At 66.5% G+C, this 48265-nt stretch carries 42 protein-coding genes (1 of these 42 cut by a window edge); 23 read left to right on the forward strand and 19 right to left on the reverse strand.

Annotated features, from left to right (window positions below):
• Both AC1DOQ_RS21205 and AC1DOQ_RS21210 read left to right on the forward strand, forming a co-directional pair.
• Positions 1–150 carry the 3' portion of an SPFH domain-containing protein gene (locus tag AC1DOQ_RS21205; protein WP_477368843.1) on the forward strand. Its footprint begins 771 nt before the window's first position, so only the last 150 of its 921 coding nucleotides appear in the window; its start codon lies beyond the left edge, outside the window; its stop codon occupies positions 148–150.
• Positions 150–1001, forward strand: coding sequence for an SDR family oxidoreductase (locus tag AC1DOQ_RS21210; protein WP_477368845.1), 852 nt, complete (start codon positions 150–152; stop codon positions 999–1001). The genes AC1DOQ_RS21205 and AC1DOQ_RS21210 overlap by 1 nt, the downstream gene beginning before the upstream one ends.
• Here AC1DOQ_RS21210 and AC1DOQ_RS21215 read toward each other — a convergent pair.
• Positions 973–3186: a TonB-dependent receptor gene (locus AC1DOQ_RS21215; protein ID WP_477368847.1), complete on the reverse strand. Its 2214-nt coding sequence runs from the start codon at positions 3184–3186 to the stop codon at positions 973–975. The genes AC1DOQ_RS21210 and AC1DOQ_RS21215 overlap by 29 nt on opposite strands.
• Positions 3187–3303: 117 nt before the next feature.
• Between AC1DOQ_RS21215 and AC1DOQ_RS21220 the strand changes: the two genes are divergently transcribed.
• The 5 genes from AC1DOQ_RS21220 (at position 3304) to AC1DOQ_RS21240 (ending at position 7753) form a co-directional block, all read left to right on the forward strand.
• Entirely contained in the window at positions 3304–4485 is a 1182-nt protein-coding gene (locus AC1DOQ_RS21220; protein ID WP_477368849.1) for a PepSY-associated TM helix domain-containing protein, read from the forward strand.
• Entirely contained in the window at positions 4482–4661 is a 180-nt protein-coding gene (locus AC1DOQ_RS21225) for a hypothetical protein (RefSeq protein WP_477368851.1), read from the forward strand. The genes AC1DOQ_RS21220 and AC1DOQ_RS21225 overlap by 4 nt, the downstream gene beginning before the upstream one ends.
• A 151-nt stretch (positions 4662–4812) precedes the next feature.
• Entirely contained in the window at positions 4813–5496 is a 684-nt protein-coding gene (lepB, locus tag AC1DOQ_RS21230) for a signal peptidase I (RefSeq protein ID WP_477368853.1), read from the forward strand.
• A gap of 43 nt (positions 5497–5539) precedes the next feature.
• Positions 5540–6736 carry a multidrug effflux MFS transporter gene (locus tag AC1DOQ_RS21235; protein ID WP_477368855.1) on the forward strand — a complete coding sequence of 399 codons (1197 nt, stop codon included), beginning with the start codon at positions 5540–5542 and terminating at the stop codon, positions 6734–6736.
• 54 nt (positions 6737–6790) lie between these two features.
• On the forward strand, positions 6791–7753 hold the full coding sequence (locus tag AC1DOQ_RS21240; protein WP_477368857.1) for an amidohydrolase family protein: 963 nt from the start codon (positions 6791–6793) through the stop codon (positions 7751–7753).
• A gap of 3 nt (positions 7754–7756) precedes the next feature.
• Here the strand turns inward: AC1DOQ_RS21240 and smpB are convergent, their stop codons facing one another.
• Positions 7757–8206, reverse strand: coding sequence for an SsrA-binding protein SmpB (smpB, locus tag AC1DOQ_RS21245; protein WP_052233789.1), 450 nt, complete (start codon positions 8204–8206; stop codon positions 7757–7759).
• A 67-nt stretch (positions 8207–8273) separates the two neighbouring features.
• Between smpB and AC1DOQ_RS21250 the strand changes: the two genes are divergently transcribed.
• Positions 8274–8708 (forward strand): type II toxin-antitoxin system RatA family toxin, encoded by a 435-nt coding sequence (locus tag AC1DOQ_RS21250; RefSeq protein ID WP_477368859.1) that lies wholly within the window; start codon positions 8274–8276, stop codon positions 8706–8708.
• Positions 8698–9000, forward strand: coding sequence for an RnfH family protein (locus AC1DOQ_RS21255; RefSeq protein WP_477368861.1), 303 nt, complete (start codon positions 8698–8700; stop codon positions 8998–9000). Before AC1DOQ_RS21250 ends, AC1DOQ_RS21255 begins: the two co-directional genes overlap by 11 nt.
• A gap of 75 nt (positions 9001–9075) precedes the next feature.
• Here the strand turns inward: AC1DOQ_RS21255 and AC1DOQ_RS21260 are convergent, their stop codons facing one another.
• Entirely contained in the window at positions 9076–9555 is a 480-nt protein-coding gene (locus tag AC1DOQ_RS21260; protein ID WP_477368863.1) for a DUF4124 domain-containing protein, read from the reverse strand.
• 179 nt (positions 9556–9734) lie between these two features.
• On the opposite strand from AC1DOQ_RS21260, the gene guaB reads away from it, so the two are divergent.
• From guaB to AC1DOQ_RS21275, 3 genes are all read left to right on the forward strand, one after another.
• Positions 9735–11195, forward strand: coding sequence for an IMP dehydrogenase (guaB, locus tag AC1DOQ_RS21265; protein ID WP_477368865.1), 1461 nt, complete (start codon positions 9735–9737; stop codon positions 11193–11195).
• Positions 11196–11285: 90 nt separating this feature from the next.
• The gene (guaA, locus tag AC1DOQ_RS21270) at positions 11286–12896 is read left to right on the forward strand and encodes a glutamine-hydrolyzing GMP synthase (protein WP_477368867.1); all 1611 of its coding nucleotides are present in this window, start codon (positions 11286–11288) and stop codon (positions 12894–12896) included.
• Between the two features lie 355 nt (positions 12897–13251).
• Positions 13252–13464 (forward strand): hypothetical protein, encoded by a 213-nt coding sequence (locus AC1DOQ_RS21275; RefSeq protein ID WP_477368869.1) that lies wholly within the window; start codon positions 13252–13254, stop codon positions 13462–13464.
• Between the two features lie 386 nt (positions 13465–13850).
• On the opposite strand, the gene AC1DOQ_RS21280 is transcribed toward AC1DOQ_RS21275, so the two are convergent.
• The 4 genes from AC1DOQ_RS21280 to fusA form a co-directional block, all read right to left on the reverse strand.
• Entirely contained in the window at positions 13851–14174 is a 324-nt protein-coding gene (locus AC1DOQ_RS21280) for a hypothetical protein (RefSeq protein ID WP_477368871.1), read from the reverse strand.
• 1077 nt (positions 14175–15251) lie between these two features.
• The gene (gene eutC, locus AC1DOQ_RS21285) at positions 15252–16067 is read right to left on the reverse strand and encodes an ethanolamine ammonia-lyase subunit EutC (protein WP_477368873.1); all 816 of its coding nucleotides are present in this window, start codon (positions 16065–16067) and stop codon (positions 15252–15254) included.
• Between the two features lie 10 nt (positions 16068–16077).
• Positions 16078–17469 (reverse strand): ethanolamine ammonia-lyase subunit EutB, encoded by a 1392-nt coding sequence (locus AC1DOQ_RS21290; RefSeq protein WP_477368875.1) that lies wholly within the window; start codon positions 17467–17469, stop codon positions 16078–16080.
• Positions 17470–17498: 29 nt separating this feature from the next.
• Complete coding sequence (gene fusA / locus AC1DOQ_RS21295) at positions 17499–19607, reverse strand: elongation factor G (protein WP_477368877.1); 2109 nt, start codon at positions 19605–19607, stop codon at positions 17499–17501.
• A 283-nt stretch (positions 19608–19890) separates the two neighbouring features.
• On the opposite strand from fusA, the gene AC1DOQ_RS21300 reads away from it, so the two are divergent.
• Entirely contained in the window at positions 19891–22836 is a 2946-nt protein-coding gene (locus AC1DOQ_RS21300; protein ID WP_477368879.1) for a sensor histidine kinase, read from the forward strand.
• Between the two features lie 3 nt (positions 22837–22839).
• On the opposite strand, the gene ftsZ is transcribed toward AC1DOQ_RS21300, so the two are convergent.
• Positions 22840–23940: a cell division protein FtsZ gene (gene ftsZ / locus AC1DOQ_RS21305; RefSeq protein WP_477368881.1), complete on the reverse strand. Its 1101-nt coding sequence runs from the start codon at positions 23938–23940 to the stop codon at positions 22840–22842.
• A gap of 263 nt (positions 23941–24203) precedes the next feature.
• Between ftsZ and hpnD the strand changes: the two genes are divergently transcribed.
• The 3 genes from hpnD to AC1DOQ_RS21320 all read left to right on the forward strand — a co-directional run bounded on the left by hpnD (position 24204) and on the right by AC1DOQ_RS21320 (position 27792).
• Positions 24204–25049 (forward strand): presqualene diphosphate synthase HpnD, encoded by an 846-nt coding sequence (hpnD, locus tag AC1DOQ_RS21310; protein ID WP_477368883.1) that lies wholly within the window; start codon positions 24204–24206, stop codon positions 25047–25049.
• Between the two features lie 83 nt (positions 25050–25132).
• The gene (shc, locus tag AC1DOQ_RS21315; RefSeq protein WP_477368885.1) at positions 25133–27094 is read left to right on the forward strand and encodes a squalene--hopene cyclase; all 1962 of its coding nucleotides are present in this window, start codon (positions 25133–25135) and stop codon (positions 27092–27094) included.
• The gene (locus AC1DOQ_RS21320) at positions 27091–27792 is read left to right on the forward strand and encodes a phosphorylase family protein (protein ID WP_477368887.1); all 702 of its coding nucleotides are present in this window, start codon (positions 27091–27093) and stop codon (positions 27790–27792) included. Before shc ends, AC1DOQ_RS21320 begins: the two co-directional genes overlap by 4 nt.
• Before the next feature lies 1 nt (position 27793).
• On the opposite strand, the gene AC1DOQ_RS21325 is transcribed toward AC1DOQ_RS21320, so the two are convergent.
• Together AC1DOQ_RS21325 and hpnN are read right to left on the reverse strand one after the other, a co-directional pair.
• Positions 27794–28588, reverse strand: a complete 795-nt coding sequence (locus tag AC1DOQ_RS21325; RefSeq protein WP_477368889.1) for an MlaA family lipoprotein — start codon at positions 28586–28588, stop codon at positions 27794–27796.
• A 21-nt stretch (positions 28589–28609) separates the two neighbouring features.
• The gene (gene hpnN, locus AC1DOQ_RS21330; RefSeq protein WP_477368891.1) at positions 28610–31255 is read right to left on the reverse strand and encodes a hopanoid transporter HpnN; all 2646 of its coding nucleotides are present in this window, start codon (positions 31253–31255) and stop codon (positions 28610–28612) included.
• Between the two features lie 154 nt (positions 31256–31409).
• Here hpnN and AC1DOQ_RS21335 point away from each other — a divergent pair, with 154 nt between their 5' ends.
• The gene (locus AC1DOQ_RS21335) at positions 31410–32066 is read left to right on the forward strand and encodes an MlaC/ttg2D family ABC transporter substrate-binding protein (protein ID WP_477368893.1); all 657 of its coding nucleotides are present in this window, start codon (positions 31410–31412) and stop codon (positions 32064–32066) included.
• Here the strand turns inward: AC1DOQ_RS21335 and AC1DOQ_RS21340 are convergent.
• The 6 genes from AC1DOQ_RS21340 to ispH are packed head-to-tail and all read right to left on the reverse strand — an operon-like array spanning position 32032 to position 38665.
• On the reverse strand, positions 32032–33090 hold the full coding sequence (locus AC1DOQ_RS21340; protein WP_477368895.1) for a lysylphosphatidylglycerol synthase domain-containing protein: 1059 nt from the start codon (positions 33088–33090) through the stop codon (positions 32032–32034). The two genes, AC1DOQ_RS21335 and AC1DOQ_RS21340, sit on opposite strands and share 35 nt — an antisense overlap.
• A complete protein-coding gene (gene hpnK, locus AC1DOQ_RS21345) occupies positions 33087–33926 on the reverse strand; it encodes a hopanoid biosynthesis-associated protein HpnK (protein ID WP_477368897.1) in 840 nt (279 codons plus the stop codon). Before hpnK ends, AC1DOQ_RS21340 begins: the two co-directional genes overlap by 4 nt.
• Positions 33923–35362 (reverse strand): hopanoid biosynthesis associated radical SAM protein HpnJ, encoded by a 1440-nt coding sequence (gene hpnJ / locus AC1DOQ_RS21350; RefSeq protein WP_477368899.1) that lies wholly within the window; start codon positions 35360–35362, stop codon positions 33923–33925. Before hpnJ ends, hpnK begins: the two co-directional genes overlap by 4 nt.
• Positions 35359–36537 carry a bacteriohopanetetrol glucosamine biosynthesis glycosyltransferase HpnI gene (gene hpnI, locus AC1DOQ_RS21355; RefSeq protein WP_477368901.1) on the reverse strand — a complete coding sequence of 393 codons (1179 nt, stop codon included), beginning with the start codon at positions 36535–36537 and terminating at the stop codon, positions 35359–35361. The genes hpnJ and hpnI overlap by 4 nt, the downstream gene beginning before the upstream one ends.
• A 19-nt stretch (positions 36538–36556) precedes the next feature.
• A complete protein-coding gene (hpnH, locus tag AC1DOQ_RS21360; RefSeq protein WP_477368903.1) occupies positions 36557–37714 on the reverse strand; it encodes an adenosyl-hopene transferase HpnH in 1158 nt (385 codons plus the stop codon).
• 18 nt (positions 37715–37732) lie between these two features.
• Positions 37733–38665 carry a 4-hydroxy-3-methylbut-2-enyl diphosphate reductase gene (gene ispH / locus AC1DOQ_RS21365; protein WP_477368905.1) on the reverse strand — a complete coding sequence of 311 codons (933 nt, stop codon included), beginning with the start codon at positions 38663–38665 and terminating at the stop codon, positions 37733–37735.
• Between the two features lie 86 nt (positions 38666–38751).
• Here ispH and hpnA point away from each other — a divergent pair, with 86 nt between their 5' ends.
• Complete coding sequence (gene hpnA, locus AC1DOQ_RS21370) at positions 38752–39753, forward strand: hopanoid-associated sugar epimerase (RefSeq protein WP_477368907.1); 1002 nt, start codon at positions 38752–38754, stop codon at positions 39751–39753.
• 45 nt (positions 39754–39798) lie between these two features.
• Here the strand turns inward: hpnA and AC1DOQ_RS21375 are convergent, their stop codons facing one another.
• The gene (locus AC1DOQ_RS21375; RefSeq protein ID WP_477368909.1) at positions 39799–40836 is read right to left on the reverse strand and encodes a ferritin-like domain-containing protein; all 1038 of its coding nucleotides are present in this window, start codon (positions 40834–40836) and stop codon (positions 39799–39801) included.
• A gap of 214 nt (positions 40837–41050) precedes the next feature.
• Between AC1DOQ_RS21375 and AC1DOQ_RS21380 the strand changes: the two genes are divergently transcribed.
• Genes AC1DOQ_RS21380 through AC1DOQ_RS21390 form a run of 3 tightly spaced genes read left to right on the forward strand, consistent with a single transcriptional unit; the run spans position 41051 to position 44844 of the window.
• Positions 41051–43243 carry an OsmC domain/YcaO domain-containing protein gene (locus AC1DOQ_RS21380; RefSeq protein ID WP_477368911.1) on the forward strand — a complete coding sequence of 731 codons (2193 nt, stop codon included), beginning with the start codon at positions 41051–41053 and terminating at the stop codon, positions 43241–43243.
• Positions 43240–43467 carry a hypothetical protein gene (locus AC1DOQ_RS21385; protein WP_477368913.1) on the forward strand — a complete coding sequence of 76 codons (228 nt, stop codon included), beginning with the start codon at positions 43240–43242 and terminating at the stop codon, positions 43465–43467. Before AC1DOQ_RS21380 ends, AC1DOQ_RS21385 begins: the two co-directional genes overlap by 4 nt.
• Positions 43468–43485: 18 nt before the next feature.
• Complete coding sequence (locus AC1DOQ_RS21390; protein ID WP_477368915.1) at positions 43486–44844, forward strand: MBL fold metallo-hydrolase; 1359 nt, start codon at positions 43486–43488, stop codon at positions 44842–44844.
• A 15-nt stretch (positions 44845–44859) separates the two neighbouring features.
• Here AC1DOQ_RS21390 and AC1DOQ_RS21395 read toward each other — a convergent pair whose 3' ends face one another.
• Positions 44860–45660 carry an alpha/beta fold hydrolase gene (locus tag AC1DOQ_RS21395; protein ID WP_477368917.1) on the reverse strand — a complete coding sequence of 267 codons (801 nt, stop codon included), beginning with the start codon at positions 45658–45660 and terminating at the stop codon, positions 44860–44862.
• A 77-nt stretch (positions 45661–45737) separates the two neighbouring features.
• On the opposite strand from AC1DOQ_RS21395, the gene AC1DOQ_RS21400 reads away from it, so the two are divergent.
• Both AC1DOQ_RS21400 and AC1DOQ_RS21405 read left to right on the forward strand, forming a co-directional pair.
• Complete coding sequence (locus AC1DOQ_RS21400; RefSeq protein WP_477368919.1) at positions 45738–47417, forward strand: AMP-binding protein; 1680 nt, start codon at positions 45738–45740, stop codon at positions 47415–47417.
• Positions 47418–47439: 22 nt separating this feature from the next.
• A complete protein-coding gene (locus AC1DOQ_RS21405) occupies positions 47440–48009 on the forward strand; it encodes a hypothetical protein (RefSeq protein WP_477368921.1) in 570 nt (189 codons plus the stop codon).
• Position 48010: 1 nt separating this feature from the next.
• Here the strand turns inward: AC1DOQ_RS21405 and AC1DOQ_RS21410 are convergent.
• Positions 48011–48265: hypothetical protein (locus AC1DOQ_RS21410; protein ID WP_477368923.1), on the reverse strand; the 255-nt coding region annotated here is incomplete at its 5' end.

Consider the following 48265-nt stretch of genomic DNA (forward strand, 5'->3'; position numbering starts at 1 on the left):
GACGCCGTCAACCTGCGCGTGGCCGAAGAATACGTCCACGCCTTCGCCAACCTGGCCAAGACCAACAACTCCATCATCGTGCCGGCGAACATGGGCGAGATGAGCGGCCTGATCGCCAGCGCCCTGCAGATCGTCAAGGTGCAAAAGTAATGCGGGTCGTGGTCGTCACCGGCGGCTCGGACGGCATCGGCGCCGAAATCGCCCGCCGGCTGGCCGCGCGGGACGGTGCCGCGGGTGGTCGAACCCTGGCGCTGGTGCTGGGCGCACGCGACCGCGAAAAGCTGGAGCAGGTGGCCGGCCAGTGCGAGGCCCTCGGCGCGCAGGCGCTCGCGGTGCCCACCGACGTCGCCGACCCGGACCAGTGCCGGCGCCTGGTCGACGCGGCCGTGCAGCGCTTCGGCCGCATCGACGTCCTGGTCAACAATGCCGGCCGCTCGGCCCATGCCTTGTTCGAGGACGTGCCGGACCTCGGCTGGTACGAGGAACTCATGCGCATCAACCTGTGGGGCAGCGTATGGTGCACCCAGGCCGCCTTGCCGCAGCTGAAGGCGGCGCGCGGACGGATCGTCGCCGTGTCCTCGCTGGCCGGCCTGATCGGCGTGCCGGGCCGCACCGCCTACAGCGCCAGCAAGTTCGCGATGACCGGCTTCTTCGAGGCCCTGCGCGCGGAGCTGAAGGGCGCCGGGGTCTCGGTCACCATCGCCTATCCTGGTGTGGTCGATACCCGGATCCGCTACCGCGGCTTCAACGCCCTGGGCCGCGAGATGGGCAGCAGCGGCCTGCGCGAGGAGGGAGCGATGACGGTGGAGGAATGCGCGCGCCTGATCGTCGACGGCATGGAGGCGCGCCGGCGCGAAGTCGTGATGACGGCCAAGGGCAAGCTCGGCCGGCTTCTCAAGCTTCTTGCGCCGGGCGTGGTGGAGAAGATGGCGCTGGCGGCATTGAAGGACGAGGTCAAGCCGCACCAGGCCATCAGAAATCCACGCTGGCCGACACGCTGACGGTGCGCGGCGCCCCCAGCACCAGGTAGCCGGCGCCCGGATAGCCGCCCGCCGAAGCCCAGTAATTGCGGTCGAAGGCATTGTCGATGCGGGCGCGGAAGCTCACGTCGCGGTCCATGATGCGGGTGAGGTAGTTCGCGCCTAGGTCGAAGCGGCTCCAGGACGGCAGCTGCTGGGTGTTGGCGGCGTCCGCGTACTGCTTCGAGGTATATATGGCGCGTGCGTTCAGCGACAGACCCGGCACCTGTGCGATGTCCCATTCGGCGCCCAGGTTCAGCTGGGTCTCGGGCACGCCGATCGCATCCTTGCCCTGGTTGATGCCGCCGGCGGTGCGGCGCTGTTCGGCGTCCAGCAGGGTCAGGCCGCCCAGCACGCGCAGGCCGCGCATCGGCATGCCGAACACGGACAGCTCGAGGCCGCGGTTGCGCTGCTCGCCGAAGATGCCGAACACGCGGTTCTCGACATAGGCCATCGGCTGGGCGGTGGTGAAGACGGCCGCCGTCATGCCCAGCTTGCCGCTGTCGTACTTCACGCCGATCTCCTTCTGGCGCGAGGTGTAGGGCGCGAAGACCTGGCCCTGGTTGACCGGCACCACGGACGAGCCGGAAGCGGTCGGGCCCTGCTGCAGCGCCTCCGCATAATTCGCGTACAGCGACAAATTCTTCATCGGCTTGTAGACGATGCCGGCGACCGGGGTGTTGGCGCTTTCGTCGTAGCCGGCGTTCTGCAGGCCGCTCGTGTAGTCGTAGCTGTAATCCTTGATGCGCTGGTGGCGCAGGCCGACCGTGATGCGCAGCGCGTCGTCCAGCAGGGCCATCGAGTCGGCGATCGCGTAGCTGCCGAGGATCGACTTGTGGGTCAGCAGCGGATGGTCCATCGAGCCGCCGGTGAAGAAGGTGGGCGAGGGCGCGGCGACGTCGACCGGGCGGTACAGATTCGTCGGCCAGCCGGCGAAGTCGCTCATGCCGTAGGCGTTGAAGGACTTCATCTCGAAGGCCGAGGCGCTGGCACTGATGGTGTGCCTGACCGGGCCGGTGCGCAGCTCGCCGCGCACGCCGACTTCGCCGGTGCGGGTGCGGTCGTCGCGCACGTTGTCGAAGCGGCCCATGTTCAGGCCGCCGTTGTTGTCGGTGGTGGTGGTCGTGGTCAGGGCGTTGAACTCGCTGCCGTTGCGGGCGCCGAAGGCGGCCCAGCCGGTCAGGTTCGGGGCCAGGTCGACCTCGCCGCGCAGGGTGCCGAAGGTGTCGCGCTCGTTGGAGTGGGTCCAGGGCTGGGCGAAGTTGTGGCTGGCCTCCGGCGCGGCGGGTACGGCCAGGCCGGCGCCGACCGTCACGCTGGGACGGGCGTTGTCGAGGATGTGTTCCTGGAAGCCGACGTCGGCCGACAGGCGGTAGTTGTTGCCGCGGTAGTCGAGACCCACCGACAGCACGTTCAGCCGGCGCGATTCGCGGTCGACGGCGGTGTCGCCGTCGCGGCGCACGGCGTTCACGCGGATGCCGGCGCGGTCGCCGTCGCCGAAGCGGCGCGCGACGTCGAAGGCGCCATAGACCTGTCCGCCGGATTCCACGCCCAGGGTCGCCTGGCTGAGCGGATGGTTCGGGGCCCGTTTCGGCACCAGGTTGACGGCGCCGCCGATGCCGCCGCCGCCCGGGGCCGCGCCGTTGACGAAGCTGTTCGCGCCGCGCAGGATCTCGACGCGCTCCAGCAGCTCGGAGGCCACGAACTGGCGCGGCAGCAGCCCGTACAGGCCGTTATACGCCATGTCGTCCGAGTTCACGGCAAAGCCGCGGATCACGTACAGCTCCTGGAAGTTGCCGAAGCCGCGCGCCACCCGCACCGAAGGGTCGTTCTGGACCACGTCGGCCACGCTGCGGGCCTGCTGGTCCTGGATCAGGGCCTGGGTGTAGTTGGTGGCATTGAAGGGGGTGTCCATGATGTCGGCATTGCCCAGCAGGCCGAGACGCCCGCCGCGCGCAACCTGGCCACCGGCATAGGCCGCCGACAGGCCCTGGGCCGAGGCGTCGGCCGAGGCGCTCACCACGACGGTGGCGATGCCGGGCTGGGCGCCGGATTGCGGGTCCTGGGCGGCGGGCGCGGTCTGCGCGTGGGCGAAGGAGCTTGCCAGCAGCAGGGCGCCGAAAGCGGCCGGGGTCAGGGTGGTGCGGGGAAGTGCGTGGTTCTTCATGACATTCTTGCTTTTGATGAGAATAGTTCTCATTATATCCATCGCGCTTGATTTCGTAAATGAGAACTATTATTATTTGGCCTCATCCGCAACGTCGCGCCGCCGTCTTCTCCCTTCATGTCCCCCGCAAACCTTCGCCGCTGGTCCTGGATCCACAAATGGAGCAGCCTGGTATGTACCGTCTTCATGCTGCTGCTGTGCCTGACCGGCCTGCCGCTGATCTACCATCATGAGATCGGCCACCTGCTGGGTAACGAGGTCGAGCCGCCGGCGCTGACGACGCAACAACAGGCGAGTCCGCCGCGCGCCGACCTCGACAGCGTGATCGCCGCCGGCAAGGCGCGCTATCCGGACAAGGTCATGATGTACATGTCGCAGGAGGCCGACCAGCCGGCGCTGTGGTTCCTGACCATGGGCAGGCATGCGAACGACCCGGATTTCGTCTCGATCGCGATCGATGCCCGCACCGCGCGCTACGTGGCCGAACCGCCGATCGAGGGCGGGACGGTGATGGCCTTCCTGTTCCACCTCCACGTCGACCTGTTCGCCGGCGTGCCGGGCAAGCTCTTCCTCGGTTGCATGGGCCTGTTGCTGGTCGTCGCGATCGTCTCCGGCGTGGTGCTGTACGCGCCCTTCATGCGCAAGCTGGAATTCGGCGCCGTCCGCCACGGCCGTACCGCGCGCCTGAAATGGCTGGACCTGCACAACCTGCTCGGCATCGTGACCCTGGTGTGGGCGCTGGTGGTAGGCGTCACCGGCGTGGTCAACACCCTGGCCGACGTGCTGCTGCAGGTCTGGCAGTCGACCGAGATCGCGGCCATGGTCAAGCCTTATGAAGGGCTGCCGCCGCCCGCGAAGCTGGCGTCGATGGAGCAGTCGGTGGCGCGCGCCCAGGCGCTGCAGCCGGGCATGCAGGTCGGCTTCATCGCCTTCCCGGGCACGCCCTTCGCCAGCGCGCATCACTACGGCGTCTACATGCACGGCGACCAGGCCCTGACCGCCAAGCTGTACAAGCCGGTGCTGGTCGACGCCGGTACCGGGCAGGTGACCGACCAGCGCACGTTGCCCTGGTACCTGAGCACCCTGCTGCTGTCGCAGCCGCTGCACTTCGGCGACTACGGCGGCGCCGGCATGAAATTCCTGTGGGCGCTGCTCGACCTGGCGACCATCGTCGTGCTGGGCAGCGGCCTGTACCTGTGGCTCAAGCGGGGCCGCGCGGCCAGGGCGAAGGCCGGCGACGAGGCGCGTCTGCGGGCCGCGCGGCAGCCGGCGCTGGCGCGCGAAGGAGAACCGCGATGAGCGGCTTCCGTTCGCTGTGGGGCATGCCGATCCTGCTCGGCGTGCTGACTGCGGTGGGGCTGGCGGTGGGGCTGCTGGGCGATGGCTGGTGGGATGCGGCGGCCGTGATCTGCCTCGGGATACCGGTCGCGGTCGGCGCCTGGCACATGTTCAAACCGGCGGCGGGAAAAAGGTGATCGTGGGCACAGGGCGCCCACCCTACAGCGCCCGTAGGGTGGGCACCCCGTGCCCACGCAAGCATGCATACGTGCGCTTTAATTTTCTGTTAAGCATACATCCGGCAAACCATCGTATAACTCATCCGAGAACAATTCCAAGGAGCCCGCCGTGAAGAACTTCGTCCGCAACAACAAAGGCTTCCTGGCCTTCCTGGTCCTGTTCGGCGTGTTCCGCTCGGCGGTGGCGGACTGGAATCCGATCCCCTCGGCCTCGATGCACCCGAACCTGCTGGAGGGGGACGTGGTGCTGGTGAACCGCATGGCCTTCGACCTGAAGGTGCCGCTCACCGACGTGGTGCTGGCCCGCATCGGCGAGCCCTCGCGCGGCGACATCGTCACCTTCCGTTCGCCCAAGGACGGCACCCTCCTGATCAAGCGCCTGGTGGCGCTGCCCGGCGACACCGTCGAGATGCGCAACGAGCGCCTCTACATCAACGGCAAGGGCGCGGACTACGGCATGGTGGCCGAGTCGCTGGATTCGATCCAGGGTGCGACCCTGCGCGCGCTGCAGCTGTCCGAGTCGATCGAAGGCGGCAAGGGCTGGCGCCGCCACATCCAGGTGCTGCCGGACGTGGTTGCGCCGCGCACCTTCGGCCCGCTGCGGGTGCCGGATGGCCAGTACCTGATGCTGGGCGATAACCGCGACAACAGCGCTGACTCGCGCATGATCGGCCTGGTGCCGCGCAAGCTGCTGGTCGGGCGCGCCGAGCGGGTGCTGGTATCGGCCGACTACCAGGGCAACTGGATGCCTCGCACCGAGCGTTTTGGCATGTCCCTCTACCATGTAAACTGATTGTCGTTACAATCTCGCCTTTGGTTTAACGAAGGCGATGTAGATGCAAAGACTGTTGACGGTGATCCTGGCCTGCCTGGGTATGGTGGGCGCGCTGGCGATCGATACCTATCTTCCCTCCATTCCCGCGATCGGGCGCGCCTTCGCCGTCGGTCCGGTGGCCGTGCAGCAGACCCTGAGCGTGTTCCTGTTCACGTTCGCCTTCATGATGCTGTTCTACGGGACCCTGTCCGATTCCTTCGGCCGCCGTCCCGTGATCCTGGTGGCGCTGGTCATGTACACCATCGGCTCGGTCGGTGCCGCGCTGGCGCCCACCTTCGGCTGGCTGCTGGCCTTCCGCGCGCTGCAGGGCCTGTCGGCCGGCGCCGGCTCGGTAATCGGCCAGGCCATCGTCCAGGACCGCTTCAGCGGCGCCCAGGCCCAGAAGATGATGTCCCACATCATGATGGTGTTCGGCCTGGCGCCGGCCATCGCGCCGGTGCTGGGCGGCTGGCTGCACGTGACATTCGGCTGGCGCGCCACCTTCTGGTTCCTGGCGCTGTTCGGCGCGCTGATGCTGGTGCTGTGCTGGCGCCTGCTGCCGGAAAGCCTGCCATCCGAAAAGCGGCATCCCTTCCATGGCGTCGCCATCGCCCGCAACTACCTGAAGGTGCTGGGCCATCCGCAATTCCTGCTGCTGTCGCTGTCGGTGGGCCTGGCCTTCGGCGGCCTGTCCCTGTATATCGGCTCGGCGGCCAACTTCGTGATGGAGATCCTGCACCTGCCGGAAACCGCCTTCGCATGGATGTTCATCCCCCTGATCAGCGGCATGGTGATCGGTTCGGCCTGGGGCGGCAAGCGGGCCGGCAGCCATGCCCCGGCGACGATGCGCGCGATCGGCTTCGGCCTGATGCTGCTTGCCTGCGTGCTGAACGTCGGCTACACCGCGTGGGCCGGCGCCGGCGTTACCGTACCGTGGGCGGTGCTGCCGCTGATGGTGTATACCTTCGGCCTGGCGGTGGCCATGCCGGCCATCCAGGTGGGCGCACTGGGCCTGTTCCCGGACAACCGCGGCCTGGCATCCTCGATGCTGGCCTTCATCCAGATGATGTCCTTCGCGCTGGTGTCGGGCCTGGCCGCGCCGCTGCTGTTCGGCAGCGCCTTCAAGCTGGCCTGCGGCGTGACGGTCGGGCTGGCCGGCAGCTATGCGGCGCTGCGCCTGGCGGGCCTGGCGGCGCGCGACGTGCATATCCAAAAGTGATTTGCGGGCGCCGCCGCTGGCGCTAGACTGGCGTTTTCCGCAGCGGAGAACGCCATGCATACGCTCGCACGCAGCCTGGTCCTGACCGCCTTGATGCTGGCCGGCGCCGCCGCGGCGCAGGCGCCGGTCGGGGACTACCACCAGCACATCTTCAGCGCCGAAGACATCGCGCTGGCCGGCCCCGGCTCCGGCCTGCAGCCGCTGGATGCCAGGGACGTGATCGCGCTGCTCGACGCCGCCGGCATCCGCAAGGCGACCCTGCTGTCGGTCGCCTTCTGGTACGGCAAGCCGGGCCGCCGGGTCGAGGACGAAGCTGGACAGGTGCGCCGCGAGAACGACTGGACGGCCGCCCAGGCCGCGCGCTATCCGGACCGGCTGATCGCTTTCTGCAGCTTCAACCCGCTCAAGGACTACGCGCTGCAGGAACTGAAGCGCTGCGCCGCGACCCCGGGCATGGGACGCGGGATCAAGCTCCATTTCGGGAATTCGGACGTGCAGCTCGACGATCCCGCCCACGTGGCGCGGCTGCGCGACGTGTTCGCCGCCGCCAACGCGGCGCACATGGCGATCGTGGTGCATCTACGGGCCAGCATCGGCAGGGAGAGGGCCTACGGTGCGCGCCAGGCCAGGATCTTCATCGAACAGCTGCTGCCGGCCGCGCCCGACGTGGTGGTGCAGGTGGCGCACTTCGCCGGCAGCGGTCCGGGCTACGAGGACGCGCCGGCGCGCGAGGCGATGGCGGAGCTGGCGGCCAGCGTCGCCCGCCACGACCCGCGCACCCGCAATCTGTATTTCGACGTCGCCTCGATCGTCGACCGCGACATCCGCCCGCAACTGGCGCAGCTCGTCGCGGACACCATCCGCCAGGTCGGGCCGGGCAGGGTGCTGTACGGGACCGATGCGGCCCAGGGCGCCAACCTGCGGCCGCGCGAATCCTGGGCCGCCTTCGGGAAGTTGCCTCTGACCGACGCCGAATTCGCGCAGATTGCGGGCAACGTGCCGCCGTATTTCCGCTGAGTGTCAGCGGCGGTTGTTCTTCATCGCCTTTTCGATCTCGCGCTTGGCGTCGCGGTCGCGCTCGGTGTCGCGCTTGTCGTGCTGCTTCTTGCCCTTGGCCAGGCCGACTTCGCACTTCACGCGGCCGCCCTTGAAGTGCAGGTTGAGCGGGACCAGGGTATAGCCGGAGCGCTCGACCTTGCCGACCAGCTTCTCGATTTCGGCCTTGTGCAGCAGCAGCTTGCGGGTGCGCAGGGCTTCCGGATGGCTCCAGGCGGAGGTGGCGGTCAGGGCGCTGATGTGGGCGCCGAACAGGAACAGCTCGCCGTTGCGGACCACGACGTAGGCTTCCTTGATCTGCACGCGGCCTTCCCGGATCGCCTTGATTTCCCAGCCTTGCAGCACCAGGCCGGCCTCGTAGCGGTCCTCGATGAAGTAGTCGAAAAAGGCTTTCTTATTATCAATAATACTCATGAAATAGCTAAAATGCGCGCGTCGGTTAAACTACTGTTAATCCAACATCATAACAAACGGCTGACAAATGGCAGTAGTGCACAAATCAGTTTTCTTAGGCTATAGCGCCGAGCAAATGTTCGACCTCGTTGCAAAGGTCGAGGATTATCCGAAATTTCTCCCGTGGTGCAGCGGTGTGAAGATCATCGAGCGGACCGACGACAACCTGACCGCCTCCCTGCAGATCAACTTCCACGGCGTGAAGCAGAGCTTCACCACCTCCAACCACAACCAGCGTCCGACCCAGATGAAGATGCACCTGGTCGACGGTCCCTTCAAGATGCTGGAAGCAGTGTGGTCCTTCAAGTCCCTGCGCGCCGACGCCTGCAAGATCGACTTCGACATGCAGTACGAGTTCTCCAGCGTGATCCTGGAACAGATCGTCGGGCCGGTGTTCGGCATGATCGCCAACACCATGGTCGATTCCTTCTGCAAGCGTGCCGAGCAGGTGTATGGAATCTAAAGCGCCCCCGTCGACCGGCGAGCTGCAGGTCACCATCGTCTACGCCACGCCGAAGGACGAGTTCATCCATCCGATGCGCGTCGCGCCCGGCACCACGGCCGGCCAGGCCATCGAACACAGCGGCGTGCTGGCGCGCTTCCCGGAGATCAGCCTGGTGACCCAGCCGGTCGGCATCTACGGCAGGAAGAAGTCGCTGGACACGGTATTGCGCGAGCGCGACCGGGTCGAGATCTACCGGCCGCTGGTGGCGGATCCCAAGGATTCCAGGCGGAGGCGCGCCGCCAAGCGCTAGGGTGGGCAGTCCCTGCCCACGCGTGACGCCGGCATCATGTTGGCTTGCGCGTGGGCACGGTGTGCCCACCCTACATTACGGACATTGCGCCAGAGCGCGTTTTGCCTTTTCCTGCCGCTGTGCACGCTCCTCGTCCGACACGTAGTCGCGCTCGCCGTTCTTGTCGATGCGTACCAGGCGCACCCCGGAATTCAGCTGTGCCTGTTCCGCGCGCGCCGCATCGCAAGCCGCGGCCCGGGCCTTGCTGGCGCCAAGCGCATCTTCCTCTTCCCTGGCCCGCTTGAGGGCGCGCTTCCGGTAGTCCGTTTCGCGCTCGATCCAGCCGGGCGTGGACGGCTTTTCGGTGGGTCCGCCCGCTGCGGCTGCCGCCTCGGGCGCCGGTTCCAGCCCGCGCGGCGCCTTCAGGATACGGCTCGGCGGCGTGCCGGGCGGCGGCGGGCGATCCGAGAAGACGCGCGCACCTTTGTCGTCGATCCAGCTGTATTGGGCATGGACGATCTGCGGGAGCAGGGCGAGGGCGCCAATCGGCAGGAGGCGCAGCCAGCTTGGGTTCATTATGTTTCCTTGGGTTATCTTTATCCTGATTTCGCCATGATTCGCCGGGCCTGTCAACGAGCATGGTTTTTCGCCGAATGGATGGGTTTCAGCTACATTCCGGGCTTTTTTGGGCTCCTTGAAGACGTTTGACGGCAGTTTCTGTATAATTCGCTTTTGCGCCTATAGGAAATAAAACTATGCGTCTTCTTCAGAAAGCACTCACGTTCGATGATGTGCTGCTCGTCCCGGCCTACTCCAACATCCTCCCGGCCAACACGTCCCTGCGAACCAAACTGACCCGGAATATCTCGCTGAACATTCCGCTGCTGTCGGCCGCAATGGACACCGTGACCGAAGCCCGTCTCGCGATCGCGATGGCGCAGGAGGGCGGCATCGGCATCATCCACAAGAACCTGCGTCCCGCCGACCAGGCTCGCGAAGTGGCGCGCGTCAAGCGCTTCGAGGCCGGCGTGCTGCGCGACCCGATCACGGTCCCGCCGACGATGAAGATCCGCGACGTGATCGCCCTGCAGCACCAGCACGGCTTCAGCGGCTTCCCGGTGGTGGAAGGCAAGCAGGTGATCGGTATCATCACCAACCGCGACCTGCGCTTCGAGGAAGACCTGGAAGCGGAAGTGCGCACCAAGATGACCCCGCGCGAAAAGCTCGTCTACGTGAATGAAGACGCTGACACGCTTGAGGCCAAGCGCCTGATGAACAAGCACCGCCTGGAGCGCGTGCTGGTCGTCAACGACGCTTTCGAACTGCGCGGTTTGATTACCGTGAAGGATATCCTGAAGTCGCATGAACACCCGAACGCATCCAAGGATGCGCAAGGCAAGCTGCTCGTGGGCGCGGCAGTGGGCGTGGGCGACAAGGACAAGGAACGCGTGGAACTGCTGGTGAAGGCCGGCGTGGACGTGCTGGTGGTCGACACCGCCCACGGCCACTCGCAGGGCATCCTCGACCGCGTCAAGTGGATCAAGGACACCTACCCGCAGGTCGACGTCATCGGCGGCAACATCGCCACCGCGGCCGCCGCACGCGCGCTGGTCGAAGCCGGCGCCGACGCCGTCAAGGTCGGCATCGGCCCGGGCTCGATCTGCACTACCCGTATCGTCGCCGGTGTCGGCGTGCCGCAGATCACCGCGATCTCGAACGTGGCCGAAGCACTCGAAGGCACGGGCGTACCCTGCATCGCCGACGGCGGCATCCGCTTCTCGGGCGATATCTCGAAGGCGCTGGCGGCCGGCGCCCACACCGTCATGATGGGCTCGATGTTTGCCGGTACCGAAGAAGCGCCGGGCGAAGTGATCCTCTACCAGGGCCGCAGCTACAAGGGCTACCGCGGCATGGGCTCGCTGGGCGCGATGGCCGAAGGCTCGGCCGACCGCTACTTCCAGGAAGCCTCGAGCAAGGCCGACAAGTTCGTCCCGGAAGGTATCGAAGGCCGCGTCGCCTACAAGGGCAGCGTGCTGGCCATCATCTACCAGCTGGTCGGCGGCGTGCGCCAGTCGATGGGCTACTGCGGCTGCGCGAACATCGAAGAACTGCGTGCGAAAGCCGAGTTCGTCGAGATCACGTCGGCAGGCATGCGTGAATCCCACGTCCACGACGTGCAGATCACCAAGGAAGCGCCGAACTACCGCTCCGAGTAAAAGATCCCGAGACGCGGCCCCTGCGGCCGCGTTTTTGTATTCGCCGTAGGGTGGGCACTCAGTGCCCACCATTCACATCAAGACAAGTAAATGCACTCCAAAATCCTCATCCTAGACTTCGGTTCCCAGGTTACCCAGCTGATCGCCCGCCGCGTGCGCGACGCCGGCGTGTTCTCCGAGGTCTACCCCTACGACATCGGCGACGACTTCGTCCGCAACTACGGCGCCTCCGGCGTGATCCTGTCCGGCAGCCACAACTCGACCCTGGAAGGCGACTCGCCGCGCGCGCCGCAAGCCGTGTTCGAACTGGGCGTGCCGGTACTGGGCATCTGCTACGGCATGCAGACCATGGCGGCCCAGCTGGGCGGCAAGGTCGAAAACGGCAAGGTGCGTGAATTCGGCTACGCCGAGGTACGCGCCCGCGGCCACACCAAGCTCCTGAACGGCATCAACGACTTCGTCACCGACGAAGGCCACGGCATGCTGAAGGTCTGGATGAGCCACGGCGACAAGGTCCTGGAAATGCCGGAAGGCTTCAAGCTGATGGGCTCGACCGACAGCTGCCCGGTGGCCGCCATGGCCGACGAAGAACGCCGTTTCTATGCCCTGCAGTTCCACCCGGAAGTCACCCATACCACGCAAGGCGAAGCCATCATCGGCCGCTTCGTGCACGAGATCTGCGGCTGCAAGAGCGACTGGAACATGCCGGACTACATCGGCGAAGCCGTCGAGAAGATCCGCGCCCAGGTCGGCAGCGATGAAGTCATCCTCGGCCTGTCCGGCGGCGTCGACTCGAGCGTGGCCGCAGCCCTGATCCACCGCGCCATCGGCGACCAGCTGACCTGCGTCTTCGTCGACCACGGCCTGTTGCGCAAGGACGAGGGCAAGATGGTCATGGACATGTTCTCGAAAAACCTCGGCGTGAAGGTGCTGCGCATCGACGCCAGCGACCAGTTCATGGGCCACCTGGCCGGCGTGACCGATCCCGAGCAGAAGCGCAAGATCATCGGCCGCGAATTCGTCGAAGTGTTCCAGGAGCAGGCCAAGCAGCTGACCTCCGCCCGCTGGCTGGCCCAGGGCACGATCTATCCGGACGTGATCGAATCGGCCGGCAAGGGCAAGAAGGGCCAGACCATCAAGAGCCACCACAATGTGGGCGGCCTGCCGGAAACCCTGAACCTGCAGCTGCTGGAGCCGCTGCGCGAGCTGTTCAAGGACGAAGTCCGCAAGCTGGGCGTGGCCCTGGGCCTGCCGCACGACATGGTGTACCGCCACCCCTTCCCGGGTCCGGGCCTGGGCGTGCGCATCCTGGGCGAAGTGAAGCGCGAATACGCCGACCTGCTGCGCGAAGCGGATGCGATCTTCATCGAAGAGCTGCGCAATACGCCGTTCGTGGCGCCGATGGTGCCGGGTATCGACGCCGGCAAGGCGCCGGTGAACTGGTACGAGGCGACTTCGCAGGCGTTTGCCGTGTTCCTTCCGGTGAAATCGGTTGGCGTGATGGGCGATGGCCGTACTTATGAGTACGTGGTGGCGCTGCGTGCGGTGCAGACCCTGGACTTCATGACGGCGCAGTGGGCGCATCTGCCGCACGATCTGCTGGGCCGGGTGTCGAACCGGATCATCAATGAGGTTCGTGGCTTGAATCGTGTTGTTTATGATATTTCGGGGAAACCGCCGGCGACGATTGAGTGGGAGTGAGTTGCATTGTGGAAATATTAGTTTTCCAGCTTGCTTGATCCGTAAGGCCCTGTTTTTACAGGGCTTTATTTTTGGTGCAATGCTTTAACGAGGAATTCGTACGATCGTGCCTTAGAATTATCAATGAGCTGTGACCCTGGCCGACGAAGGAAGGATGTTTTCGGGGGGCGAAGTCTTTGCGCCTCTGCATTCGCACAGCAGGGGTCTGTCACGAACGGCAACTGTGCTCGGCCAAACACCGCTGCGTCGACTATGACTTACGTGCGCCGTCGGGTGAAATTGCGAGTGAAGTATCAATAGAATGTGAAAATCTCGGTGGGATATTCCGCAGCCGACGGATTGGAAGAAACTAGCCTTGCCGCGCTTAGCTGCCGCTGGCGTAAAAACCGAAGCAGCGTTCCAGAATAAGTCGCAACTTGTGTCAGCGGAATTTAATGGTGCGGTGTTGAAGTTCACGCCATATCGAAACGGCGGTGCTGTGGGCATGATAAAAGGGTTTGAGGCAGCGGTTGAGCATGAGAAGATGGTGAAAGAAATGTCCTCGGAAGCCCTAGGCAATGCGGCTTAAGGCACTTTCACATTATTGGCTTTCGAATCTTCATGCTGTGGGTCGAGTCTTTTAGCGATGCAGTCGACTGCTTCATCAATCAATTTGGAGCACTTCTTATTCGCGTCTATGAGAATTTCTCGGTACTGGCTGTTCAGCTTATGTCGGCGACCTACCAGAAAGCTCTGTGTAAAACCTTCCTTGTCCCCTTCTTCAACTAAAATCGTACACGGATCCGCGTGGACACCGCTGGTTCGGCAACGTGTCGTATTCGTTCAAGTGATGCAAAACCGGCGCTGCCTTACAGGGGCAGCGCATGCACGTCGACGTCCGGCAGCACGCCCGTAGCTGGCCGCGTGAAGGCGCGCGGTAGTCAATTCCATCCACTAGCCGGACGCCGAGATACCCTAAAGTAGAGAATAGATCGTCGATGCAATGAGACAGAGGAGAGCCACCGCGGTCATCGCCCCTAGAACCTTGGATTCCGCGCTTCTCTCCTCGCCCTTTCCTTGCCTATTATTTGACAGCGCCGCTCTTGCATCGCTGCCGAGCATCGACGCGATTCGTGCGTTCGATTCCGAAATAATACCGGCCGTGCTGAGCAGGAGAAACAGCAAGGTCCAGTCGAAGCCGTGCGTCGCTAGTATCCAGGCCGAAATCAACAACCCGATGAAGCAAAGAATCTTGAATGAGATGGCGATAACCCTTAATTTCTTGGATGGATTATTCATTTGAGATCGGACTTTCAATTCAAGTTGAAATCGGCTGGGCGAGGCGAATGAATCCTATCCGCTGGCCAATGTGCATGGATAGTGTTCCCGGGCGAAACAGCGCGATTGCCTTGCTCGGCGCATCCGGCGATGTGTTGCCTGGGCATATGGTTTTATAAGCGTCAGTCATGCTTGAATCCGTCTAAGTCGATTTACGTCAATTGTGTCTTGGGTGTTGTATGTGTGTTTTTGCAAAGAGTGCAAAAAAGTTATTGAGATCGACGCAGGCACTTTAGATAGAAAAATATTCAACGTCAACGAAAAAGAAAGAGAAACTGTAAATTTAGGAAAAAAAAGGTAAATTTACCCATATTTTTCTTTCGATTTTTGGCGTTTTCATGTTTTTTACTTTCGAATTCGTGGCGAACACCTAACATTCACGCGCGTAAACCGGACTCCCCCACAGGTCGTCAAAGCAAAAGTAAATAAAGATTTATCTTTCGTTTTACTTTTGTTGTTGCCTTGTAAAAGACGAACCTCATGCTTCCACTCAATCGCCTCTTTTACTTTCTTTCGATCACACAACTTGTGCAACGCGACCAATTTGGGGCACAGGTTACCTGAGCTACCGTGTTGAATTGGGGGGCGCGTTTTTGAATGGCAACTGGGCAGGCTCGATTCCGTGCCAAGATATTCAACGGTAGCCGTTAGGCTAGCAGGGCAGCTGTAAGTGCCCTGATTCTAAAGATGGCGAACGGCCTGCAAAGCCGTCTTGATTCTTGGACCGCGCTGAGCCAATCGACTAAAGTACCGGTTGCCTATGGTGATTGCATCATCATCGAGGTATAAAATGATGGCCGCAAATCATATAGGGATGAATGCCTTTAACGCTACTTTTTGATGGTATCCGTGCAGGTATTACTGTTCGGTACCGCGAAAATTTACCGCGAAATCAAGGACATTGTGTTCTCGTTGATAATCGAGTGGGAGCGAGGGTTTCCATTGGAAACTCTATTCTCGCATTTTGAAAAGGCTCGCGTCGGCGAGCTTTTTTCATGCAACATACATCGATCGTGGGGAGCTATTTTACAGAGGTCGTCAAAGCAAAAACCTCGGCCCTTCACCCGCCAGCGCGTCCCCATCACCAGTCTCATCCTTGAGCTGAACCCCGGTCAACTTCCGCCTGCGCGCCTCGCCGAGCAGCAAATGCAGCTTGCGTGCCGCCTCCTCGGCGCCCAGCCCGGCCGGCCTGACATTCGAAATACAATTACGCCGTTCGTCAGTCAGGCCGACACGCGGTTCCCAGGTCATGTAAAGGCCCATGCTGTCGGACGAGCTCAGGCCGGGCCGCTCGCCGATCAGGACGACGACCAGCTTGGCGCCCAGCAGTTCGCCGACCTCGTCGCCGACGGCCACGCGGCCCTGCTGGACGATGGCCAGAGGCGCCGGCGTCCATCCCGAAGCCGCCAGCCGTGGCCGCAGCGCCTGCAGAAAGGGCGCGGCGTTTTGCGAAATGGCGGGGCCGGACAGGCCGTCCACGACCACGACGGCCAGGTCGTAAGGCCGTTCGTGCACCTGTTCGCCGCGCAGGGCGCAGAGACGGCCGCGCGATGGCCCATCGAGCCGCCGCCCCAGGTCCGGCCGCTGCAGATAGACCTTGCGGTCAGCCGCCGCGCTGTGCAGCACGAGCGGGGAGGGCGATCCCGGCCATGCCTGCTCCAGCGCCTCGCTCAATGCGGTGGTATCGAGCGTATCGTGCACGGCATCGCGCGCACGGGCGTGCGCCAGCTGGAAGGCGAGCTGGGCGCCGGTAGGCTGGCTGATCCCCGAATGTCCGAGGCCGATCCGCGCCGCCGTGAACTGCCGCAAGGCGCGCCAGGGATCGGGTTGCGGATCGGGGATGATGTCCTGCATGTCGTCTCCTTCAGGGCAAAGCAGCCAGCGCGCGCTGGAACGGCGCCGGTACCGAAGCGCCCAGCGTGGCCGGTGCGTCGCCGGTGAAGATGCCCATGTCGCGCAGCCAGGCGTGGAACTCCGGCGCCGGCTGCAGGCCGAGCGCGCGGCGCGCGTAAAGGGCGTCGTGGAAGGATGTCGTCTGGTAGTTCAGCATGATGTCGTCCGCCCCGGGAACCCCCATCACGAAGGTGCAGCCGGCCGCGCCCAGCATCGTCAGCAGCACGTCCATGTCGTCCTGGTCGGCTTCGGCGTGGTTGGTGTAGCACACGTCGACACCCATCGGCAGGCCGAGCAGCTTGGCGCAGAAGTGGTCTTCCAGGCCGGCGCGGATGATCTGCTTGCCGTCGTACAGGTATTCCGGGCCGATGAAGCCGACGACGGGATTCACCAGCAAGGGCTTGAAGGCGCGGGCGACGGCATAGGCGCGGGCTTCGCAAGTCTGCTGGTCGAGGCCATGGTTGGCGTTGCTCGAGAGCGCGCTGCCCTGGCCGGTCTCGAAATACATGACATTGTCGCCCAGCGTGCCGCGGTGCAGCGAGAGAGCGGCTTCGCGCGCTTCGGCGAGTAGCGCCAGGTCGATGCCGAAGCTGGCGTTTGCGGCCTGGGTGCCGGCGATCGACTGGAACACGAGGTCGACCGGCGCGCCCCGTTCGATGGCGGCCATGGTGTTGGTCACATGGGTGAGTACGCAGGATTGGGTCGGGATGGCGTAGCGGCTGATGATCTCGTCGAGCATCCCGACCAGCTTGATCACCTGCGGCACGTTGTCGGTGGCCGGGTTGATGCCGATGACGGCGTCGCCGCTCCCATACATCAAGCCGTCGAACATGCTCGCCGCAATGCCGGACGGGTCGTCGAGCGGGTGATTCGGCTGCAGCCGCGTCGACAGCGTGCCCGGCAGGCCGATCGTATTCCGGAAGCGCGTGAGCACGCGGCACTTGCGGGCGACCAGCACCAGGTCCTGGATGCGCATGATCTTCGACACCGCGGCCGCCATTTCCGGCGTGATGCCGGGGGCGATCCGCGACAGCGTGGCCTCGTCGGCCTGATCGCCCAGCAGCCAGTCGCGAAAGCCGCCGACGGTCAGGTGGCGGATCCGTGCGAATGCGGCGGCATCGACCCCGTCGACGATCAGGCGTGTCACCTCGTCCGTCTCGTAGGGCACGACCACCTCGTTCAGGAAGGTCGTGAGCGGCAGGTCGGCCAGGGCCATCTGCGCCGCCAACCGCTCCTCGGCACTCCCTGCCGCCACGCCCGCCAGGTAGTCGCCCGAGCGCGCGGGCGAGGCCTTGGCCAGCAGTTCGCGCAGGCCGCCGAAGGTATAGCTGCGGGTGCCGACAAGCTGGGTGATCCGGCTCATGGCTGGCTTCGCTCCGGCGGAACGGCTGCTTATCGATTCGCCCGTGTCGTCGCGATCTGCTCGAGCACGTGCTTGGGAACCGCCGCATAGTGCTTGAATTCCATCGTGTAGGTCGCGCGGCCCTGGGTCAGCGAACGCAGCGTGGTCGAGTAGCCGAACATCTCGGCCAGCGGCACCACTGCATTGATCACCTTGCCGCCGCCGCCGGGAATCTCGTCCATACCCTGTACCAGGCCGCGCCGGGTCGACAGGTCGCCCATCACGTTGCCGGTAAATTCCTCGGGTGTCTCGACTTCGACCTGCATCATCGGCTCCAGAAGTTCAGGGGAGGCCTTGCGCATGCCGTCCTTGAAAGCCATCGAGGCGGCCATGCGGAAGGCGTTTTCGTTGGAGTCGACGTCGTGATAGGAGCCGAAGGTCAGGGTCGCGCGCACGTCGACCACCGGGTAGCCGGCCAGCACGCCGGACGGCAGCGTCTCCTGGATGCCCTTGTCGACCGCCGGGATGTACTCGCGCGGCACCACGCCGCCCTTGATGGCGTCGACGAATTCGTAGCCCTTGCCCGCTTCGAGCGGCTCGAGCTTGAGCACCACGTGGCCATACTGGCCCTTGCCGCCCGATTGCTTGACGAACTTGCCTTCGACGTTCTCGACCGCGTTGCGGATGGTTTCGCGGTATGCCACCTGCGGCTTGCCGACAGTGGCTTCGACGCCGAACTCGCGCTTCATGCGGTCGACCAGGATTTCGAGGTGCAGTTCGCCCATGCCGGACATGATGGTCTGGCCGGATTCCTCGTCGGTGCGTACGCGGAACGAGGGGTCTTCCTGCGCCAGGCGATTCAGGGCGATGCCCATCTTTTCCTGGTCGGCCTTGGTTTTCGGCTCCACCGCCTGCGAGATCACCGGCTCCGGGAACACCATCTTTTCCAGCACGATCACGTGCTGCGGATCGGAGAGCGTATCGCCGGTGGTGACCGCCTTCAGGCCGACCGCCGCCGCGATGTCGCCGGCGAACACTTCCTTGATTTCCTTGCGCTCGTTGGCGTGCATCTGCAGGATGCGGCCCAGTCTCTCCTTCTGGGCCTTGGTCGGGTTGTACACGCTGTCTCCGGAATTGACCACGCCCGAATACACGCGGAAGAAGGTCAGCTGGCCCACGAAAGGATCGGTCATGATCTTGAAGGCCAGCGCGGAGAACGGCTCGTCGTCCGACGGGTGGCGCTCGATCGGCCGGTCGTCCTCGTCATGGCCTGCAATGGCCGGCACGTCGACCGGGGAGGGCAGGTAATCGATCACCGCGTCCAGCATCGCCTGCACGCCCTTGTTCTTGAAGGCGGAGCCGGCCAGCATCGGCACGATTTCGCCGGCCACGGTGCGCCGGCGCAGCGCGGCCTTGATCTCGTCTTCGGAAAGCGGCTCGCCGTTCAGGTATTTCTCGGTCAGCTCGGGCGTTGCCTCCGCCGCCGCCTCGACCAGTTTTTCGCGCCAGGCGCGCGCAGTTGCTTCCAGTTCGGCCGGGATGTCGCCGTACTCGAAGTGCACGCCCTGGCCGGCTTCGTCCCAACGGACGGCGCGCATCTTGACCAGGTCGACCACGCCTTCGAACCTGTCCTCGGCACCGATCGGCACCTGGATCGGCACCGGGTTGCCCTTCAAGCGGTCGCGGATCTGCTGCCCCACGCGGAAGAAGTCGGCGCCGACGCGGTCCATCTTGTTGATGAAGGCGATGCGCGGCACCTTGTATTTGTTCGCCTGGCGCCACACGGTCTCGGATTGCGGCTGCACGCCGCCGACCGAGTCGTACACCATCACCGCGCCGTCCAGCACCCGCATCGAGCGTTCGACCTCGATGGTGAAGTCGACGTGACCCGGGGTGTCGATGATGTTGATGCGATGCTCGGGATAGTTGCCGGCCATCCCCTTCCAGAAGGCGGTGGTCGCGGCCGAGGTGATCGTGATGCCGCGCTCCTGTTCCTGCTCCATCCAGTCCATGGTCGCCGCGCCGTCGTGCACCTCGCCGATCTTGTGATTGACGCCGGTGTAGAACAGGATGCGCTCGGTCGTGGTGGTCTTGCCGGCGTCGATGTGGGCGCTGATGCCGATGTTGCGGTAGCGCTCGATGGGGGTCTTGCGGCTCATTGCACTCTCCTGAATGTGCGCCCATACGCTGGGCAGGGTGCTGTCTCGCTCAGTGTAACCGGAATACGGCAGGGAAAATTCTAGCTGAAGTTCACGTGGCCGGCTTCGACGGCCGGTTCGCGTGTCGGGAAGGGCGGCATGTTGCGCCTGTTCCTGGAATGGTTTTTTCGTTAGACTCTCGGAAGTATTTCACGGTGGATAGCAAAGCGGGATCACAAGAATGAGGAAGAGCAGGGCGATGACCCGGACGCGAGGATTCTGCAGCGCACTGCTGGGCATCGCAATGAGTAGCGCCGCCTTTGCCCAAGGCCATGCCCAGGCCCTGGCGCACTACAGCCATGCCGCCTGGACCGCGAGCGACGGCGCGCCAGTCCATATCGTGCGCATGGCGCAGACGCCGGACGGCTGGCTCTGGCTGGGCACGCCGAACGGCTTGTACCGCTTCGACGGCGTGCGTTTCCACACCTTCGTCGCGAGCAATGGCGAGAAGCTGCTGAGCCCCCGGATCCTGGAGTTGGCGCCCCAGCCCAACGGCGACCTGTACATCGGCTACGAGGCGCCTGGCCTGAGCGTGCTGCATCCGGACGGCCGGCTCGAACATCTCGCGCCCGCGACGAAGGATGGCGTCGTCGCCAAGGTCACCGATGTGATACGCGCCGCCGACGGCACGCTCTGGCTCGGTTCGTCCCTCGGGCTGCGGCAGCTGAAGCAGGGGCGGTGGTCGACGCTGGGTTCGGCGCAAGGCTGTCCCGACGGTCCGATAACGATTGCGCTCGACGGCAACCAGCAGTTGTGGGCCACCAACGGCCGTCACCTGTTCCGTGTCGACCGGGCCGCCGGCCGTTGCGTCCCCGCCAGCCCGCTGGCGCCGGCGGGCGCCGCGTCGGAAATGATGCTGGGATTCCGGACCTCGCCGGACGGCCGGTTCTGGGCTGGCGGGGATGGGCACCTCGCGCTCCTGTCGTCACCGGCGCCCGGGGCCGCCGCACGGCCGAACTATCTCGGCCAGAGCTCGGGCAGCACCGCCATCTTCGATCGCGCCGGCAACTTGTGGGCGCTGCGTTGCCCGACCGGTGTCTGCCTGGCCGAATCCGCCGGCACGGGCAGCGGCAGCTACATCGACGTCGCCACGGCGACGACGAGCCGGCTCGACCAGCCCGGCCAGCTGAGTTCACTGGCGCCGCGCGTCATCATGGAAGACCGCGAGGGCGACATCTGGCTCGGTTCGCCGACCGGCATCGAGCGCTTCCGCCGCAATACCCTGCGGCCGGTCGGCCTGCCGGCCATCAAGGGCGATTTCCATGTCGCGCCCGATCTCGACGGCAGCGTGTGGGTGGTCGCTCCCCAGGAGCGGCGGGGATGGCGCTACGATCCGGCTGCACGCAGCCTCACTGCCTTGCCGGGAAAGGTTCGGGGCGCCACCCCCGGTCCTGACGGCATCGTGGTGATCCTGACGGAAGATGGCATCCGGGTGCGCGGCGCCGGGGGCGAAACCCGGATCGACCTGCCGGGGCCTCTGCCGATGAGCGCCTGGGCGCGCGGTGACGGCGAACGGGTCTGGCTCGGCGGATCGAACGTCCCGGTCCAGCTCTGGGATGGCCACGCCTGGACGCCGCAAGGCGATCTGCCCGGCGCCGATTTCGTTTTCAGCACGGCGGGCCGGCGCGGTCACATGTGGCGCGGACTCGCCGACGGACGTCTGGTGCTGTTCGAGGGTGGACGCCTGCGCACCGAATACACCCAGGCCGCGCTGGGCGGGATCGGCCAGGCGACCTGCGTGTCGACGGCGCCCGAACTGGTCGTCGGCGGCGAGGCCGGCGTGGCCGTCTTGCACGAAGGGCGTTTCCGGCGCCTGCGGGTGGACCGCGACGATGTGCTGCGCCGCGTCACCGGCGTTTTCGTGGCCGCCGACGGCACCCGCTGGCTGAATGGCGGCACCGGCCTGCTGCGCGTCGAGGAGAGCGATTGGCGGCGCGCCGTGGAGTCCGGCGCGCCGCTGCGCTATGCCCTGCTGGACGCGCGCGACGGTTACACCGGCACTGCCGCCGACGTGGCCTCGTTGAAAATGGTGGGCGACCGCCTGTGGGTGACGACCACCGACGGCATCGTCGAGCTCGACCCGTCGCGGCGCGAGCGCAATCCGGTGGCGTCGCAGCCGTCGCTGCTGGCGGTGACCGGGGATGACGTCGCCTATCCGCTGACGCGCCCGCCGCTGATCCGCGCCGGCACCACGCGCCTGCGCTTCGACTTCACCGCGCCTGCGCTGAGCCGGCCCGAACGCATCGTCTTCAGCTACCGCCTCGACGGCGTCGACCATGCCTGGCAGACCGGCTCCGAACGCAGCGCCACCTATACGGGGCTGGCGCCGGGCGCCTACCGTTTCCGGGTGCGCGCCATGAACGAGGATGGCGTGTGGTGCGAAGGCGAACGGACGCTCGACCTGCACGTGGCGCCCACCCTTGTGCAAACCGTCTGGTTCAAGCTGGCGTGCGTGCTGGCCGGCCTGCTGCTGCTCTGGCTCGGCTACCGCCTGCGGCTGCGCTTCCTGACCCGGACCTTGACCGAGCGTATGAGCGCACGGATGGAAGAGCGCGAACGCATCGCGCGCGACCTGCACGACACCGTGCTGCAGACTTTCCAGGGTTTCGTGATGAAGGTGACGACGATCCTGCCGGAATCGGAGTCCGCGCTGGGCGACAGCTTGAGGCGCAGCCTGCGCGACGCCAAGGCCGCCATCGAGGAGGGGCGCGACAAGGTCGCGGCCTTGCGCGACGGTGCGCACCAGGAGGCTGCCCTGTGCGACTACCTGCGAACGACCGGGGAGCAGGACGCCGGACCGGGCCAGCACTTCACGCTGCGCTGCGAGGGCAGGGCGCGGGCGCTGCATCCGATCGTCGAGCAGGAGTTGTGCGCCATCGGCCGTGAAGCCTTGCGCAACGCCTTCCGCCACGCGGATGCAACACTGTACGAAGCGGTCGTCGAGTACGGTGCGGGCGCGCTGGTGCTGACCGTGCGGGACGACGGCCGCGGTATCGACGCCGGCGCCAGGGACAAGCAGGGCCACTGGGGCCTGCGCGGCATCGAGGAGCGCGCCCGGCGCATCCATGCCGATGCGCGCCTGCGCACGGCGCCCGGCGCCGGCACCACCTGGCGCATCGAAATCAAGGCGGCGCTGGCGTACGCGGATGTGCGCCAGGGGCCGCGCCGGCCCTGGTCCTGGCGACGCTGAAGCTCAGCGGTTCTGGGCGTCCGGGACGGTGCGCGACTCGTGCTGGGACGCGGGCGGCCTCGCCGGCGCCTGGCCGGCACTGTGGCGCAGGATCGACTGCGACTGGGACACCGGGCGCGTGAGCGGCGAGCGCCTTGCGCCGAGTGCGAAGTCGCTGGGCCGTTTCAGGCCGGTGGCCACCACGGTCACGCGCATGGCGTCGCCCAGCGACTCGTCGTAGACCGCGCCGAACTTGATGATGGCGTCGTCGCCGGTCTGCGAGCAGATGGCGTTCATGACCGCCTTGGTTTCGCGCAGCTTCAGCGTTTCCTCCGATGCGGCGATGTTGACCAGCACGCCGCGCGCGGCGCGCAGGTTCGAGCCGTCGAGCAGCGGGCAGGCGATGGCTTCCTCGGCCGCCTTGACGGCGCGGTCCTCGCCGCTGTGCTGGGCGGAACCCATCATGGCCATGCCGGTCTGGCGCATCACCGTGCGCACGTCCTCGAAATCAACGTTGACCATCCCGGGCACCGTGATGATTTCGGCAATCCCGGTCACCGCCTTGCTCAGCACTTCGTCGGCGGCGGCAAACGCCTCCTTTTGCGTGATGTCGCCGCCCAGGACTTCCTCGAGGCGGCTGTTGAGGACGATGACGAGCGAGTCGACGCAGCGCGCCAGGGTCGCGATGCCTTCTTCGGCCACGCGCATGCGCCGCGGACCTTCGAATTCGAAGGGCTTCGACACCACGCCGACGGTCAGGATGCCCAGCTCGCGCGCCACTTCGGCAATCACCGGCGCGGCGCCGGTGCCGGTGCCGCCGCCCATGCCGGCGGTGAGGAACACCATGTCGGCGCCCTTGAGCGCGTCGGCGATGATGGTGCGCTCGCGCGTGGCGCTTTCGCGTCCGACGATCGGATCGCTGCCGGCGCCGAGCCCGCTCTCGCCGAGCTGGATCCGGTGTTCGGTCTTGGTGTTCGACAGTGCTTGCGCGTCCGTATTCGCGCAAATGAATTCGAAAGTCGACACTCCGGAGGAGGCCATATGGCTGACGGCATTGCCGCCGGCACCGCCAACCCCGACAATCTTGATGACCGTTTCCGGTTGGGGAATTTTTGTTTCGGACAAGGAATACTCCGTTTGAAATAGTGCGTTCGACCGGCTGTGATTGCTGCGCGACAAGCGCTGGCGGATGCCGAGTCCATAAGACTACTTGCTGAGCTGCGCACGCGAAAGTTTGAAAACGTTACATTCGAAAACAATTGTAATAACGCGTGCAATGACGGCGAAAGGCTGGCTTGCGTCATGTCGTCCGCCCCGAATGTCCAGGATGTTCTAGAATTCCCCGATCCATCTCGTCTGCGCATGTGGTCTCGTCAGGAGGAGGGCATATGAACCTGCCGCAGGTGATCGTCCAGCCGGCGCCCCGGCCCGGCAGTTCTTTCCACCAGGCCCTCCGCATCCTGCCGGGGCCGCGCCGCGCCGCCATGTTCGATATCTACGCTTTCTGCCGCGCGGTGGACGACATCGCCGACGGCGCGGCGCCGCCCGCCGAAAAGCGTGTTGCGCTGGAATCCTGGCGCGAGGACCTGCACGCCTGCGCCGACGGCAGCGGGCCCGCCCATCTGGCGAATCTGCAGCGAGACATCGTCACTTTCTCACTCGTGCGCGCCGATTTCGACGCCGTCATCGACGGCATGCTGATGGACGCACAGTCCGAGCCGATCTGCGCGCCGCCGGCGGCAACGCTCGACCTGTATTGCGAGCGCGTCGCCAGTGCGGTCGGCCGCTTGTCGGTCAAGGTGTTCGGCATGCCGGACGATGACGGCATCCTGCTCGCGCATCACCTTGGGCGCGCGCTCCAGTTGACCAATATTCTGCGCGACATCGATGAGGATGCGGACATCGGGCGCGCCTATCTGCCGGGTGAATTGCTGGTGGAAGCGGGTATTGCCCCCGGTGACGACGGATGGAAGGCGGCCGCGATCGCAGCCGATCCCGCACTGCCGCGCGCCTGCATCCGGCTGGCCGGCCAGGCGCACGCCCATTTCGACGAGGCCACGGCCGTCATGCGCCGCCAGCACGGGGCCTGCGTGCGGACACCGCGCGTCATGGGGGCGGTCTACCAGGCGCTGCTGGCGCGCATGCTGGAGCGGGGCTGGGCCTCGCCGCGCAGCGCGGTCAGGATCGGCGGACTCGAACGGCTCGGCATCCTGCTGCGGCATGCCGTGCTTTAGACCAAACTCTCTCTGAAGGAATCATCATGCGTTATTCAGCGTTCCGGGCATTGCATGTGGGGACGGCGGGCGCAGGCGGGGTCATGCATGGGCCGCGCGGCAACAGTCTCGAGCAGGGAATCGAAGGCGCGCTGCGGGCGGTCCTGGGCGAGCAGCGTGCGGACGGACACTGGGTCTACGAACTGGAAGCGGATGCCACCATCCCTGCCGAATATGTGCTGATGGTGCACGCGCTGGGCGAGCCGGCCGACCCGGCGCTGGAAGCGCGCATCGGCCGCTACCTTCGCCGCAAGCAGGGCGCCCATGGCGGCTGGCCGCTGTTCCACGACGGCGCCTACGACCCGAGCGCCAGCGTGAAAGCCTATTTCGCCCTGAAGATGATCGGCGATTCGCCGGATGCCCCGCACATGGTCCGCGCGCGCGAGGCGATTCGGGCGCGCGGTGGCGCCGAACGCAGCAACGTATTCACCCGGATCCTGCTGGCCTTGTACGAAGTCGTGTCCTGGGATGCGGTGCCGGTCATGCCGGTCGAAATCGCGCTGCTGCCGCGCTGGTTCCCCTTCCATTTGTCCAAGGTCTCCTACTGGACCCGCACCGTTCTGACGCCGCTGCTGGTGCTCGACGCCCTCAAGCCGCGCGCGCGCAATCCGCGCGGCGTCGGCATCGACGAGCTGTTCCTGGCGCCGCCGCGCGAGCTTGGCCCGGCGGCTTGCGCGCCGCACCAGAATCCCTTCTGGTTCGCATTCTTCAGCAAGGCCGAGGCCTGCGTCCGGATGCTGCAGCCCGGCATGCCGGCGCGCCTGCGGCGCCGCGCGCTGGCACGCGCCAGCGGCTTCGTGCGCGAGCGGCTGAATGGCGAGCATGGGCTCGGCGCCATTTTTCCGGCCATGGTCAACGCCGTACTGATGTTCGATGCGATGGGTGTCCCGCGCGACGACCCGGATGCCGCCAGTGCGCGCCGTGCGGTCGACCGGCTGCTGGTGGACCGTGGCGACGAAACCTACTGCCAGCCCTGCTTTTCCCCGGTGTGGGATACGGCGCTGATGAGCCATGCGCTCCTCGAAACGGGCACGCCGGACGCCCTCGAGGCGGCCCGCCGCGGCCTCGAGTGGCTGCGTCCCCTGCAGATCGTCGACCTGCACGGCGACTGGGCGGAACGCCGCCCGGGCCTGCGCCCCGGTGGCTGGGCCTTCCAGTATGCGAATGCCCACTATCCGGATGTCGACGACACGGCGGCCGTGGCGATGGCCATGCATCGCTACGACGGGCTCCTGCCCGAGCCGGATTTCCAGGATGCGGTCGAGCGCGCCCGCGAATGGGTGCTCGGCATGCAGTGCCGCGGCGGGCGGCATGGGCACGGCTGGGGCGCGTTCGACCCCGAGAACACCCACCTCTACCTGAACAACATTCCCTTCGCCGACCACGGCGCTCTCCTCGATCCGCCCACCGCGGACGTGTCGGCACGCTGTGTCTCGATGCTGGCCCAGCTCGACCCGGCCGCCTGCCGCGACCGCAAGTCGCCGGCCGGACGTGCGCTGGCATGGCTGCTCGACGAGCAGGAAGAATGCGGCGCATGGTATGGACGCTGGGGCATGAACTATATCTACGGCGCCTGGAGCGTGCTGTGCGCGCTCGGCGCCGCCGGCCTGGGCATGCAGGACGAGGCGGCCGCGCGCGCCGTCGCATGGCTGGCATCGATCCAGAACGAGGATGGCGGCTGGGGCGAGGATGGCGACAGCTACCGTCTCGGCTACGACGGCCACCGGCCTTTCCAGTCGACCCCTTCGCAGACTGCCTGGGCGGTGCTCGGGATGATGGCGGTGGGCGCGGTCGACTCGCCGGCCGTCGCACGCGGTATCGCCTGGCTGCTCGAGCGGCAGCGCGAGGATGGGCTGTGGGACGAGGAACACCACACCGCGACCGGCTTCGAGCGCGTGTTCTACCTGCGTTACCACGGCTACGCACGCTACTTTCCCTTGTGGGCGCTGGCGCGCTACCGCAAGCTGCGCTTCAGCGGCGGCGCCAAGCCGGGGTACGGCATGTGAGGGATACCGGCGAACGGGATGCCCGGGTCATCGTCGTCTGCGGCCTGGACTTCGAAGCGGCGATGGTATCCGGAATGGGCGTGACCACCGTGCGCGGCCCTGGACCGCAACGGGTGGCCGATGGGCTCGACGTCCTGCTGGGCGGGCCGGGCGCGCGCTTCCGGGGCTGGGCCGGCATCCTCAGCTTCGGCTGCGCCGGCGCCACCGATCCTTCGCTGCGGCCGGGCGACTGCGTGCTGGCGTCCGGAGTCTGGAGCGCGGCCGGGACCTTCGCCGTGGATCGCGCCTGGTCGCGTGCACTGCGGGCCCGCTTGCCAGAGGCGCGCGAAGGCCTGCTCGCCGGGCTGGATATCCCGCTTGCCACGAGCAGGGACAAGGCCAGGCTGTGGCAGGAGCAGGGCGTGTGCGCGGTCGACATGGAATCGCATGCGGCGGCACTGGCGGCGCGGCGCCATGGCCTGCCGTTCGCCGCCTGCCGGGTGGTGCTTGACCCCGCCCGGCGCAGCCTGCCCGCATGCGCCCTGGCTGCGATGCGGCCGGATGGCGGCACCGATATCCCGGCGCTTCTGCGCGGCCTGGCGAGAGCGCCGCACGAAGCCGCGGCGCTGGCCGCGCTGGCGCTGGATGCCTGGCGCGCGCGGCGCGCGCTGCGGCGCCTGTGCGTACGGCTCGGCGGGGCGCTGGCGCCGCCGCGCTGAATCACTTGCTCCCGTCGGCGGGCTTGCCGCCCACCGTGCCCTCTCCGGTCGCCTTGCCCTTCTGGTCCGCCTCGTAGTCGGGCAGGGCCTGCGGCTGGCCTTCCTCGACCTTCGACTGGCGTTGCGCCAGCCAGGCGTCGCGTACGAACAGGTATTTGTCCAGCGCCGCCTGTTCCAACAGATTGCTTGCGTCCAGGTAGCGGGCACGCTGGCTGACGAAGTTGACGCCCCATAAGGTATTGCGTACCGCGGGGCGTGCATAGTTGACCGGCGTGACGTACTGGTCGGCGCCGAAGCCGGCGGCATCGCGGAAGGTGCTGGGCCCGAATAGCGGCAACACCAGGTAGGGCCCGCTCGGCATGCCATAGTGGGCCAGGGTCAGGCCGAAATCCTGGTCGTGCCTGGGGATCCCGGCCGGGGTGGCGATGTCGAGGAAGCCCAGCAGGCCAAAGGTGCTGTTGACGGCCACCCGCATCAGGTCGGACATGCCGTCCATGATGCGCAGCTGGGCGAAGTTGTTGAACATGACCGGCACATCGCCGAGGTTGGCAAAGAAATTCGCGATGCCGGTACGGATCGGACGCGGCACCACGCGGTTGTAGCCGCGCGCCACGGGTCGGGCGACGGTGCGGTCGACGGCGTCGTTCACGCGCCAGGTGACGCGATTGAGCGGCTCCAGAGGGTCGGCCGGATTGCTGCCCGGGCCGGTGGCGCAGCCACCCAGCGCGGCGAGGCCGGTGAGCGCGGCCAGGCGGATCGCGGGTCGCGATGCGGCGGGTTTGATGTGTGTTCGCATACGGTTCTGGCCTCGGACGTGTCAGGTGGACGAAGGCGCACGTGCGCTACTGGCCTGATGCTGCCGCGCGCGCGGCTGGCCCAGCAGGATGGGTTGGAAGAAGACGGCGCCGATCAGCGTACAGATCAGGGAAAGCACGAGCAGCTCGCCCATGCTGGCGGTGCCCGGATGCCCGGACAGCCACAGGCTGCCGAAGGCGGTCCCGGTGGTGGCGGCGCTGACCACGATGGCCTCGGTCAGCCCGTGCTGGAGCAGGGCGGCTTCACCGCTGCGCCAGGCCATGACATAGTAGATCTTGAATGCCACGCCCACGCCGAGCAGCAGGGGCAGGGCGATGATGTTGGCGAAGTTCAGGGATATGCCCAGCAGGACGCTGGCTTCCAGCGTGACCAGGCCGGACACCAGCAGCGGCACCATGGTCCGCAGCACGTCGCCGAACTGGCGGAAGGCGATCCACAGCAGCAGCGTAATGGTGAGCACGGCCAGCACCGCTGCCTGCACGAAGGCGTCGACGATCAGCGAGGCGGCACCGAGCACCGAGATCGGGCCGCCGCTGGCTTCCGGCGCCACGCGCCGCACGGCCAGCGCGAAGCGGCGCAGGCGCACGCTCTCCTCGGCCGCGCTATCCGGTTTTCCTCCGGTGGCGCGGCGGGGGCTGACGTCGACCAGCGCGCGGCCGTCCGCCGTGATCCAGTTGCGCTTCAGCCCCGCGGGCAGGCTGGCGAGCGTCACCGGGGCGGCCTGCAGCGCCAGCTTCAGGCCGTCCAGCGCGAGCCGGAGCGGGACGGCGACGGCAGCCTCGGCACGATCGCGCGCGGCGGCATCGGCGCGCGCCAGTGCGCCCAGCGCATGGCCCAGGCGTGCGGCTTGCGCGGCGCCGGGGCCGGGATGGTCGAGCGCGGCGTTGCGCAGCGCGATGGCGGCGGCCCGCAATGCCGCGACGCGCGCGCCGTCCGTGGCGGGCGGCAGGGGCTGCTGGGCCAGTACCGGTGTCAGGGCGGCCGCCGCCGCGGCGATGCGCTCGAGCTTGGCGGGCTGCTGCTCCGGCACCAGGCTGGCAAGCGTCAGCGCCTGCGCGACTTCCGGCAGCCGTTCGATGCGTGCGGCGACGGGCCGGGCCTGCTCCAGCGAGGGCGCCAGCACCTGGACATTGTCGAGGCCGATGTCGGTGCTGCGCGACAGCGCCTGCAGCGCGGTCATCGATTCGCTGCGAGGGTCCTTCAGGTGCAGCGGATTGAAGTCGAACTCGAGATGGCCCAGCAGCGGCAAGCCGGCAGCCACCAGGACCAGGGTGCCGGCCAGCAGCGGCTTGCGATGCGCCTGCAGCGCCCGGTCGACCGGCGCCAGCCGGGGAAAGCCCGGCGCCGTCCTGCCGGGCGGCGGATCGAGCAGCCGGATCAGCGCCGGCAGCACCGTCAGGCAGCAGGGCAGCGCCACGAACAGGATGCCGCAGCCGGCGATCTGGCCCAGCTCGGCAACGCCGCGGTAGGCCGTCGGCAGGAAGGCGAGGAAACCGAAGGCGGTGGCGATCGCCGCCAGCAGGAGCGGCAGCGCGATCGCGCGGCCGGCCTCGTGCAGGGCCTGCGCCGCGCTGGTCCGGCGGTGGTGCATCTCGCGGAAGCGCACGCCGAACTGGATGCCGAAGTCGATGCCGATCCCGACGAACAGGATGGCGAACGCGATCGAGATCAGGTTCAGTGCGCCGACCATCATGATGCCCAGCGCCGCCGTCAGGGCCAGGCCGCCGGCCATGGTCAGGCACACGGCCAGGATCAGCCGTCCGGAGCGCAGCGCATACCAGAGCAGGGCCAGCACCAGCAGCATGGCGGCCAGGCTGGTGGCCAATGATCCTTCCTGGAGCGAGGCGAATTCGTCGTCCGACAGTGGAATCGGCCCGGTGAGGGTGAGGTCCGCCTGGTAGCGCTGGGCCAGGCGCAGCTCGCGCGCGCTGGCGCGGACCGCTTCAGCCGCGGCCGAGCCCGGCATCAGGTCCTTGAAGTCCAGCACGGGAATGACTTCGACCAGGCTGACGCCGCTGCCAGCGGCTCCCGTGCCGACCAGGTTCTGCCAGGAGAGCGCCGCCTGGCGTCCGGCCAGCACCCCTTCGATCGCGTCGGCGCTCTTGGCGAGCAGCGGCGCCATGCCGGGCAATCCGATCTGGCCGCCCTGCAGCGGCGCGCCGAGCGAGACCGACAGCAGGTTGGCCAGGCCGCGCAGGGAAGGATCGCGGGCCAGGGCGTTGAGCAGGGGACGGGCGTCGCGCAGGCCATCGGTCAGGCGGGCCAGCTCGGCGTCCGGTATATAGAGCAGGCCGTTGCGGCGGAAGAAGTCCTCGCCTTCGCCCAGGCTGACGGAGCGGAAACGGTCCGGCTGCCGGCGCAGGCCGGCAGCCAGTTCGCGCGCCGCCTGCGCGGCCAGCTCGGGCGCGGGCGCACGCACGACCACCAGCGTCGTATCGCTGCGTCCGGGGAAGGCTGCGGCGACGGCGGCGTCGCGCCTTGCCCAGGGCGCATCCGGGTCCATCAGGCGGCCGACGTCCGTGGTGATGGCGAAATGGCCGGCAACATACAGGCAGGCGCCGGCCACCAGCAGTGCAAACCCCGCCACGACGGCCCAGGCGTAGCGCACCGAGAGGTCGACGATCCTGGCGATCAGTGTGGTCAGCATGTGCTCGTGAAAATGGAGTCTGGCTCATTAAACCCGAGAACGCGGCGCCGCACCGCACGATACAGCGCGCCGCCGGGCCAGCGAAACGGGGCCTGGCCGCGCATTGCGCTACACTGGTCCGGCCCGCGCCGGGCCGCCCTTCGGGAGACGCAGAATGAAGCTGGCCAAGCCCTCCTTGCTATTGCCGATCGCCGTGCTGTGCATGGCGGCCTTGCCGTGCGCCCGTGCCGGGCAGGCCGAGCCGGAACCGCAGGCCTCGGCGCAGGCGAGCCGTTCGCCGGAGCAAGTGGTGAAATCCACGATCGACGGCGTGATGGCGGCGATCCGCAGCGATCCGGGCGCCCGCGCCGGCGATCCGGAGCGGACTTATCAGGTGGTCAGGAAAACTTTCTTGCCGTCCACCGACTTCATGCTGACCACCCAATACGCGGTCGGCCCGGCCTGGGCCTCGGCGACGCCGGCGCAGCGCGAGGCGCTGTTCACCCAGTTCCAGACCCTGCTGGCACGTACCTATGCGCTGCAGCTGACCCAGATCCGCGAGCAGGACACGAGCTTCAAGTATGCCAGGCCGGCGCCGCTGGCGGCCGGCGCCAGCGATGCGGTGGTCAAGACCAGCGTCACCACGGGCGGGGAGCTCATGCCGATCGCGTATCGCCTGCGCAAGACCGGCGCCGGCTGGAAGATCTACGACATCGACATGATGGGCGCCTGGATGATCCAGGTCTACCGCCGCCAGTTCGCGGCCCAGCTGTCGGCGGGCGGCGTCGATGGACTGATCAGCTACCTGGCGGCGCACAACGCGGCCCCTTGATGTTTTCCCGGCGCCAGCGTCCCGTTTCGAACCACTGCCATGACACCAGCGCCGGAATGCCGATGAGGAGTTCGCGCATGCGCTTGACCAGGGCCAGCGACAGGGATACGTCGCCGCCCACGCCGGCGAGGTGGCCGAACAGGACGGTGGCCGCCTCCTGCACGCCGAGTCCGGCCGGCACCATGAAGCCGGCATGGCGCGCCGCCTGGCTCAGGGCCTCGATCGCGAGCGCGGTCGGCAGGTCCACCGGATGGCCGAGCAGGCGCAGCGCATACCAGGTCTCGAAGCTGCCGGCGAAATAAGACAGCAGCTGCCAGCCCAGCGCGCGCAGCAGGAGGACGCGCCGTTCGAACAGCCGGGCCACGGCGGCGTCGAGGGCGGCGCCGTCCAGGCCCAGGCCGGCCACGATGCGGTCGCCGGACAGGCGCAGCGCCAGCGCCTCCAGCCGCCGGAAGGCCTGGCCGCCGCGCAGCAGCCACCAGGCCAGCAGGGGCAGCGGCAGCGACAGCAGCAGGCTGGCGCCGATCACCCAGACCTGGCCCATGCCGGCGGCCACATGGGCCATCAGCACCACGCCCAGCCCACAGAACAGGTAGAGCACGGCAATCGTGATCAGCACCTCGACGATCACGCTGGCGGTGACGCCGGCGGTGTCGGGAATACGCAGGCGCGCCAGGCGCACGCCCGCCAGTTCGCCGCCGACGCCGGCCGCGGGCAGCAGGCGGTTGATGGCTTCGCGTACCGATGCGACCCACAGCAGGTAGGGCAGGGATGGCGGCCTCGCCTCTGGCCCCGCGCCTTGCCCGCTTGCCCGTGCGCTTGCGGGCGCAAACCAGGGCTCGAGCAGGATCCGCCAGGCCCAGGCGTCGAGCGCCAGCGTGCCGAGGCGAACCGGCACCAGCAGCAGCAGGGGCCAGCCGGCATGGGCGAAGGCGCGCAGCACGTCGCGCCAGCCCTGCCACGCGACCAGCGCGCACAGCAGCGCCAGCCCGGCGATCCCCCCGCCGATGACCAGCCGCCTCATGCGGAAACGAGGTCGGCAAAGCCGCCGAAGCGAAACCCGCGCGCGCGCAGGCCATCGCGCGCCTGGCGGACCCGTGGCGAAACCAGGGCGCTGTATTCCTCCGCGTGGCGGTAGTCCGTCATCGAGGCGGCGATCGCGGCGCCCGATTCCAGGGCGGGATGCAGATACAGTTCGCCGACGCCGGAAGCCGGTAGTTCCCGCAGCGCAGCCAGCAGCGCTGCTTCATCGAAGCGTCCCGACCGGCGCAGGCCGACGATATAGTCGTTGTGGTGGATGCCGGCCGCCCGCAGCCGGGCACGCAACAGGAACAGCCAGGGCCGCAGCCAGAACGGCAGGCCGTGTTCCAGCGGCAGGCGCACCGCGCGCAGCCCGAAGTCGCGGCCGATCTCCAGGATCAGCGAGAGCACGGTCGGATGCAGGTGGAAGTGCTTGTGTGCGTTGAGGTGGTCGAGCGCCAGTCCGGTGGCGGCGAATTCTTCGAACTGGGCACGGATCTCGAGCGCCAGCTGGGTCCGGACACGGGGCAGGAAGAAGAAGCGGAAGCCGTCACGCACCATGCGCGAGCCGAAGCGGCCGGAGGCGTCGACGAGGTCGGGGATCAGGCAGCGCGGCAGGCAGGGTTCGCCATCGGCCAGCACCAGGTGCAGGCCGACCCGCAGCGCGGGACAGGCGCGCGCCCGCGCCAGCGCATCGCCCGCGGCAGGCGCGCCGACCATCAGGCTCGCGGCGGACAGGATGCCGCCGCGATGCGCGCGCTCGACCGCCTGGTTGACGCTGGCGTGCAGGCCGAAATCGTCGGCGGTGACGATCAGGCCGGGCCCGGCCGCCGCATTCATGCCTGGTGGGCGCGGAGGAAGCGGAAGAATTCCACGCCCTCGCGCAGGCGCCGCTTCGTCATCTCCCAGCTCTGCACCATTTCGCGCACGATCTCCCAGATCTTCGAGGGACGGAAGTAGAAGCTGCGGTAGAAGCGTTCCACCCCGTGGTACATCTCCTCGCTCGACAGGTGCGGATAGCTGAGGGCGGCCAGTTGCACCCCGCTCTCGTTCACCAGGTTGATGGTCCGGTTGGGCGGGATCCACTCGTTCTCGACCGCCTGCTCGTAGAGCCGGGTGCCGGGATACGGCGCCGCCAGCGACACCTGGATCGTGTGCGGGTTGATTTCCTTGGCGAAGGCGATCGACTTGTCGATGGTCTCGCGGGTTTCGCCGGGCAGGCCGAGGATGAAGGTGCCGTGCACCGTGATGCCGAGGGCGCGGCAGTCGGCGGCGAAGCGCCGCGCGATGTCGGTGCGCAAGCCCTTCTTGATGTTCAGGAGGATCTGGTCGTCGCCGGATTCGTAGCCCACCAGCAGCAGGCGCAGGCCGTTCTCCTTCATGATCTTCAAGGTCGAGTAGGGCACGTTGGCCTTGGCATTGCACGACCAGGTGACGCCCAGCTTGCCGAGGCCGCGCGCGATTTCCTCGGCGCGCGGGCGGAAGTCGGTGAAGGTATCGTCGTCGAACATGATCTCCTTCACTTCCGGCATGTTCTCCTTGATCCAGCGGACCTCCTCCAGCACGCTTTCCGGCGAGCGGATCCGGTAGCGATGCCCGCCGACGGTCTGCGGCCACAGGCAGAAGGTGCAGCGCGAGCGGCAGCCGCGTCCGGTGTACAGGGAAACATAGGGATAGTTCAGGTAGCCGATGAAGTAATTGCGGATATTCAGGTCGCGCTTGTAGACCGGCGCGACGAAGGGCAGTTCGTCCATGTTCTCGATCATCGCGCGCGGCGGATTGTGGTGGATGGTCCCGTCCCGGCCGCGCCAGCTGATGCCGTCGACTTCGTCGAAGGGCAGGCCGGCGGCCAGGTCGCGGCAGGTGTAGTCGAATTCCTCGCGCGCCACGAAGTCGATCGCGGCACTCGCCGCCAGCGATGGCCCGGGGTCGACCGCGACCTTGGCGCCCACCATGCCGACCAGGATGGCCGGCCTGCTTTCCTTGAGCAGTTCGGCGAAGCGCGCATCGCTGGGGAAGGAGGGCGTGCTGGTATGGATGATCACCAGCTCGTAGTCGCGCGCGATGGCCAGGGTCTGTTCGACCGTCAATCCATCCGCCGGCGCGTCGAGCAGGCGGCTGCCGGGTACCAGGGCGGCCGGCTGGGCCAGCCAGGTCGGGTACCAGAAGGAGCGGATCTCCCGCCTGGCCTGGTAGCGCGAACCGGCGCCGCCGTCGAAGCCGTCGAAGGACGGCACTTGCAGGAAGAGCGTTTTGAGCTGCGGCTTGGTGGTCATCGGGGGCTCCGTCCGGGTTCGGGTTTGTCGAGGGAGGCTGGGCGTGCGCCGCCGCGGTCGGGGCGGTCGGGGCGGTCGCGGCGGTCGACACTCAGGAGGTGATCGCGCCAGCGTGCGGTGGCGCCGGCAAATGCGCTCAGCCATTCCAGCAGCAGCAGGCAGTCGCGCAGCGGCGCCATGAGAAAGTTGGCCGGTCCCGGCGAGGTACGCGCCTGCAGGGCCATGCGGGCGCACAGGCCGACCGAGGCCAGGGCCCAGCTCCAGGCGCCGGGTGCGAGCCAGAGGCCGAGCGCGAGCATCGGCAGCGTGAAGGTCACAAAACAGAATGCGTAGCCGGCCGGGTTGAGGGAACGGATGGTCTGCATCCAGCGCCGCTCGCGCCGCCAGAGCGCGGCCAGGCGCGTTTCGGTGACGTCGGTGGACACGCGCACGTCCGACAGGACCGTCGCGAGTCCGCGCCGGCGGGCCAGTTCCCCGAGCCAGAAGTCGTCCGCCAGCCTGTCCTTCAAGGCCTCGAAGCCGCCGATCGCGCGCAGCACCTCCGCGCGCAGGGCAATGGTGGCGCCGAAGCCGAAATCGCTGCTGCCGCCGCGGCTCGCCACCGCGACCGAGGGGGCGAACCAGGTGTCGATGAACAGCGCGCCCAGGCGGCTCCAGAAGCCGGCCGTCGCCCGTCCGCGGTAGAGGCAGGTGACGATGCCGACCCGGGGATCGGACAGCGGCGCGGTGACGCGTTCGAGGTAGTCGGGCTCGACGGCGATGTCGCTGTCCGCCAGCACCAGCCGGGGATGGCGGGCTTGCGGCGCCAAGTTGATCAGGTTGCTCACCTTGAGGTTGCTGCCGTACACCCGCGAGTCGACCACCAATGCGATGTCGAGCGCCGGATGGCGCCGCCGGATGCGCTCGACCACGGCAATGGCGGGGTCGTCGGGCGAGCGCACGCCGAACACGAGCTGGAAGCTGGGGTGGTGTTGCACGCACAGGGTTTCCAGGTTCTGTTCGAGCCGGGGCTCGGCGCCGCACAGCGGCTTCAGCACGCTCACCGGAAGGCGCGCGCCGTCGGCGCCGGGCTGCGCACGGCGCCAGGTACGGGGGCGGCACAGCAGGGCCGCAAGCGCATACAGCGTGGCCAGCACGATCAGCAGCAGACCGGGGACGGTGCTCAGCGTTAGCATCGGATGGCGCTCCCGCCTGTCAGGCCGGCCCGGCCCCGCCGCTACCAGGCGCCTGCGCGGCCTTGCGCCCGCGGATCTCCTCGAGCTTGATGGCGACGTGGCGCGCATGGACGTACCTGGCGGGCCGCTGGCCTTCGAGCGCGATGTCCGGCGCCATCGGGCCGCTCGTGGCCACACCCTTCAGGGCGACCCGGGCCGCGCTCAGCGGGTGGGCGAAGGTGTCGGTCACGGCGCTCGCCTCGTAGCCGCTGTGCACCATGCAGTTGGCGCATTTCTCGTAGCGCCCGGTGCCGTAGGCATCCCAGTCGGTCTCCTCCATCAGGGCCTTGAAGGTCGGGGCATAGCCTTCCCCGAGCAGGTAGCAGGGGCGCTGCCAGCCGAACACGGTACGCGCCGGATTGCCCCAGGGCGTGCAGTGATAGGTCTGGTTCCCGGCCAGGAAGTCGAGGAAGAGGCTGGACTGGCTGAAGGGCCAGCGCCGGCCGCCTTCGCCGCGCGCCAGGATGTCGCGGAATAGTTGCCGGGTCGCGTTACGGGTCAGGAAGTGCTGCTGCTCGGGGGCGCGCTCGTAGGCATAGCCGGGCGAGACGGTGATGCCGTCCACGCCGAGTTCCCCGACCGTATCGAAGAAGGCCGCGACCCGTTCGGGCTGGGCATCGTTGAACAGCGTGCAGTTGATGTTGACGCGGAAGCCCGCTTCCTTGGCGCGCCGGATCGCCGCGACCGCGCGCCTGTACACGCCGCGCTGGCTCACCGCGTGGTCGTGCGCCGCTTCGTCGCCGTCGAGGTGCACCGACCAGACGAAGAAGGGACTCGGACGGTACTGGTCCAGCTTCTTTTCCATCAGCAGCGCGTTGGTGCAGAGGTAGACGAACTTGCGGCGCGCGACGATGCCGGCGGCGATGGCCGGCATGTCCTTGTGCAGCAGGGGTTCGCCGCCGGCGATCGACACCACCGGGGCGCCGCACTCGTCGACGGCGCCGAGGCACTCCTCGAGCGACAGCCGCTGGTCGAGGATCTCGTCCGGATAATCGATCTTGCCGCAGCCCGAGCAGGCCAGGTTGCAGCGGAACAGGGGCTCGAGCATCAGCGCGAGCGGATAGCGCTTCTGGCCGGCGAGGTGCTTGCGCAGCACGTAGGCGCCGACCAGGGTTTTCTGCAGCAGGGGGATTGCCATGCGACCTCCGGCAGGCGTTCAGGCGGGGCAGTCCGCCAGTTCGGCGGGCAGGCGGAACTCCACGCGTTCCACCGGTCCGTCCATGGTCGTGAGTTCCACCGGACCCAGGCGGCGCAGGATGTCGATGACATCCTCGACCATCGCTTCGGGCGCCGAGGCGCCGGCCGTGATGCCCACCGAGGCGGCGTTCGCCACCCAGGCGGGGTCGAGCTCGCTGCCGTCGGCCAGCAGGTAGCTCGGGATCCCGCATTCGGTGCCGAGTTCGCGCAGCCGGTTGGAGTTCGAACTGTTGGCGGCGCCGACGACCAGCAGGACATCCACCTGGCTCGCCAGCTCGCGCACGGCGCGCTGGCGGTTCTGGGTCGCGTAGCAGATGTCCCGGACTTCCGGCCCGACGATGTCGCTGAAGCGCCGCTGCAGTACCGCGATGACGCCGCGGGTATCGTCGACGCTGAGCGTGGTCTGGGTGATGTAGGCCAGCGGCGTGTCGGCCGGCAGCTCGAGCGCCTCCGCTTCCCGCTCGTTCTGGACCAGCAGCACCGGGCCGTCGATCTGGCCCATCGTGCCCTCGACCTCCGCATGGCCGGCGTGGCCGATCAGGATCACCGTGCGGCCGCCGGCCACGTACTGGCGGCCCTGGACATGGACCTTGGTCACCAGTGGACAGGTGGCGTCCAGCACGTGCAGGCCGCGCGCCTGTCCGTCCGCCTCGACCTCGCGCGCCACGCCGTGGGCGCTGAAGATCGTCACGGCCCCTGGCGGCACCCGTTGCAGTTCGTCGACGAACACGGCGCCCTTGTCCCGCAAGCCGTCGACCACGGTCTTGTTGTGGACGATCTCGTGGCGCACGTAGACGGGCGCGCCGTGCCGGTCGAGCGCGCGCTGGACGATCTCGATGGCGCGGACGACGCCGGCGCAGAATCCGCGCGGTTGGGCAAGAATCACTCGCATGGGAGTTCTCCATGAAGGCGGTCAGGCGATGTTTTGATTACAATCGGCTCACGGACGCCGGCTGCGGGCGCCGCTGGGAGGTGCCGATGGCTGGACAGGAAAGGATCTTGATCACCGGCGCGGCCGGCTTCATCGGTTCCGCCGTGGCGCGCGCGGCCCTCGCGCAAGGCCATCCGGTACGCCTGCTGGTGCGCGAAGGCAGTCCGCGCGCCAACCTCGACGGGCTCGAGGCGGAACTCGCCGTCGGCGATGTGCGCGACCAGGCCGCCGTCGAACGCGCACTGGACGGGGTGTCCTGCCTGCTGCACCTGGCGGCCGACTATCGCCTGTGGGCGCGCGATCCCGAAGAGATCGTGCGCAACAACGTCCAGGGAACGGCCGCCGTCATGCGGGCGGCGCTGGACGCCGGCGTCGACCGCGTCGTCTACACGAGCAGCGTCGCCACCCTGCGCGTCGGGCCCGACACCGTGGCGGCCTGCGAGGACGAGCCGGCGGCGGCCGGGCAGGCGATCGGCGCCTACAAGCGCAGCAAGATCCTGGCCGAGCGCCTGGTCGAACGGATGGTGGCCGAGGACGGCCTGCCGGCGGTGATCGTCAATCCGTCCACGCCGATCGGCGCGCGCGACCTGCGGCCCACGCCGACCGGACGCATCATCGTCGAAGCGGCGTGCGGACGCATGCCGGCCTTTGTCGAGACCGGCCTGAACGTCGTCGACGTGGACGACGTGGCGCAGGGCCACCTGCTGGCGCTGGCGCGCGGCCGCATCGGCCAGCGCTACATCCTGGGTGGCAGCAACCTCATGCTGCGCGAGCTGCTCGGCGAGATCGCCGTTCTTGCGGGACGTCGTCCGCCCCGGGTCAGGCTGCCGGTGGCGCCGCTGATGCCGCTGGCCCATGTGGCCGAAGGCATCGCCCGCCTGAACGGGCGCGAGCCCTTCCTCACCGTGGACGGCCTGCGCATGTCGCGCAACCGGATGTTCTTCACCTCGGCCAAGGCCGAGCGCGAGCTCGGCTACCGGCCGCACGCCCACGCGGCGGCGCTGCGTGCGGCGCTCGCCTGGTTCGAAGGCGCCGGCTACCTGGGGTAAGAGGCAGGCCGGCAAGCGGGCAATCGAGGCTGGCATCGCTGGGCCTCAGTCCGGGCGTTCGGCGCGCGGCGCGGCGGCGCGGGCGCCGGTCCTGGCGCGGGGGAGCAGCCGCAGGGCCAGGCGCGCCAGGCGCGGCACAGTCACGGGGCGCTGCAGGCGCTGGTCGTAGCCGGCGAAGCGGCGTTCGTTCTCTTGCAGGCAAAGGGCCAGCAACTCGCGCAAGGTCGGCGCTTCGGCCGTTACGGATTGCGCGCCGTTCAGCGTGAAATTGTTATCCGGCGCGGCCGCGTCCCCGTTACCGTCGGCGTCGATGGCGCGCGCCAGGCCGATGCGCTCCCAGACCAGGAAAGCCCAGACCCGGGCCACCCTGGCTTCGAAACGCAGGCGCTGCCGGAAGCCGAGCTGGGCCCGGTGCCAGGCCAGCCAGTTGGCGAACAGCAGAATGTGGCGGCACTCTTCCTGCATGACGGGCTCGAAGGTGTCCACCAGTTCGCCCGGGAACAGGCCGGAGCGGCGCGTCACCTCGAACAGGCCGAAGGCGAAGAAACTGTCGATGCATTCGCTGTAGCCGGTGACCAGGTAGGCCCACTCGGTGTCGCCGGGCCAGGCGTACGGCGCCTCGGGCGCCAGGCGGATGCCGTAGGCCTCGACCATGCGCGACAGGACTTCCTTGTGCCGGTTTTCCTCCCAGGCATTGAGGGCGAGCGCACAGCGGATGTCCGGGTTCGCTACGGTGCCGGCGTAGGCCGCCATACGCAGGCGCGCCTTGCCTTCGGTCTGGACCGCGATGTCCCAGATCGGCAGCGCGACGATGCGCGCCAGTGCGGCCGGTTCGAGCGCCGGCCAGTCGAGCACCGCGGGCCGGTAGGGATTGAAGGTATCGCGGAACATGCGGCAGGTCTCGGTCCGGTGCAGCTCGCTTCCCGGCACCAGTGGACCCGCAGCCGGGCTGACCCAGCGCCGCATGCCTGCATCGGCTGCGTCGAGCGCCGCACGGTCGGCGCGCGACCTGGCCTGCGGCGGCGGACGGAAGCCGGGCACGAGTTGCTCGATATCGAAATCATCGTACAAATACTTGCCCATGCGATTCCCCCGCAGGCCGCCTATCCGTGCAAGCGATCATACACGGGTGTCTTCGGCGGCGGCACACGCAAACCCGGTGTCGTCCAGAACGGACATCGTGCTTTGCAGCAGCATCGTCCTGGAGCCTGTTCCGAAATATAATAGGCGACCGCATGGGGCCCTGTTCGTCAGGGCTCTGTTTTTTGCACTTTGAGCACAGATTTGGACCCCTTCCATGGAAATTAAAGTCAACTTTCTCGACAAGCTGCGTCTCGAGGCCAAGTTCGATGACTTCACGGTGATCGCCGACCAGCCGATCCGCTACAAAGGCGACGGCTCGGCGCCCGGCCCCTTCGACTACTTCCTGGCTTCGTCGGCCCTGTGCGCGGCATACTTCGTGAAGTTGTACTGCAATACTCGCAACATCCCGACCGACAACATCCGTCTTTCGCAGAACAATATCGTCGATCCCGAAAACCGCTACCAGCAGATCTTCAAGATCCAGGTCGAGCTGCCGCCGGATATCTCCGACAAGGACCGCCAGGGCATCCTGCGTTCGATCGACCGCTGCACCGTGAAGAAAGTGGTGCAGACCGGCCCCGAATTCGTGATCGAGGAAGTCGAGAACCTGGACGCCGATGCCCAGGCCCTGCTGAGCGTGCAGTCGTCCGGCGAATCGAGCACCTATATTCCCGGCAAGGATCTGCCGCTGGAGCAGACCATCGCGAATATGTCCGGCCTGCTGGCCGGCCTGGGCATCAAGATCGAAATCGCTTCGTGGCGCAATATCGTGCCGAATGTCTGGTCGCTGCATATCCGCGATGCGCATTCGCCGATGTGTTTCACCAATGGCAAGGGCGCGACCAAGGAAAGCGCACTGGCTTCGGCCCTGGGCGAGTACATCGAACGCCTGAGCAACAACCACTTCTATGCCGGCGCCTACTGGGGCGAGGAGATCGCCAACGCCTCCTTCGTGCATTATCCGGACGAGCGCTGGTTCCAGCCCGGTGCCGACGATGCGCTGCCGCCGGAGATCCTGGACGAGTATTGCCTGGGTGTCTACGATCCGGACGGCGAACTGCGCGGCTCGCACCTGTACGACACCAACTCGGGCAAGGTCGAGCGCGGCATCGTCTCCCTGCCGTATGTGCGGCAGTCGGATGGCGAGACCGTGTATTTCCCGTCCAACCTGATCGAGAACCTCTACGCCAGCAATGGCATGAGCGCCGGTAATACGCTGGCCGAAGCCCAGGTGCAGTGCCTGTCCGAGATTTTCGAACGGGCGGTCAAGCGCGAAATCATCGAAGGCGAAATCGCCTTGCCCGATGTGCCCTCGGCAGTCCTGGCAAAATACCCCGGCATCGTGGCCGGCATCCAGGGCCTGGAAGAGCAGGGCTTCCCGGTGCTGGTCAAGGACGCCTCGCTGGGCGGACAGTATCCGGTCATGTGCGTCACCTTGATGAATCCGCGTACGGGCGGCGTGTTTGCTTCCTTCGGCGCGCACCCGAGCTTCGAGGTGGCGCTCGAGCGCAGCCTGACGGAATTGATGCAGGGCCGCAGTTTCGAAGGTTTGAACGACCTGCCGCCGCCGACCTTCGCCAGCGAAGCCGTGACCGAGCCCTACAATTTCGTCGAACACTTCATCGATTCGAGCGGTGTGGTGTCGTGGCGCTTCTTCAGCGCCAGGTCGGAGTACGATTTCGTCGAGTGGGATTTCTCGGGCGAAGGCAGCAATTCGAATGCCGACGAAGCCGCAACCCTGCTCGGCATTCTCGAAGACATGGGCAAGGAGGTCTATATGGCCGTGTATGACGAGCTGGGCGCCACCGCCTGCCGCATCCTGGTGCCCGGTTACTCCGAAATCTATCCGGTCGAGGATCTGGTCTGGGATAACACCAACAAATCGCTGCTGTTCCGCGAAGACATCCTGAACCTGCACCGCCTCGGCGACGATGCCTTGGCCGCACTGCTGGAGCGTCTCGAGAACAACGAGCTGGACGAATATTCCGACATCGCCACCCTGATCGGCATCGAATTCGACGAAAACACGGACTGGGGACAGCTGACCGTGCTGGAACTGAGGCTGCTGATCAATCTCGCCTTGCGGCAGTTCGAAGAAGCCCAGGAACTGGTGGGCGCCTTCCTGCAGTACAACGACAATACCGTCGAACGCCGCCTGTTCTACCAGGCCTTGAGCGCGGTGCTGGAAGTGGTGCTCGACGACGAGCTGGAACTGGACGATTATGTGGTCAATTTCCGCCGCATGTACGGCAATCCGCGCATGGACGCGGTGCTGGGGTCGGTGGACGGCAGCGTCCGGTTCTTCGGCCTGACCCCGACCAGCATGAAACTCGAAGGTCTCGACAGGCATCATCGCCTGATGGACAGCTACAAGAAACTGCACAAGGCAAGGGCCAACAGCAAATGACCATCTTCGCTACTCCCGTTTTCGACGCCACCGTGATCTACGACGGCAAGGAACTCTTCAAAGGCCGCGGCGCCGCCAGCATGTGGGCCGAAAAGCTGGCCCGGGAAATCGAAAGCCCCGTCACCGTGGAAAAGATCGGTACCGGCTGGGCCCTGTGCGGCAGCGTCGACGGTGTCGAGTGCAAATGGGGCATTCTCGGCCAGCGCCTCAAGCGCCTGGACTGAGGCCGGCGTCAGGCAAGCATGTCGACTTCATCGCTGACGATCTCGCGCATCCTGCACGCCGGCTACGTGGTCGAATGCGATGGCACCCGCATCGCATTCGATACGATCTTCGAGAATCCGTTCAGCCGCAACTGCCACGCCTTTCCCGACGTCCGTTTCGACCAGCAGCAGATCCGGCGCCAGCATTTCGACGCCGTGTTCATCTCGCACTTTCACGATGACCACTGCTCGCTGGAGAGCCTCGACCTACTGGACCGCGCTACGCCGCTGTACATCTACTGCATCTTCGAGGAATTGTTCGACATGGTGCGCCAGCTCGGCTTCCGGCGGGTGCATCCCCTGCGCCTGAACGAGCCGGTCGAGGTGGGCGCCATCCAGGTGGTGCCGCGCGAAGCGATGGATGCCGATGTCGACTCGATGTTCCAGGTGAAGGCGGGCGGGCTGAACCTCCTCAACGTCGTCGATTCCTGGATCGACGAGGACACGCTCGCCAAACTGGCCGGGGAGGGGCCCTGGGACATGGTGTTGTGGCCGTTCCAGACCATGCGCGAACTCGAAGTGCTGGCGCCTTCGCGCGCCGTTGCGGCGCCGCCGGCCCTGCCGGAGGAGTGGCTGCCGCAACTCGCAGCCCTGAATCCGCGCTATGTCGTGCCGAGCTCCTGCCAGTTTTTGCAGGAACCGTGGTCGTGGTACAACCGTGCCTTCTTTCCGATTTCGTATGCGCAGTTTGGCCGGGAGGTGGCGGCGGCGCTGCCGATGACCCAGGTGGTGAGGCTCGATCCCGGGATGTCGGTGCGGCTCGACGCCACCTCGCTGCAGCCGGCGCCGCCCCTGGACTGGGTGATTCCGGTCGGTCGCCAGGATGTCGATTACGTCTACGAGGGCAATGCGAAGCCGCCGTCGACGGCCGATATCGCGCGCCATTTTGCGCCCCTGACGGCGGCCCAGCATGCGCGCGTGATGGACTACTGCCGCACGAAGCTGCCCGAGAAATACGCCGAAGTCGAGGCCGCATCCAGCTATTTCGACCATCCCCGCGTCTGGCAGCTGTCGGTCTACGACCACAGGGGCCAGGCGACGCGCTTCCGCTACCGGCTCGAGGCCGACGGCGGCGCCCGCCTGGACGAGGACGCCGCACCGCTGGCCTGGACCACCGACATTCCCGCCGCCAAGCTGTATGCGGCGCTCGAACTCGGCGAATCGCTGACCTCGATGTACATGCGCATCAACGACACCGTGTTCGACGCCGACACCGAGCGCGAACTGGCGGATGCCGATGTGGTCGACGATCCGCTGATCCGCTGCCTTTTCAGCGACACTTTCGGCGCCTACCAGGCGGCCCAGCTGCGCAGGCTGCTGGACGGCTCCTCGTCCTGAGCGGACGCGCCGGCCTCAATCCGCCTCGGCGATGAAGCCGGCGACCAGCGCGGCGAGTTCATCGGGCCGTTCCCGGTGCGGCACATGCCCGGTATCCTGCATCATCACGATGCGCGACGGTCCGCCGCAACGCTCCGCGATCATCGCGGGATGACGCGCCGAGCCGTATTCGTCGCGTACGCCATGGACGGCCAGCACCGGGCTGGTCACCAGCGGCAGGACCTCGTCGAGCGACCAGCTTCCGAATGCGGGATCGAGCCAGGTTTCGGTCCAGGCGTCCAGCACCCATCCGGCCTTTTCTCCGTGATACCTGGTCAGGCGTTCGAACTGGTCGGGGTTCTTAAATTCTTCCTTCGCGATCCGGATGCCTTGCCGGGTTTCGTCGGCGGCATAAGCCTGGGCCGCCACGGTGACCAGCGCACTGCAGTCGTCGGCGTAGCGGGCGGCGCAATGCACCGCCATGCCGCCGCCCACGCTGTGGCCCAAGGCGAGGAAGCGCTGCAGGCCGAGCCGTTCGCGAATCAGCGGGAAGAAGCGTTCGGCCTCGTCGGCCACGAAATCCAGTTGTAATCGGTCCTGCCTGGGGTCGGAACGGCCGAATCCCTGCCTGTCATAGGCAATCACGGCGCGGCCGGTGGCGGCGGCCAGCCTTGCGGGAAAATCCCGCCACAGTTCCACGCAACCCAGCGAATCATGGAAAAGTACGATGGGCGCCTTGTCGGCGGCGCCATTCCAGACGCGGGTGAAGAGGCGGCCTTGCGGGTGGGCGATCCAGACGTCCCGGTGCGGGAGAGGGGAGATTGCGGGCTTGTTCATCGCAAAACGATAGCATAAGGGACTGGAGGCGCCATCTCGCAATAGAATATAGCCGGGTTGACTACGAGGAGACTACCATGCAGCAAAGCTTGAGCTACGTGCACGGCGCACATGAGGTCCCGCTGATCGGCGAATCGATCGGGGTTCATCTCGCATCGATCGCCGCGCGTTTCGGCGATAACGATGCGCTGATCGTGCGCCACCAGAATATCCGCTGGACCTACCGCGAATTCGACGAGCGGGTGACACGCCTGGCCGCCGGTCTCCTCGGGCTCGGGCTGGAGCCCGGCGCCCGGGTCGGTATCTGGGCCCAGAACTGCGCCGAATGGGTACTGGTGCAGTTCGCGACCGCGCGCGCCGGCCTGATCATGGTGAACATCAATCCGGCCTATCGCCGCTCCGAGCTCGAATACGTGCTCAACAAGGTAAGGTGCAGCGCCCTGATCCTGGCTCCCGCTTTCAAATCGAGCGATTACATCGGCATGGTGCAGGAGATTGCGCCGGAAATCCATCAATGCAAACCGGGTGCGCTGCAGTCGCTCCGGCTGCCGCACCTGCGTCATGTGGTGCGCCTCGGTGCCGAACGGACGCCCGGCATGGCCAATTTCGATGAACTGCTGGCGCCGCCCGGCGCCGAGGCGCTGGCCTTGTTGTCGAAGGTGCAGAGCGAGGTGCAGTTCGATGACCCGGTCAATATCCAGTTCACCTCCGGCACGACGGGCGCACCGAAAGGCGCAACGCTGAGCCACCATAACATCCTGAACAATGGTTTCTTCATCGGCGAGGCGATGAAGTTGAGTATGCGCGACCGCCTGTGTATCCCCGTGCCCTTGTACCACTGCTTCGGCATGGTGCTCGGTAATCTGGCCTGCGTCACACATGGCGCGACCATGGTATTCCCCGGCGACAGCTTCGATCCGAAAGCGGTATTGGAAACGGTGCAGGCGGAACGCTGCACGGGCCTGCATGGCGTCCCGACGATGTTCATCGCCATCCTCGATCATCCGGATTTTGCGCAATACGATCTGTCGACGCTAAGGACCGGCATCATGGCCGGCTCTCCGTGTCCGGCCGAGGTGATGAGCCGGGTCATCAATCATATGCACATGGGCGAAATCACGATTGCCTACGGGATGACGGAAACCTCGCCCGTGTCCTTCCAGAGTTCGGTCGACGATCCGGTTGCGCTGCGGGTCACGACCATCGGCCGCGTCCATCCTCATCTCGAAGTCAAGATCGTCGATGCCAATGGCCGGATCGTTCCGCGTGGCGTCAAGGGCGAATTGCTGACCCGCGGCTATTCGGTCATGCTGGGTTACTGGGACGACGAGGAAAAGACGCGCGACACCATCGATGCGGCGCGCTGGCTGCATACGGGCGACCTGGCCGTCATCGACGAAAACGGTTTCGCGGCCATCGTGGGCCGCTCCAAGGACATGGTGATCCGTGGCGGCGAAAACATCTATCCCCGTGAGATCGAGGAATTCCTGTATCGCCATCCGAAGATCATGGATGTGCAGTGCGTGGGCGTGCCGGACCAGAAATTCGGCGAGGAGCTGTGCGCCTGTATTATCCTGCGCCCCGGGCAGGAAGCCAGCGCCGAAGAGATCCAGGATTTCTGCCGCGGCCAGATCGCCCATTACAAGATACCCCGCTATATCCGCTTCGTGTCTGCGTTCCCGATGACGGTGACGGGCAAGATCCAGAAGTATGTCTTGCGGGACCAGATCGCCACCGAGCTTGGCCTCGGCGGTTGAGCAAGCCAGCCATGGAATGCACATGTCGGACAATAAGAACACCCTCTTTCAGTTGACCCTGACCGATATCGAAGTCGGTTCCCTGCTGGTGAAAGTGCTGGCGCAGCATGCGAAATCCGGACGAGGCGAGCCGATTGCCCATGACGATTTGCTGACGCTCGGGCGCAATATGTATCCGAAGGATGCGATGTTTGGCCGTGAGGTGCCGGTGGGGATCGGCATGAAGCTCGCCTTCGTCGAGTCCTTCTGCAAGGCGAACGGCTACCCGAACCTCGCTTGCCTGGCGGCGGGCAGGACGGCTACCGGCCCTGAAGGGGAGGCCGAGCGGAAGGCCGTAGCGGCATTCGACTGGACCGGCGTCGATGCGGCGCTGGCGGCATACGCAGAGGCAGCACGGGCCGCGGTGCCGAAGCGATTCAAGCCGCGCAAGGAACGTCCCGCGGACGTCGCCTGGTATGCCTATTACTGCTCGCATCGCGAGGCATGCGTCAAGGTGTCGGCCGAAGACAAGAAAGAGATCATCAATCTGCTGATGGCGGGACTGGATCCGGACACGGCGCTGCGCCGCGTCCTGGCCGTGAGAGCTGGGTAGTTTATGCCCCTTGCATACGCCGGGGCGGTTTGCTATAGTGCGCCTCCTGCTTCTGCAGCGCACCGTCGAGATTCAACAACGAGTGCACACTGCGAAAAAGGATGAGTTGACGAGGTAAGCGAAACACTGCATAATCTCGCTTCTCTGCTGCTGACGAACAAAACGATTCGCCGGATGCAGCAAGGCAGTACCGAATACGATCTTTAACAATCAACAGTCGATAAGTGTGGGCGTTTGATGAAGTGCCAGTACCCTT

It is taken from the genome of Massilia sp. 01N417, assembly GCF_056399645.1.

Coding starts and splice junctions, on each gene's coding strand:
- AC1DOQ_RS21400 (WP_477368919.1), top strand. CDS start 45,738: ATGCAGCAAAGCTTGAGCTACGTGCACGGCGCACATGAGGTCCCGCTG.
- AC1DOQ_RS21375 (WP_477368909.1), bottom strand. CDS start 40,836: ATGGGCAAGTATTTGTACGATGATTTCGATATCGAGCAACTCGTGCCC.
- hpnN (WP_477368891.1), bottom strand. CDS start 31,255: ATGCTGACCACACTGATCGCCAGGATCGTCGACCTCTCGGTGCGCTAC.
- hpnD (WP_477368883.1), top strand. CDS start 24,204: ATGAACCTGCCGCAGGTGATCGTCCAGCCGGCGCCCCGGCCCGGCAGT.
- AC1DOQ_RS21380 (WP_477368911.1), top strand. CDS start 41,051: ATGGAAATTAAAGTCAACTTTCTCGACAAGCTGCGTCTCGAGGCCAAG.
- smpB (WP_052233789.1), bottom strand. CDS start 8,206: ATGAGTATTATTGATAATAAGAAAGCCTTTTTCGACTACTTCATCGAG.
- AC1DOQ_RS21250 (WP_477368859.1), top strand. CDS start 8,274: ATGGCAGTAGTGCACAAATCAGTTTTCTTAGGCTATAGCGCCGAGCAA.
- AC1DOQ_RS21280 (WP_477368871.1), bottom strand. CDS start 14,174: ATGAATAATCCATCCAAGAAATTAAGGGTTATCGCCATCTCATTCAAG.
- AC1DOQ_RS21215 (WP_477368847.1), bottom strand. CDS start 3,186: ATGAAGAACCACGCACTTCCCCGCACCACCCTGACCCCGGCCGCTTTC.
- AC1DOQ_RS21260 (WP_477368863.1), bottom strand. CDS start 9,555: ATGAACCCAAGCTGGCTGCGCCTCCTGCCGATTGGCGCCCTCGCCCTG.
- ispH (WP_477368905.1), bottom strand. CDS start 38,665: ATGCGAGTGATTCTTGCCCAACCGCGCGGATTCTGCGCCGGCGTCGTC.
- AC1DOQ_RS21235 (WP_477368855.1), top strand. CDS start 5,540: ATGCAAAGACTGTTGACGGTGATCCTGGCCTGCCTGGGTATGGTGGGC.
- shc (WP_477368885.1), top strand. CDS start 25,133: ATGCATGGGCCGCGCGGCAACAGTCTCGAGCAGGGAATCGAAGGCGCG.
- AC1DOQ_RS21290 (WP_477368875.1), bottom strand. CDS start 17,469: ATGAGCCGGATCACCCAGCTTGTCGGCACCCGCAGCTATACCTTCGGC.
- AC1DOQ_RS21240 (WP_477368857.1), top strand. CDS start 6,791: ATGCATACGCTCGCACGCAGCCTGGTCCTGACCGCCTTGATGCTGGCC.
- eutC (WP_477368873.1), bottom strand. CDS start 16,067: ATGCAGGACATCATCCCCGATCCGCAACCCGATCCCTGGCGCGCCTTG.
- AC1DOQ_RS21385 (WP_477368913.1), top strand. CDS start 43,240: ATGACCATCTTCGCTACTCCCGTTTTCGACGCCACCGTGATCTACGAC.
- guaB (WP_477368865.1), top strand. CDS start 9,735: ATGCGTCTTCTTCAGAAAGCACTCACGTTCGATGATGTGCTGCTCGTC.
- guaA (WP_477368867.1), top strand. CDS start 11,286: ATGCACTCCAAAATCCTCATCCTAGACTTCGGTTCCCAGGTTACCCAG.
- AC1DOQ_RS21395 (WP_477368917.1), bottom strand. CDS start 45,660: ATGAACAAGCCCGCAATCTCCCCTCTCCCGCACCGGGACGTCTGGATC.
- fusA (WP_477368877.1), bottom strand. CDS start 19,607: ATGAGCCGCAAGACCCCCATCGAGCGCTACCGCAACATCGGCATCAGC.
- hpnJ (WP_477368899.1), bottom strand. CDS start 35,362: ATGACCACCAAGCCGCAGCTCAAAACGCTCTTCCTGCAAGTGCCGTCC.
- AC1DOQ_RS21335 (WP_477368893.1), top strand. CDS start 31,410: ATGAAGCTGGCCAAGCCCTCCTTGCTATTGCCGATCGCCGTGCTGTGC.
- AC1DOQ_RS21220 (WP_477368849.1), top strand. CDS start 3,304: ATGTCCCCCGCAAACCTTCGCCGCTGGTCCTGGATCCACAAATGGAGC.
- AC1DOQ_RS21255 (WP_477368861.1), top strand. CDS start 8,698: ATGGAATCTAAAGCGCCCCCGTCGACCGGCGAGCTGCAGGTCACCATC.
- AC1DOQ_RS21340 (WP_477368895.1), bottom strand. CDS start 33,090: ATGAGGCGGCTGGTCATCGGCGGGGGGATCGCCGGGCTGGCGCTGCTG.
- AC1DOQ_RS21325 (WP_477368889.1), bottom strand. CDS start 28,588: ATGCGAACACACATCAAACCCGCCGCATCGCGACCCGCGATCCGCCTG.
- AC1DOQ_RS21390 (WP_477368915.1), top strand. CDS start 43,486: ATGTCGACTTCATCGCTGACGATCTCGCGCATCCTGCACGCCGGCTAC.
- hpnA (WP_477368907.1), top strand. CDS start 38,752: ATGGCTGGACAGGAAAGGATCTTGATCACCGGCGCGGCCGGCTTCATC.
- AC1DOQ_RS21405 (WP_477368921.1), top strand. CDS start 47,440: ATGTCGGACAATAAGAACACCCTCTTTCAGTTGACCCTGACCGATATC.
- AC1DOQ_RS21225 (WP_477368851.1), top strand. CDS start 4,482: ATGAGCGGCTTCCGTTCGCTGTGGGGCATGCCGATCCTGCTCGGCGTG.
- hpnH (WP_477368903.1), bottom strand. CDS start 37,714: ATGGCAATCCCCCTGCTGCAGAAAACCCTGGTCGGCGCCTACGTGCTG.
- AC1DOQ_RS21300 (WP_477368879.1), top strand. CDS start 19,891: ATGAGTAGCGCCGCCTTTGCCCAAGGCCATGCCCAGGCCCTGGCGCAC.
- hpnI (WP_477368901.1), bottom strand. CDS start 36,537: ATGCTAACGCTGAGCACCGTCCCCGGTCTGCTGCTGATCGTGCTGGCC.
- AC1DOQ_RS21210 (WP_477368845.1), top strand. CDS start 150: ATGCGGGTCGTGGTCGTCACCGGCGGCTCGGACGGCATCGGCGCCGAA.
- hpnK (WP_477368897.1), bottom strand. CDS start 33,926: ATGAATGCGGCGGCCGGGCCCGGCCTGATCGTCACCGCCGACGATTTC.